The sequence below is a fragment of the Enterovibrio sp. QJM3NY_24 genome, from assembly GCF_057786035.1.
In genome coordinates, this window is the sequence record NZ_CM173520.1 from 288,358 (window position 1) to 344,648 (window position 56,291).

At 45.6% G+C, this 56,291-nt stretch carries 59 protein-coding genes (2 of these 59 only partly in view); 36 read left to right on the forward strand and 23 right to left on the reverse strand.

The window, feature by feature from the left end; genetic code table 11:
• Together AC3CIC_RS17685 and AC3CIC_RS17690 are read right to left on the reverse strand one after the other, a co-directional pair.
• Nucleotides 1-730, reverse strand: the 5' portion of a protein-coding gene (locus AC3CIC_RS17685; protein WP_488516543.1) for an ABC transporter permease. Its footprint begins 182 nt before the window's first position; the window shows 730 of its 912 coding nt (coding positions 1-730); its start codon is at nt 728-730; its stop codon lies off the left edge, out of view.
• Between the two features lie 16 nt (nt 731-746).
• Nucleotides 747-1,715, reverse strand: coding sequence for an ABC transporter substrate binding protein (locus tag AC3CIC_RS17690; RefSeq protein ID WP_488516544.1), 969 nt, complete (start codon nt 1,713-1,715; stop codon nt 747-749).
• Between the two features lie 752 nt (nt 1,716-2,467).
• On the opposite strand from AC3CIC_RS17690, the gene nhaD reads away from it, so the two are divergent.
• The 3 genes from nhaD to AC3CIC_RS17705 all read left to right on the forward strand — a co-directional run bounded on the left by nhaD (nt 2,468) and on the right by AC3CIC_RS17705 (nt 4,808).
• Nucleotides 2,468-3,892, forward strand: a complete 1,425-nt coding sequence (nhaD, locus tag AC3CIC_RS17695; RefSeq protein ID WP_016958678.1) for a sodium:proton antiporter NhaD — start codon at nt 2,468-2,470, stop codon at nt 3,890-3,892.
• A gap of 114 nt (nt 3,893-4,006) precedes the next feature.
• Nucleotides 4,007-4,465, forward strand: coding sequence for a dCMP deaminase family protein (locus tag AC3CIC_RS17700; protein WP_016958679.1), 459 nt, complete (start codon nt 4,007-4,009; stop codon nt 4,463-4,465).
• 64 nt (nt 4,466-4,529) lie between these two features.
• A complete protein-coding gene (locus AC3CIC_RS17705) occupies nt 4,530-4,808 on the forward strand; it encodes a peptidylprolyl isomerase (RefSeq protein WP_016958680.1) in 279 nt (92 codons plus the stop codon).
• Nucleotides 4,809-4,919: 111 nt separating this feature from the next.
• Here the strand turns inward: AC3CIC_RS17705 and AC3CIC_RS17710 are convergent, their stop codons facing one another.
• Together AC3CIC_RS17710 and AC3CIC_RS17715 are read right to left on the reverse strand one after the other, a co-directional pair.
• Nucleotides 4,920-5,354, reverse strand: a complete 435-nt coding sequence (locus AC3CIC_RS17710; protein ID WP_016958681.1) for a DUF3069 domain-containing protein — start codon at nt 5,352-5,354, stop codon at nt 4,920-4,922.
• 115 nt (nt 5,355-5,469) lie between these two features.
• Entirely contained in the window at nt 5,470-5,898 is a 429-nt protein-coding gene (locus AC3CIC_RS17715; RefSeq protein ID WP_016958682.1) for a bactofilin family protein, read from the reverse strand.
• A gap of 338 nt (nt 5,899-6,236) precedes the next feature.
• On the opposite strand from AC3CIC_RS17715, the gene AC3CIC_RS17720 reads away from it, so the two are divergent.
• The 3 genes from AC3CIC_RS17720 to AC3CIC_RS17730 are packed head-to-tail and all read left to right on the forward strand — an operon-like array spanning nt 6,237 to nt 7,778.
• Nucleotides 6,237-6,863, forward strand: coding sequence for a YceH family protein (locus tag AC3CIC_RS17720; RefSeq protein ID WP_371732555.1), 627 nt, complete (start codon nt 6,237-6,239; stop codon nt 6,861-6,863).
• Nucleotides 6,864-6,892: 29 nt separating this feature from the next.
• Nucleotides 6,893-7,216 (forward strand): GIY-YIG nuclease family protein, encoded by a 324-nt coding sequence (locus AC3CIC_RS17725; RefSeq protein WP_016958684.1) that lies wholly within the window; start codon nt 6,893-6,895, stop codon nt 7,214-7,216.
• 13 nt (nt 7,217-7,229) lie between these two features.
• Nucleotides 7,230-7,778 (forward strand): YaeQ family protein, encoded by a 549-nt coding sequence (locus AC3CIC_RS17730; protein ID WP_017007292.1) that lies wholly within the window; start codon nt 7,230-7,232, stop codon nt 7,776-7,778.
• A gap of 78 nt (nt 7,779-7,856) precedes the next feature.
• On the opposite strand, the gene AC3CIC_RS17735 is transcribed toward AC3CIC_RS17730, so the two are convergent.
• Together AC3CIC_RS17735 and thiD are read right to left on the reverse strand one after the other, a co-directional pair.
• Nucleotides 7,857-10,103: a putative bifunctional diguanylate cyclase/phosphodiesterase gene (locus AC3CIC_RS17735; protein WP_488516545.1), complete on the reverse strand. Its 2,247-nt coding sequence runs from the start codon at nt 10,101-10,103 to the stop codon at nt 7,857-7,859.
• Nucleotides 10,104-10,271: 168 nt separating this feature from the next.
• A complete protein-coding gene (thiD, locus tag AC3CIC_RS17740; protein ID WP_488516546.1) occupies nt 10,272-11,111 on the reverse strand; it encodes a bifunctional hydroxymethylpyrimidine kinase/phosphomethylpyrimidine kinase in 840 nt (279 codons plus the stop codon).
• Between the two features lie 209 nt (nt 11,112-11,320).
• On the opposite strand from thiD, the gene AC3CIC_RS17745 reads away from it, so the two are divergent.
• The 13 genes from AC3CIC_RS17745 (at nt 11,321) to AC3CIC_RS17805 (ending at nt 23,657) form a co-directional block, all read left to right on the forward strand.
• Nucleotides 11,321-12,856 (forward strand): EAL domain-containing protein, encoded by a 1,536-nt coding sequence (locus AC3CIC_RS17745; protein WP_488516547.1) that lies wholly within the window; start codon nt 11,321-11,323, stop codon nt 12,854-12,856.
• A gap of 274 nt (nt 12,857-13,130) precedes the next feature.
• On the forward strand, nt 13,131-14,138 hold the full coding sequence (gene sbmA, locus AC3CIC_RS17750) for a peptide antibiotic transporter SbmA (protein ID WP_488516548.1): 1,008 nt from the start codon (nt 13,131-13,133) through the stop codon (nt 14,136-14,138).
• A gap of 155 nt (nt 14,139-14,293) precedes the next feature.
• Nucleotides 14,294-15,253 carry a YbgA family protein gene (locus AC3CIC_RS17755; RefSeq protein WP_488516549.1) on the forward strand — a complete coding sequence of 320 codons (960 nt, stop codon included), beginning with the start codon at nt 14,294-14,296 and terminating at the stop codon, nt 15,251-15,253.
• Nucleotides 15,243-16,088: a MerR family transcriptional regulator gene (locus AC3CIC_RS17760; RefSeq protein WP_488516550.1), complete on the forward strand. Its 846-nt coding sequence runs from the start codon at nt 15,243-15,245 to the stop codon at nt 16,086-16,088. Before AC3CIC_RS17755 ends, AC3CIC_RS17760 begins: the two co-directional genes overlap by 11 nt.
• Nucleotides 16,085-17,536 (forward strand): deoxyribodipyrimidine photo-lyase, encoded by a 1,452-nt coding sequence (gene phrB, locus AC3CIC_RS17765; protein ID WP_488516551.1) that lies wholly within the window; start codon nt 16,085-16,087, stop codon nt 17,534-17,536. The genes AC3CIC_RS17760 and phrB overlap by 4 nt, the downstream gene beginning before the upstream one ends.
• The gene (locus AC3CIC_RS17770) at nt 17,533-17,982 is read left to right on the forward strand and encodes a nuclear transport factor 2 family protein (protein ID WP_394209632.1); all 450 of its coding nucleotides are present in this window, start codon (nt 17,533-17,535) and stop codon (nt 17,980-17,982) included. The genes phrB and AC3CIC_RS17770 overlap by 4 nt, the downstream gene beginning before the upstream one ends.
• Nucleotides 17,979-18,710 carry an SDR family NAD(P)-dependent oxidoreductase gene (locus AC3CIC_RS17775; protein ID WP_488516552.1) on the forward strand — a complete coding sequence of 244 codons (732 nt, stop codon included), beginning with the start codon at nt 17,979-17,981 and terminating at the stop codon, nt 18,708-18,710. Before AC3CIC_RS17770 ends, AC3CIC_RS17775 begins: the two co-directional genes overlap by 4 nt.
• The gene (locus AC3CIC_RS17780) at nt 18,707-19,993 is read left to right on the forward strand and encodes an NAD(P)/FAD-dependent oxidoreductase (RefSeq protein ID WP_488516553.1); all 1,287 of its coding nucleotides are present in this window, start codon (nt 18,707-18,709) and stop codon (nt 19,991-19,993) included. Before AC3CIC_RS17775 ends, AC3CIC_RS17780 begins: the two co-directional genes overlap by 4 nt.
• Nucleotides 19,990-20,727, forward strand: coding sequence for a DUF1365 domain-containing protein (locus AC3CIC_RS17785; protein ID WP_017003480.1), 738 nt, complete (start codon nt 19,990-19,992; stop codon nt 20,725-20,727). Before AC3CIC_RS17780 ends, AC3CIC_RS17785 begins: the two co-directional genes overlap by 4 nt.
• A gap of 2 nt (nt 20,728-20,729) precedes the next feature.
• On the forward strand, nt 20,730-21,968 hold the full coding sequence (locus AC3CIC_RS17790; protein WP_488516554.1) for a class I SAM-dependent methyltransferase: 1,239 nt from the start codon (nt 20,730-20,732) through the stop codon (nt 21,966-21,968).
• A 35-nt stretch (nt 21,969-22,003) separates the two neighbouring features.
• A complete protein-coding gene (locus AC3CIC_RS17795; protein ID WP_488516555.1) occupies nt 22,004-22,522 on the forward strand; it encodes a DUF2878 domain-containing protein in 519 nt (172 codons plus the stop codon).
• Nucleotides 22,486-23,130: a hypothetical protein gene (locus tag AC3CIC_RS17800; RefSeq protein ID WP_488516556.1), complete on the forward strand. Its 645-nt coding sequence runs from the start codon at nt 22,486-22,488 to the stop codon at nt 23,128-23,130. The genes AC3CIC_RS17795 and AC3CIC_RS17800 overlap by 37 nt, the downstream gene beginning before the upstream one ends.
• Nucleotides 23,131-23,132: 2 nt before the next feature.
• Nucleotides 23,133-23,657 (forward strand): DUF3833 domain-containing protein, encoded by a 525-nt coding sequence (locus tag AC3CIC_RS17805; RefSeq protein ID WP_488516557.1) that lies wholly within the window; start codon nt 23,133-23,135, stop codon nt 23,655-23,657.
• Here the strand turns inward: AC3CIC_RS17805 and AC3CIC_RS17810 are convergent.
• Complete coding sequence (locus tag AC3CIC_RS17810; protein WP_488516558.1) at nt 23,654-25,288, reverse strand: DUF2813 domain-containing protein; 1,635 nt, start codon at nt 25,286-25,288, stop codon at nt 23,654-23,656. The two genes, AC3CIC_RS17805 and AC3CIC_RS17810, sit on opposite strands and share 4 nt — an antisense overlap.
• A gap of 268 nt (nt 25,289-25,556) precedes the next feature.
• Here AC3CIC_RS17810 and AC3CIC_RS17815 point away from each other — a divergent pair, with 268 nt between their 5' ends.
• Together AC3CIC_RS17815 and AC3CIC_RS17820 are read left to right on the forward strand one after the other, a co-directional pair.
• On the forward strand, nt 25,557-26,462 hold the full coding sequence (locus AC3CIC_RS17815) for a LysR family transcriptional regulator (protein WP_488516559.1): 906 nt from the start codon (nt 25,557-25,559) through the stop codon (nt 26,460-26,462).
• A gap of 30 nt (nt 26,463-26,492) precedes the next feature.
• The gene (locus AC3CIC_RS17820; protein WP_488516560.1) at nt 26,493-26,807 is read left to right on the forward strand and encodes a Dabb family protein; all 315 of its coding nucleotides are present in this window, start codon (nt 26,493-26,495) and stop codon (nt 26,805-26,807) included.
• 100 nt (nt 26,808-26,907) lie between these two features.
• Here the strand turns inward: AC3CIC_RS17820 and AC3CIC_RS17825 are convergent, their stop codons facing one another.
• Nucleotides 26,908-29,589 (reverse strand): bifunctional acetate--CoA ligase family protein/GNAT family N-acetyltransferase, encoded by a 2,682-nt coding sequence (locus AC3CIC_RS17825; RefSeq protein ID WP_488516561.1) that lies wholly within the window; start codon nt 29,587-29,589, stop codon nt 26,908-26,910.
• Between the two features lie 258 nt (nt 29,590-29,847).
• On the opposite strand from AC3CIC_RS17825, the gene AC3CIC_RS17830 reads away from it, so the two are divergent.
• Both AC3CIC_RS17830 and AC3CIC_RS17835 read left to right on the forward strand, forming a co-directional pair.
• Nucleotides 29,848-30,417, forward strand: a complete 570-nt coding sequence (locus AC3CIC_RS17830; protein WP_488516562.1) for an SPOR domain-containing protein — start codon at nt 29,848-29,850, stop codon at nt 30,415-30,417.
• Nucleotides 30,418-30,683: 266 nt separating this feature from the next.
• On the forward strand, nt 30,684-31,685 hold the full coding sequence (locus AC3CIC_RS17835; RefSeq protein ID WP_488516563.1) for a D-alanine--D-alanine ligase: 1,002 nt from the start codon (nt 30,684-30,686) through the stop codon (nt 31,683-31,685).
• On the opposite strand, the gene AC3CIC_RS17840 is transcribed toward AC3CIC_RS17835, so the two are convergent.
• Nucleotides 31,682-32,644: a tyrosine-type recombinase/integrase gene (locus AC3CIC_RS17840; protein ID WP_394209654.1), complete on the reverse strand. Its 963-nt coding sequence runs from the start codon at nt 32,642-32,644 to the stop codon at nt 31,682-31,684. The genes AC3CIC_RS17835 and AC3CIC_RS17840 overlap by 4 nt on opposite strands.
• Before the next feature lie 224 nt (nt 32,645-32,868).
• Between AC3CIC_RS17840 and AC3CIC_RS17845 the strand changes: the two genes are divergently transcribed.
• The 3 genes from AC3CIC_RS17845 to yciH all read left to right on the forward strand — a co-directional run bounded on the left by AC3CIC_RS17845 (nt 32,869) and on the right by yciH (nt 34,104).
• The gene (locus AC3CIC_RS17845; protein WP_016958709.1) at nt 32,869-33,222 is read left to right on the forward strand and encodes a DUF3319 domain-containing protein; all 354 of its coding nucleotides are present in this window, start codon (nt 32,869-32,871) and stop codon (nt 33,220-33,222) included.
• A 139-nt stretch (nt 33,223-33,361) separates the two neighbouring features.
• Nucleotides 33,362-33,700, forward strand: a complete 339-nt coding sequence (locus tag AC3CIC_RS17850; RefSeq protein WP_394209656.1) for a DUF3319 domain-containing protein — start codon at nt 33,362-33,364, stop codon at nt 33,698-33,700.
• 77 nt (nt 33,701-33,777) lie between these two features.
• On the forward strand, nt 33,778-34,104 hold the full coding sequence (yciH, locus tag AC3CIC_RS17855; RefSeq protein ID WP_488516564.1) for a stress response translation initiation inhibitor YciH: 327 nt from the start codon (nt 33,778-33,780) through the stop codon (nt 34,102-34,104).
• A 123-nt stretch (nt 34,105-34,227) separates the two neighbouring features.
• On the opposite strand, the gene AC3CIC_RS17860 is transcribed toward yciH, so the two are convergent.
• Nucleotides 34,228-35,739, reverse strand: a complete 1,512-nt coding sequence (locus tag AC3CIC_RS17860) for an alanine/glycine:cation symporter family protein (RefSeq protein WP_488516565.1) — start codon at nt 35,737-35,739, stop codon at nt 34,228-34,230.
• Nucleotides 35,740-36,418: 679 nt separating this feature from the next.
• On the opposite strand from AC3CIC_RS17860, the gene AC3CIC_RS17865 reads away from it, so the two are divergent.
• Nucleotides 36,419-36,946 (forward strand): hypothetical protein, encoded by a 528-nt coding sequence (locus AC3CIC_RS17865; RefSeq protein WP_394209660.1) that lies wholly within the window; start codon nt 36,419-36,421, stop codon nt 36,944-36,946.
• 59 nt (nt 36,947-37,005) lie between these two features.
• Here the strand turns inward: AC3CIC_RS17865 and AC3CIC_RS17870 are convergent, their stop codons facing one another.
• Complete coding sequence (locus AC3CIC_RS17870; protein ID WP_488516566.1) at nt 37,006-38,817, reverse strand: PLP-dependent transferase; 1,812 nt, start codon at nt 38,815-38,817, stop codon at nt 37,006-37,008.
• A 176-nt stretch (nt 38,818-38,993) separates the two neighbouring features.
• Between AC3CIC_RS17870 and AC3CIC_RS17875 the strand changes: the two genes are divergently transcribed.
• From AC3CIC_RS17875 to AC3CIC_RS17885, 3 genes are all read left to right on the forward strand, one after another.
• Entirely contained in the window at nt 38,994-39,458 is a 465-nt protein-coding gene (locus tag AC3CIC_RS17875) for an Lrp/AsnC family transcriptional regulator (RefSeq protein WP_016958715.1), read from the forward strand.
• A gap of 102 nt (nt 39,459-39,560) precedes the next feature.
• Nucleotides 39,561-39,983: a type II RES/Xre toxin-antitoxin system antitoxin gene (gene parS, locus AC3CIC_RS17880; RefSeq protein ID WP_488516567.1), complete on the forward strand. Its 423-nt coding sequence runs from the start codon at nt 39,561-39,563 to the stop codon at nt 39,981-39,983.
• Complete coding sequence (locus AC3CIC_RS17885; protein WP_017003487.1) at nt 39,983-40,444, forward strand: RES family NAD+ phosphorylase; 462 nt, start codon at nt 39,983-39,985, stop codon at nt 40,442-40,444. Before parS ends, AC3CIC_RS17885 begins: the two co-directional genes overlap by 1 nt.
• Nucleotides 40,445-40,651: 207 nt before the next feature.
• Here the strand turns inward: AC3CIC_RS17885 and AC3CIC_RS17890 are convergent, their stop codons facing one another.
• Nucleotides 40,652-40,996: a YajD family HNH nuclease gene (locus tag AC3CIC_RS17890; RefSeq protein ID WP_488516568.1), complete on the reverse strand. Its 345-nt coding sequence runs from the start codon at nt 40,994-40,996 to the stop codon at nt 40,652-40,654.
• A 554-nt stretch (nt 40,997-41,550) separates the two neighbouring features.
• Complete coding sequence (locus AC3CIC_RS17895; protein WP_488516569.1) at nt 41,551-41,766, reverse strand: DUF6500 family protein; 216 nt, start codon at nt 41,764-41,766, stop codon at nt 41,551-41,553.
• Nucleotides 41,767-41,921: 155 nt separating this feature from the next.
• Here AC3CIC_RS17895 and AC3CIC_RS17900 point away from each other — a divergent pair, with 155 nt between their 5' ends.
• Entirely contained in the window at nt 41,922-42,320 is a 399-nt protein-coding gene (locus AC3CIC_RS17900) for an ACT domain-containing protein (protein WP_016958720.1), read from the forward strand.
• A gap of 43 nt (nt 42,321-42,363) precedes the next feature.
• Here AC3CIC_RS17900 and AC3CIC_RS17905 read toward each other — a convergent pair whose 3' ends face one another.
• Complete coding sequence (locus AC3CIC_RS17905) at nt 42,364-42,702, reverse strand: hypothetical protein (RefSeq protein ID WP_488516570.1); 339 nt, start codon at nt 42,700-42,702, stop codon at nt 42,364-42,366.
• Between the two features lie 268 nt (nt 42,703-42,970).
• Nucleotides 42,971-43,459 (reverse strand): hypothetical protein, encoded by a 489-nt coding sequence (locus AC3CIC_RS17910; protein WP_371732545.1) that lies wholly within the window; start codon nt 43,457-43,459, stop codon nt 42,971-42,973.
• Between the two features lie 299 nt (nt 43,460-43,758).
• On the opposite strand from AC3CIC_RS17910, the gene AC3CIC_RS17915 reads away from it, so the two are divergent.
• Nucleotides 43,759-44,040: a hypothetical protein gene (locus AC3CIC_RS17915; protein ID WP_016958723.1), complete on the forward strand. Its 282-nt coding sequence runs from the start codon at nt 43,759-43,761 to the stop codon at nt 44,038-44,040.
• A gap of 130 nt (nt 44,041-44,170) precedes the next feature.
• Here the strand turns inward: AC3CIC_RS17915 and AC3CIC_RS17920 are convergent, their stop codons facing one another.
• Nucleotides 44,171-44,377, reverse strand: a complete 207-nt coding sequence (locus tag AC3CIC_RS17920) for a hypothetical protein (protein WP_016958724.1) — start codon at nt 44,375-44,377, stop codon at nt 44,171-44,173.
• A 314-nt stretch (nt 44,378-44,691) separates the two neighbouring features.
• On the opposite strand from AC3CIC_RS17920, the gene AC3CIC_RS17925 reads away from it, so the two are divergent.
• Together AC3CIC_RS17925 and AC3CIC_RS17930 are read left to right on the forward strand one after the other, a co-directional pair.
• The gene (locus AC3CIC_RS17925) at nt 44,692-46,830 is read left to right on the forward strand and encodes an LruC domain-containing protein (protein WP_394209672.1); all 2,139 of its coding nucleotides are present in this window, start codon (nt 44,692-44,694) and stop codon (nt 46,828-46,830) included.
• 5 nt (nt 46,831-46,835) lie between these two features.
• A complete protein-coding gene (locus tag AC3CIC_RS17930) occupies nt 46,836-47,390 on the forward strand; it encodes a hypothetical protein (protein WP_488516571.1) in 555 nt (184 codons plus the stop codon).
• Between the two features lie 282 nt (nt 47,391-47,672).
• On the opposite strand, the gene AC3CIC_RS17935 is transcribed toward AC3CIC_RS17930, so the two are convergent.
• The 7 genes from AC3CIC_RS17935 to hutW all read right to left on the reverse strand — a co-directional run bounded on the left by AC3CIC_RS17935 (nt 47,673) and on the right by hutW (nt 55,212).
• Entirely contained in the window at nt 47,673-47,894 is a 222-nt protein-coding gene (locus AC3CIC_RS17935; RefSeq protein ID WP_016958727.1) for a hypothetical protein, read from the reverse strand.
• Nucleotides 47,895-48,082: 188 nt separating this feature from the next.
• Nucleotides 48,083-48,298: a GDCCVxC domain-containing (seleno)protein gene (locus AC3CIC_RS17940; protein WP_394209676.1), complete on the reverse strand. Its 216-nt coding sequence runs from the start codon at nt 48,296-48,298 to the stop codon at nt 48,083-48,085.
• A gap of 157 nt (nt 48,299-48,455) precedes the next feature.
• Nucleotides 48,456-50,255, reverse strand: coding sequence for an ABC transporter ATP-binding protein (locus tag AC3CIC_RS17945; protein ID WP_488516572.1), 1,800 nt, complete (start codon nt 50,253-50,255; stop codon nt 48,456-48,458).
• Between the two features lie 116 nt (nt 50,256-50,371).
• Entirely contained in the window at nt 50,372-52,549 is a 2,178-nt protein-coding gene (locus AC3CIC_RS17950) for a TonB-dependent hemoglobin/transferrin/lactoferrin family receptor (protein WP_488516573.1), read from the reverse strand.
• A 154-nt stretch (nt 52,550-52,703) separates the two neighbouring features.
• Nucleotides 52,704-53,234 (reverse strand): heme utilization protein HutZ, encoded by a 531-nt coding sequence (gene hutZ / locus AC3CIC_RS17955; RefSeq protein WP_016958732.1) that lies wholly within the window; start codon nt 53,232-53,234, stop codon nt 52,704-52,706.
• On the reverse strand, nt 53,231-53,755 hold the full coding sequence (gene hutX / locus AC3CIC_RS17960; protein WP_488516574.1) for a heme utilization cystosolic carrier protein HutX: 525 nt from the start codon (nt 53,753-53,755) through the stop codon (nt 53,231-53,233). The genes hutZ and hutX overlap by 4 nt, the downstream gene beginning before the upstream one ends.
• A gap of 14 nt (nt 53,756-53,769) precedes the next feature.
• Nucleotides 53,770-55,212, reverse strand: coding sequence for a heme anaerobic degradation radical SAM methyltransferase ChuW/HutW (gene hutW, locus AC3CIC_RS17965; RefSeq protein WP_488516575.1), 1,443 nt, complete (start codon nt 55,210-55,212; stop codon nt 53,770-53,772).
• Between the two features lie 165 nt (nt 55,213-55,377).
• On the opposite strand from hutW, the gene AC3CIC_RS17970 reads away from it, so the two are divergent.
• Both AC3CIC_RS17970 and AC3CIC_RS17975 read left to right on the forward strand, forming a co-directional pair.
• Nucleotides 55,378-56,154 carry an energy transducer TonB gene (locus AC3CIC_RS17970; protein ID WP_488516576.1) on the forward strand — a complete coding sequence of 259 codons (777 nt, stop codon included), beginning with the start codon at nt 55,378-55,380 and terminating at the stop codon, nt 56,152-56,154.
• Nucleotides 56,155-56,156: 2 nt separating this feature from the next.
• On the forward strand, nt 56,157-56,291 hold the beginning of the coding sequence (locus tag AC3CIC_RS17975) for a MotA/TolQ/ExbB proton channel family protein (protein WP_488516577.1). Its footprint extends 600 nt past the window's final position; the window shows 135 of its 735 coding nt (coding positions 1-135); its start codon is at nt 56,157-56,159; the stop codon falls past the right edge of the window.

Here is a 56,291-nt window from a genome sequence, read left to right on the forward strand (position 1 = left end):
AGATGACGGCAACAACGGCCACCCATACCTTGCGACCAGGGATCAGGGTTTGACCCAAGATGACAGAGGCGAGGCCAACAACAATGGTACCGACGCCCGACGTGACATCCGCGAAGCTGTTAGTTTGCGCGAATAGCGCCCCTGAAAAGCCGACAAAACCATTTGAAATGGCGAGACCAAAATACGTGTAAAAGGCAGTGCTACCGCCTTGTGCTTTCACCATTCGAGCATTTACGCCTGTGGCACGAAGACCCAAGCCAAAATCACTCGCCAGTAAGCGAATCACAAACAGGGCGCTGAGTAATACAAGAATGAAGACGACCAGCGGGCGAGCATAAACAGGGTCTATACCCATATTCTCAAACGGCGTTAGAATCGTATCGACACCGAGTAGAGCAATGTTCGGACGACCCATGATTCGAATATTGATAGAAAACGCCGCAATCATGGTAAGAATGCTGGCGAGCAGGTTCAGAAAGCCGCATTTCACGGTAAGAAATGCGGTAATAAGTCCTGTTGCTGCACCAGCGAAAATGGCCGCGAATGTCGCGATCCATGGGTCAATACCGGAAATGATGAGCGTGGCTGCAACAGCAGCTCCCATAGGGAAGCTGCCATCTACAGTCAGATCCGGAAAATCGAGAACCCGAAAGGTAAGATATACGCCTAGTGCGACTAGGCCATAAACCAGACCTACTTCCAGTGTGCCGAAGAAGGCAATTGAGGTCATGTATTGCTCCTACCTATTACTTTTCTGTAGAGGTTGCGCGATCAAGCAGCGTTTGAGGAACAGCAATTCCCAATTTCTGTGCCGCTTTTAAGTTAATCACCAGATCAGAACCTACGGCTACCTTGGCTGGCAATGCTGCCACTTCTTTACCATCGAGTAGAGCGGCAACATAGTCAGCGGTTTGAACACCGATTTGGTAGTAGTCAAATCCAAGCGCAGCAACTGCACCGTTAGGAATGTAAGAAGTCGCGCCGCCAATGACGGGCTTTTTCGCTTGGTTTGCTGCGTTAACAAGACCATCAATCGCACTCGCCACTGTATTGTCTGTTGGTGCATAAATAACGTCAGACTTAGAGGCAACAATTTGTGCCGCTGATTGCACGTCAGCACTTCTTAGCGCGGTACCTTCAACAACTTTCAGGCCTTGTTGGTCTGCCGCTTCGCGGAGTAATTCAACCAGTGCGACGGCATTAGATTCGCCCGGGTTATATACCACACCAATGGTTGTCATGTTTGGAAGCAGTTCTTTAGCCAAAGCCACGTGTTGAGCAACGGGAGAAAGATCAGATAAACCAGTGACATTGGCACTTGGTTTCGCCATATCTTTAATCAGTCTTGCGCCAACAGGGTCGGTAACGGCAGTGAATACGACAGGAATAGATTTTGTGGCTGCAACCAATGCTTGAGCTGAAGGTGTGGCAATACCGACGAGAACATCAGGGCTTTCACCTACATATTGGCGAGCGATTTGTACCGCAATAGCAGGGTTGCCTTGAGCGGTTTGGTAAGAAAACTCGAGGTTTTCACCGTCAACATAGCCTTTCGCTTTTAGACCATCTAACAGTCCTTGGCGCGTTGCATCAAGAGCAGGGTGTTCCACGATTTGTGAAACGGCGACTTTCGCTGTTTCTGCCGAGACCACAAAAGGTGCAGTAAACAGTGTAGTGGCACAGCAAGCCGATAAAAGTAGTTTGGAAATGTTCATCTCGTTCTCCCTGATAAGTGACAATTGGCAGCACACCAATCTAGCTGTCACGTGTTAATCCATTGTTATATCCAAAATCCCGCGTTAAATCAGTCACTAAAGTTGCAGTCTAAGAGTGATGGTCAATAAAACGTAGTGCTTATATGTGCATATTTACTGTTAAACCTATGAATAAAATAGAGAAATATACAAAAGCTAAACTATACCCAATAATTTAAAATGTCGAACAATTAACCTTAAATAAACTGATAATGTAGATATATAACTGGTTTTTGGTTGCAAGGTGGTGAATAGCTTGTCACATTCGATTTTATGTGGAGGAGTGGGCTTTTTATGAAAAAGTTTGATCTTTGAAGGTTAACAGCGCAATTTTTACACTGTAAACCGAGTCAACGTATTCGCCCATTTCACAAATTAATTTTAGGCTGATATCACCTTTTGACTTTGAAATGAAAGATCCTGCTCTCATTTACCAACACGCTTTGCAGCATTGGTGGAAATATAAGCATGTTTGTGGGGCAAGCCTAAAAGCAACACATTTACTCTGCAATTATCTCTTTCTGCATATACTATTTCTCGCGATAGCCAGTCTCTGCGCCTAACTCAACACTTGTTAGGTGACATTACTACAAATCAATAATATTGAGATTTGGCCAATTGGGGTAATGCGTTTACGAAAATGAGATACGAGATCGTGCGTGTGTCATTGCCCCCTGCATTGGAATAATTCTAGTTTGCTCGGAGGCACAAGGATGAAGCTTTTACTCGCGTTAGCATTGCTATTTTCTAGCAATGTGTTCGCATCTGGCAGTGATGCCAATTATCTCGATTTAACAGACTCATACGTGGGTTATATCTCCCTTCTTATATTTGCAGCTGCTTACACTTTAGTGATGTTGGAAGAACAGTTGCACTTGAGAAAATCAAAACCTGTTTTGCTAGCCGCCGGTTTGATCTGGCTCCTGATCGGCTTTACTTATAGCCATTCTGGGGATATCGAGGTTGCTAAAGCCGCGATCGAACACAACTTATTGGAATACGCAGAGCTGATGCTTTTCCTGCTGGTTGCGATGACCTACATATCGGCCATGGAAGAGAGGCGCTTATTTGATGGCTTAAAAGCTTGGATCCTTGGAAAAGGATATGACCTGCGGCAGTTATTCTGGATTACCGGCATTCTCTCATTCTTTATTTCTCCTATTGCCGATAACCTCACCACTGCGCTTCTCATGTGTACTGTGGTGATGAAAATAGGGGCAGACAACCCGCGCTTTATAAATATTGCTTGTATCAACATTGTTGTTGCTGCCAATGCAGGTGGGGCATTTAGTCCATTTGGCGACATTACAACGCTAATGGTCTGGCAGGCGGGCATTGTGAACTTTACTGAGTTCGGTAGCTTGTTTATTCCATCAGTGGTCAACTATGTGATCCCTGCATTTATCATGTCGCTGTTCATTCCTAAAGAACAACCCAATGTGGTTCAAGAGTTTGTGGACGTTAAGCGAGGTGCCAAGCGTATTGTCGTTTTGTTCTTACTCACGATTGTCACTGCTGTTGGTTTCCATGGCCTTGTGCATTTCCCACCTGTCATCGGCATGATGATGGGGTTAGCTTACTTACAATTCTTTGGATTCTACCTCCGCAAAACCTTGCCTCGTTCTTTGGCAAGAAAGCGAGCAGAAGCGCAAGCTAAACATGATGAAGCAGCACTTAAACGCTTGGGCTCCGTGGTGCCGTTTGATGTGTTTCGAAGAGTGTCTCATGCGGAGTGGGATACGTTATTGTTTTTCTACGGCGTTGTGATGTGTGTAGGCGGCTTGAGTCTGATTGGCTATTTGAGCCTTGTTTCCAATGTTATGTATTTGGAATGGGACCCCATTTGGGCCAATACCATTGTGGGCTTACTTTCCGCTGTTGTAGACAACATTCCCGTGATGTTTGCGGTGCTAACGATGCAACCTGATATGTCACTTGGCAATTGGTTGTTGGTGACGTTGACGGCGGGTGTTGGTGGTAGCTTGCTATCACTAGGTTCAGCTGCCGGTGTGGCTTTGATGGGGCAGGCGAGAGGCATGTATACCTTCTTCGGTCACCTTAAGTGGGCGCCCGTTATTCTGTTAGGTTACGTCGCTTCTATCCTGACGCACCTAGTGATAAACAGCGCTGCTTTTTAGAAAATAGTGAAATAATCAAAGAGCGACCGAATAAGGTCGCTTTTTTGTGTTGAGCTATTGGCAGCAGTTTTGCAAAATAGACCCATTACGAATGGGTAACATATTGGAAATACAATGATCTCGAAATGGGCAGTACGTTTTTACCAAATGGCGGAACTTGTCGGTTCATGGAGTAAAGACCCATCAACACAAGTCGGCGCTGTCATTACCAAAGGTAATCGCATCGTATCAGTGGGCTTTAATGGCTATCCACATGGCATATCGGACAGTGCTGATACCGATGACCGCGAAATGAAACTGCTGAAAACGCTGCATGCAGAAGAGAATGCCATCTTGTTTGCTAAACGTGATTTGTTTGAGTGCGAAATTTGGGTCACGCACTTTCCTTGTCCAAATTGTGCGGCGAAAATTATTCAAACGGGCATGACCAAGGTATTTTGCCCAGAGCAGAGTGAAGATTTTCTGTCTCGATGGGGTGAGAAAATCAAAGTTAGCGCCGAGATGTTCGAACAAGCGGGGGTTGAGGTGAATTGGTTGCCGCTTGCAGAGCTTCCACCTAAACGCGACGTGTGACAGCGAGCGTGATATGGGTATAATCAGCGCCCATATCGAAATAGCAGTAGAATAGGGGTGCGTTATGGCCAGCACTGCACATGCACTTCACATTTTGGTGAAGCATAAAGAACAAGCTGATGACATCATGGCTCAGCTCAAGAAAGGCGCAAAATTTCAAACACTTGCGAAGAAATACTCTACGTGTCCGTCGGGTAAGAAAGGTGGTGATTTGGGTGAGTTTCGACGTGGGCAGATGGTGCCACAGTTTGATAAAATCTGCTTTACCGGAGAAGTATTGACCCCACACCTCGTGAAAACCAAGTTTGGTTGGCACGTTGTGAAGGTACTTTTTCGCACATAGTTTTCAGTGTCAGAATGGTCAATGCGACCAGGACTGACATTTGGGTAAAAAAAAAGAGGTGACAATGTCACCTCTTTTTTATATCTACAGTTTTTAACGCTATATAACGAATTACTTGGTGAAAATCTCACGGAATTCACGCTTCATTACTGGCTTCAAACGTGCTTGTTTTAGCTGTTTTGCCAAATCTTTCACACAGTTATGAAGCAGTTTGTCGAGCAAGCCTGCTTTGTAATCTTGTGTTTGCTCGTCAGTCATGTCGTCAAATTTCATGTCCTGAGCTTCAGTCATGAAATCGATACCTGCATAGCTTTGGCTTAGGCTAACCAGCGCATGGAATTGCTCGAAGTTATCAAGAATGTTCTGCGCACTTGCTGGCATTGTATTCCAAGTTTCGCGAACAACGTCTTCTGATGCTTCATGAACAGACGCTAGCATGTTGAATAGCTCAACTGGAACTTTTTCGTATTTGATAACTTGTTGAAGCTCTGCAGATAGATCTTCCAGGTTCACAGTTTCTAGAGTTGGGGTAGCTTGTTCAGACATCTCTTTAATTCCTGATAATGCACAAAACTGCGCATCCTATCTCGCTTGAAGGTGAAGTCAACAGAAGATAGCCAAATCGACTATCGAGTGTCGACGATTAAAGCAATATAACGTGTTAGGCAGAAGCTTGCGTCTTTTTAGACTCAGATGAAGACTTAGACTTCGTCGTGTTATCTTCATTCACCACTGTCAGTGATGGCTCATCTTTTAGCTTGTTTTCGCCCATCAAACAGCCACCTTTTTCGATGGTGAGCTGCTCACTTTCGATTTGGCCTTTCATTTTGCCGTTGCCGAGAATATTAACTTCACGCGCAACGCATGAGCCTTCGACGAAACCATTAATAGTGACGTGTTCGGCGTAAATGTCACCTTTAAAATGACCTGTTGAAGAGATGACAACATTGCGGGCACGGATGATAGTACCTTCACCCTGACCATCGAACTGAATGTCACCGTCCAAATCAAACTCGCCAAAAACTCGGCATTGTTTCGCAACCAGTGACATCGACGGCATAGACGCAGCGCTTTTACCAAACAGCCCCATTTTCATCTCCTTAAATCGCTTCCACACCAATGTGAGAGAAGTGACTACTACAAAATTAGAATATTGGTCGGATCTTATATGAATTTCTATTAATGACGTGACAAAAATTTTCGTGATTGAGGCGAAATCACATCGTTGCGACAAACGTGCAGGAGAGTGTTCGGTAATAATGATGATTTTTCCAACGATTGCTCGGGTATCCATGCTCAAAAAGGTAAATTGGTGAAATATCTATCAGTCGTCAGTGCCATTTGCGCGTTTATCGACAGAAGTGATTGATGACCTGTCGGTTGATTGCTATAACCTCGAGTTATAAGGATTTATTCAGAGGCATTACCATGGCGATTGAACTTACTCCCTACGAAGCGCGTGTTATCGGCTGCTTGCTTGAAAAAGAAGTGACAACACCTGAACTTTACCCACTCACACTGAACAGCTTGACCACTGCGGCAAATCAGAAAAGTAATCGTGACCCTGTCTACTCACTGACTGATGCAGAAGTGATGGATACGGTTGAGCAACTGAAAGCGAAACGCATGGTCAGTGACGTGGAAGGTTTTGGTAGCCGAGTGACCAAATATCAACACCGATTCTGCAACACAGAGTTTGGTACCTTGCAGTTTACGGTACAGCAGAAGGGCATTATTTGTGTACTTTTGCTCCGTGGACCACAAACGCCAGGTGAACTTCGTACTCGTACTAACCGCCTGTGTGAATTCTCTGAGATGAAAGACGTGGAATCAGCGCTGGTAACCTTGATTGAAAAAGGGTACGTTGCGCAGCTTCCGCGTGAACCGGGTAAACGAGAAAGCCGATATACTCACCTTTTTGGTTCTGATACACCAGAAACGACAGCGTTTGTTGCTTCCACGGAAGTGGCAGATACTTCACTGACTACACGTGTTGAAGCGTTGGAGCGAGAAGTGGCGGAATTGAAAGCACTGGTCAATGAACTGCTTCAATAAGACGCCGAATAGCGAATTCGTTTAACCCGATGGAATCAATACCTGCCGAGCAAACGCCCGACGATTTTCCTTCTTGGTCTGTTTACCTCATCCGAACACGAGACAACGCGCTCTACTGTGGTGTGACAACCGATGTAGAGCGGCGATTTGGCGAGCACCAAAAAAACGGCACGAAAACTGCTAAATATTTGAGAGGAAAACAACCTCTCACGCTTGCTTGGTCTTATGAAGTAGGGAATAAGCAAAAGGCTATGTCGCTGGAGTGGAAAATAAAGCGGCTGACCAAGAGAGACAAGGAGCGCCTTTGCACAGAAAGCGACCTTATCACGGTCTTATTTAACGACAGCATTTAATCTAGGAAATACCATGGCACTTAAAGCAACGGTGTATAAAGCGTCAATTAACGTAGCAGATATGTCGAGAGGCGTGTACCTCGACCACGCTGTTACGTTGGCGCAGCACCCATCCGAAACGAATAAGCGCATGATGCTTCGTCTTCTTGCGTGGACGTTATATGCGGATGAACGTTTGCAGTTTACAAAAGGCCTGAGTGACGAATCAGAACCTGAGCTATGGATCAAAAATTATAGCGACGAGATTGAGCTTTGGGTTGAACTCGGTTTGCCGGATGAAAAGCGCCTGAAGAAAGCCTGCTCGCTGGCGAAAGAAGTCGTGTTGTTCACCTACGATGATCACGCAGCGAGAGTGTGGAAAACGCAACTGTTAAACAAGTTGCATCCCTTCAAGAATTTGACCGTGATTAATATCATGGATGAAGTGTTGGATGCGGCGGGGGCAAGTTTGTCTCGCAGCATGTCGATTCAGGCAACGATTGAAGATGATCAGGTATGGTTTTCAATTGGCGATACGGTGGTATCAATCCAACCTGAAATTTGGAAAACTGCAACCAACTAGCCAAAATGCTTTGCATTTTGCAGCTAAGAAATTAGTCAGCAACTAGTTCTGGCTGAAATGCGATGAAGCTGAAAATGCTTAAGAAGCCGGGTAGAGACGCCCGGCTCTTTGTTTCTTGAGCACCACCATTAAATCGTCTGCACTCATTGGTTCATAGTAAAAGTGACCTTGGGCGAAATTACAGCCGATATTTCTGAGCAATTCCTGTTGATCGATCGTTTCAACACCTTCCGCGACCACTTTCAATTGTAATAAGTTCGCCATGCTAACCACGGCCTGACATATGACTAAATCATCTTTTGACTGAGGCAGGTCTTTAATGAAACCGCGGTCAATCTTGACGGTGTTGACAGGGAAGTGTTTGAGGTATGCCAATGAAGAGTACCCCGTGCCAAAATCATCAATGGCGAGACTAATGCCAGAAGCGGTCAGTCGATTAAGAATATGCTGGTTACGTTCAAGGTTTTCGATAAAAACTTGTTCAGTGAGTTCGATTTGTACTCGAGATGCGGGTATGTCATAGCGGTTCACAGAACGTATCACATAGTCAGCTAAATACCCGTCTTGAAATTCATGACCAGACACATTGATGGCAATACATTTGGGCGCACAGCGCTCATCAAGCATTCTGGAAAACTCTTTCAACGCTGTATCAACAACCCAATGGCCCAGGCGTTGCATCAAACCTGTTTCTTCAGCGGTTTGGATAATGACATCCGTACTGATGGCGACGCCATTTTGAGACTCCCAACGAACTAAAGCTTCTACGCCGACAATCTGACGTGTCCGCAAATCAACTTGAGGTTGAAAATGCAGTTTTAGTTCATCATTATTGATCGCTTGTCGGATCGCCCGCTCAAGCTCTTTTTTACGATTCAGTTGCTCTTGCATAGTCTGGTTGTAAGCCACTACCTTACGGCTTCCTAAAGCTTTCGCTTTGTTCGCGGCAGTGTCGGCGTGGCGAAGCATGTCATCGGCGAGAAGTTCATTGTTGTAACGATAAGCGATACCTATTGCACAAGTTGTCAGAATGTCGTTGTCTTCGATGTAGAATTCTTCTTCCAAGCACATTCGCAGCTGATTGGCTTGCATTTCCGCTTCCAATTGCGACATACCGGCGCAGGCAACCATAAACTGGTCGTTCCTAATTCTGGCCAAAATTGCGTGGGGCGGCAGCACGGATTTGAACCGTTTCGCCGCTTCAAACAACAACTGGTCAGCCACCAGGTGTCCATACATATCATTGATTTCTTGAAATTTATCGAGGGACACACACATCAATACCATGTCGTGATCTGAACGAAGGTTTCTATTTAAATATTGTTCCATGGCGAATCGATTAGGCAGATGCGTTTGTGGGTCGTGATTAGCGGTAAACTTGAGTTGCGCTTCAGCCTCTCGACGCTGTGTTATTTCTTCTTTAAGCATCGAGACCATGCTGGACTCAGCGCGTCTTCCGATAATATTGACTTCGAGTAGGTATAGAGACATGGCAACCAATGCTGTGACCACGATTCCCGCAATGAAAATCAACATAGGCAGCGAAAAATAGGTGTGCTCTGCCTCCTTGCTTTGCCAAACAGTCAATTGCCATTGACCATTAAGCGCATTGAGTGCAACCGTATTCACCATCGCTCCAGCAGCAGATGGAAGCTCTCCGATAAATGGTCTGTTTCCATCACTCAACACTAAGTTTTGTCCAGGGCGCAGAAATTCCGCCGCAATGGCTTCAACCATCATCTTGATGTTGTAACTGGCACCGAGATGACCGGCTATTTCACCATCAAACACAACGGGATGAAGCATTTCAATTGCCAATCTACCATTCGGGGCAGGATGAACTGAGGAGGTTAATAGTCTTGACAGCACAGGCATTGCGTTGAGTTTCACTGAACTCGACGCTTCCCAATTAGCGTTTGTCGGGTAGGGGGTAAAATTGGTCGGCGTTGTCCATTGGACGGTACTTTCTGCGTCAAGCCAGTACACGCCAGCGAAAAAAGGAAATGTTGAGCGAATCCCTGCCGTGGTTCGTTTCCACACTCGGTCATCAATTTTGCCTTTATTCTGCAAGGTATTTGCAAGCCAAACCAAAAAGTAGGCTTCTTTTTGTAGGTTGACTTCAATGGCACGTTGAACTCGATTTATCTCAACGTTAAGCATGTGATTTTGAAGCTCGTGCTGACGTGATTGCGCGCTGTGGTAAAGCGTAAAGGTGAAAATGAGTATCAATGAGCAAACAAGCGCAATAGCCGCTAAGGATGACAAGCGAGGAGAGTAGGGTGACTGCTCAGATGTTTGCTCAGTGTGGTACATGGCTGGCTGCAAAAGTCATAACCTTAATTAAGAGTCTATGGTCTCAAAAATAAGTCTATGTCATAACAGTCAAATCGCAACGTAGAGAGCTGAAAAGTCCCTGATTTTAAAGATGCTTAGCGCTACAAGTAATGAAAAAGCGATTGTAGGGCTAAGCGTGAAAAAAAATCAATTTGCATATTATTCAGAAGAGGTTGCAATCGGGAAATGTTGCAAAGCGCCATGACCTTGGCCAAGTTCGAGATGACTTGCATTGATAATGGCGAGGGTCAAATAGCGTTTACTGTGTTCTACAGCCTCAGCCATTGACATGCCCTTAGCAAGGCTAGTCGCAATAGCCGAAGACAGTGTACAGCCCGTGCCATGGGTATTGCGTGATTGAATACGTGGTGCTGAAAAGCATTGAATGTAGTGTTGTCCGACCAATTGGTCGGTCGACAATGCTGGGTCGATGCCGTGTCCTCCCTTGATAAGGAGCCACTGGCAACCTAACTGTTGTCTAGCGAATTCGTATACATTTTCATTGTGCGGTGTCTGTGTGAAATCGTTGAGTTCGATATTGCCTGTTAACGCCATAAACTCTGGGATATTAGGCGTGAGCAGTGTCGCAAGTGGGTATAAATGGGCTTTGCAGTAAGCTATTGCCTCTTCGCAAAGTAATTCTCGTCCACTGGTTGATAGCATGACTGGATCGACAACAACGTTCTTGGCGGCATAAATGGTGAGCTTGTCGACAACAACTTTTGCGATATCGATGTTTGCTAGCATTCCAATTTTAACGGCTGCAACATTAAAATCCGCAAAAATTGCGTCAATCTGAGCGGCAACGCTCGCGGGAGAAAGGGGACAAACATCATAAACACCTTGTGTGTTTTGTGCAGTCACTGCCGTAATAACTGTGCATGCATAGCCGCCATTTGCCGAAATGGTTTTTAGGTCAGCTTGAATACCCGCACCTGCGGAACTGTCTGAACCTGCGATAGAAAGAACAACAGGCGGTGTAAAGTGTTTATGAGCCATAGTCGCTATACATCTTATTTATTATGCATCTAGATAGAAAAGGCAGAAATATCTGCGTTCGATTTTATCACATGTTGCTAGGTGATATATCCGAGCAAAAATTGCAGACATGCATGAAAATCACTCATTAGTCTCGAATATTTACATATTTACACGTTCCAATTGTCCTATTCTTAGTGTCAACGTGCAGGGATTAAACGGTAGCCTCAGTGGAATGGCTTGAAAAACACAGTAAAGCGCTAACTATAATATTTGTATCGATACTTTTTGCCTATTTTTCTCAGGTTGCTGTTTCAAACTGGCTTGTGCAGAAAAAAATACAGGACGATGTTTCGGTTCTTTCGCAGCTATACACTGAGCTTTATCGACAAAGCTTCGAACAAATGCGTGCGTTATCTGAGCAATTGCTTTTTCATTGTGACGATGATGATATCGAGTTGATGAGCCAGGCAGGAACAAGTAATATTTTTATTGAATATGTTGATCTGCATCTCAGTGACGGCAGTTCATGTTCAATTTATAACAAAGAGAAAGCGGGGCGCGCGTTAATGGGGCACGCCCCAGAAAATGAAATTGTTTTTTCAGATGTGTCACTAATTTTGAGCGAAAGCCAATTTGAAGAAATGCGCTTGTACAGCGACAAGGGCGTGTTGAGATTCGTTTTCCAGCAGCCGAGAAATTTCCTTTCAAACTGTGATAAGTGCCTGTTTATGGTCACCAATGTTAATGGTCGCGACATCACACTGTATCAACGTAACGAGTTACCTTACCGTGAAATATTTGATGGAGATTTAGGCAACAATATTGGTGTTAAATTGTTCATTAATGAAGATGGCGTTGAGTATCTCGTTGGTGATTTAGTTAATTTATTTTCGATTCTAGTCATACTGTTTGGTGCTTTGATTGCAGTCGGCGTCGAACTGAATCAATCCGATAGAAAAGGGTTAACTGGATTGCTCAATGAAGCGATTGAATCCAATGCCCTGATACCGTTTTATCAGCCGATTGTGCGTCCTGTTGATGGCGGCTATCGTATCGTTGGCGCCGAAGTATTGGTTCGTTGGTTATCGAACACCGGCGAATATATCCCTCCTGATACGTTTATCCCTCTCGCCGAGCAGAATGGCTCAATTGATAAAATCACCGATCAGCTGGTGGACAATGTTTTGCATCATATTAAAACATTGGTATTACCAAAGTATTTTTTCGTCAGCGTTAATGTGTCACCCAGCTATCTCGAAAAAAATGATACGGCGACGAAGTTACTCGACAAGATGGAAGAGCATGGGCTCGATCCTCATTTGTTGTCCCTTGAAATCACGGAACGAACCAAATTTGGTGATCTAAATAAAGCTGCGATTTGCATCGAAACGCTTACAGAAAAAGGCATTTCGATAAAGTTGGATGATTGTGGTACGGGGTATGGCGCGTTCTCTTACTTACATATCTTAAACATCGACACCATTAAAATTGACCGAATGTTTGTTGATGGTATTGGTTTGGAGGATTTCAAAAATACCATTTTGGATTCGATATTAGCTTTTTCACGCGAGTCGGGATTGCATGTGGTTGCTGAAGGAATTGAGACCAAAGTGCAAGCCGACTATTTGATACATGCGGGCGTCGAAATGCTTCAAGGTTCTTATTTTGGTGATCCTGTTCCCTTTGACGTATTTAAGAAGAGTCTGGGAGAAGATTCATTAGATGATGATTTCCCTCTTACCATTGAACCTTTGCAACCCTAGTCGCTATCCCAAATAGTTGTCCAATCTGTCTATTACCTGTCACAAATCACGCTGAAACTTATTTGCTTTTGATGAATTGGTCAATAAGATCAATTTGTTATCTTTGAGTGAAAGGCTATTTATCTGACTAGACTTGAAATAACCTAGTGCAAAACGGGTCTATCTCACTAATGGACGATGCACGCGGAAAAGCGGCGGGTATACATACAAATAAACTCTTTTTGGATAAAGCACTCAAAGAGCTGTACGCACAAAATGTAGAGGATGTGTTTTCATGTTTAAATCTTTTTTTCTTGATAGACGTTGGTTTCGGTGGTCTATCTTGGGTACTGCTTTGATCCTATACGTGACTTGGTACAAAGTTCAGATAGATGTGCAAGTCAATGAATGGTTTGGCTCATTTTATAACCTTGTGCAGGAGGCGTTGACCACCCCAAACGCTGTTGAGTTTGAGGAATTTCTTGCGGGCTGTATCGAATTTTTCAATATTGTGTCGATCTATATTGTTATTGCCGTTGCGCTTGAATTCTTTGTTCGTCACTACGTGTTCCGCTGGCGTACAGCGATGAACGACTATTACATGCGTCATTGGAGCAAAATCCACCACATTGAAGGTGCTTCTCAGCGTGTTCAGGAAGACACCATGCGTTTTGCTCGTATCGTAGAAGGCTTGGGCGTGAGCTTCATGCGCTCAATCATGACATTGATAGCATTTTTGCCCATCCTTTGGACCTTAAGTGAGAGCGTCACTGAGTTACCTTGGATAGGAAAGGTGGATCATTCACTGGTCTATTTGGCTATTTTGTCTGCAATTTTTGGTACTGTTTTGTTGGCTGTGGTTGGAATCAAGCTTCCGGGTTTGGAATTCAAAAACCAAAAAGTAGAAGCAGCGTATCGAAAAGAGTTGGTGCTGGGTGAAGATCATGAATCTCGCGCAGAGCCTGAAACAGTAAAAGAACTCTTTGTTAACGTCCGTCGAAATTACTTCAATCTCTATCGTCACTACCTTTATTTCGATGTCGCCAAGTGGTCGTATATTCAGTATACCGTGATTATGCCGTATATCTTTATGGGACCAACGATTGTCTCTGGTGCGATCACCTTAGGTGTGCTGCAACAGATCCTGCGCGCATTTGGTAAGGTGGAAGAATCGTTTCAATTCTTGGTGCACTCGTGGAGTACCATTGTCGAACTGATGTCTATTTACAAGCGACTTAAAGCATTTGAAGTACAGATAGAATCGGCCATTACCGCAGAAAAAGCAGCGGTGACCGATCAGTAAATTACTGAATTATCAATAAGTACGAGGCGCACCATCATTTTTTGTGATGGTGCGCCTTTTTATTACTTATACACCAAAATAAATTCGTACAACTGTGATCCATTATTACAGTTAACTTGTACAAATAATAAAACATGTACAACAGGGAGAAAGTTATGAGCATAAAATTGGGTGTCAGTGCATGTGTCATTGGAGACAATGTCCGTTTCGATAGCGGTCACAAACGTAATCAATTCATTTGTGAACAATTATCGCCGTTCATTGAGTTTGTCCCTGTTTGTCCAGAAGTCGGTATTGGCCTACCTGTCCCTCGTCCCACTATCCGACTTTTGGATCGTGGTGACGAGATTGGTATACGTTTGGTTGAGACGAAAAATGCGGACGTTGACCATACCGAGAAAATGGAAGCGTTCAGTCGTAAGAAGGTTGACCATCTCGCGACGATGGATCTGTGTGGGTATGTGGTATGCGCAAAGTCACCAACCTGTGGCATGGAACGCGTAAAGGTTTATCGCGAGAACGGCTACGTGTCGGCAGAAAAAATTGGTGTCGGCCTGTATACCAAACAACTGATGAAGCGCATGCCATGGTTGCCCATTGAAGAAGATGGTCGACTTCATGACCCAGTATTGCGAGAAAATTTCGTCTTCCGAATTTTCGCATTGAGAGATTTATACGATTCGATGGCAGAGGGGATTACTCGCCGTGCCATTGTTGAGTTTCATTCCCGTTACAAACTGGTACTGATGGCGCATAGCCCGCTAGATTACAAATCCTTGGGTAAATTTGTCGCCACTATTGCTGATCATGATATTGATGAATTCTATATCGAATATCGCACGTTGTTTATGCAAGCCATTGCCAATCGCGCTAGCCGAAAAAATAACACCAATGTACTAATGCATTTGCAAGGTTATTTCAAACGTGATTTGGACAAAAAGGAAAAAGAAGAACTGTCACGGCTTATCCATTCTTATCGCCAAGGCATCATGCCTTTATTGGCACCATTAACGCTGATAAATCACCATCTACAGCAGCACCCAGATGACTATCTCCAACATCAGAGTTACCTAAACCCTTACCCAGAAAGTTTGAGATTGCGTTATGGGCTCTGACAAAACGCCATTAGCGATTGGTGAGGTGTCTGAGCGCACTGGCGTCAATACCGTCACGCTACGAGCATGGCAACGCCGATATGGGCTTCTCAAGCCACAACGTACGCCGAAAGGGCACCGATTATACAGTGAGCACGATGTTGAACGTATAAAAGAGATACTTTCATGGCTGCATAAAGGTGTTGCGGTTAGCCAAGTGAAACAGTTGTTAGGCAAACATGATGTGGTGAGTGCAGAGAGTGCACAAAACTTGCCGGAAGTCGCGATGCTGAAAGATGCTGTCATGCGGTTTGACGCAAGATTCGTCAATAACTGCCTGTCAGAACTGACTAAGAACTACCCCATATCGACGTTGAAAACGACAGTGCTTGATCCGTTAAGTGATTGGTTTAGCGAACAGAATACAGACGTAATGAAAATGTGCGATAGCTTCTGGTGTACTTCGCTGGCGTATGTGTTGGTTCATTGTTTGCACAACAACCAAAAAGCATCAACGAAGAAGCCCTGTTGGATGGTTGCCGTACAAGGAAATAAAGCGCATCGAGTTTATCTTCATGCACTGTTGCTTCAATCCAAAGGTTACAGTGTCACTGTTGTGGAGGGGGCGGGTACAGGTCTAGCCGCTCTCCATAAAACGTTAATAGAACAACACACAGAGAAAATGTTTATCTATTCCGATTGTTCGTTTACGGCATCGCTAAAGCGCGAAGTTGAAAGTGTATTAGCGAGCAGAGTGCTGACTACTGAATTGCTGGGAGAGTGTCGCCTTATCCACCCCGAGCTGGTGAATTCAGCAACCCTGTCAGCGAAAGAAAATCTGGAGCATCAAAAATGAAGCTAGTTTGGTTCAGAAGAGATTTGCGAGTGAAGGACAACATTGCACTGACCGAAGCGTGCAAAAGTGGTGAGCCTGTTATGGCCATTTACTACGAAACGCCGATTCAGTGGAAATCTCATGGTATGGCTCCGATGCAGGCCGATCTCATCCGACGTCGTTTGATGGTGCTGCAGCAAGATCTAGAAGCACTCAATATCCCATTGCTGTTCCGGACCGTGAATACATTTAGTGACATTAATCCGTCATTGGCACAGCTTTGCCAACAGTATCAAATTGCTGATATTTATTGTATTCGTGACCATGAACTTGATGAAGTCAATCGCGATAACTCGATAGCAGGTCTTCTCAGTTTAACCAGCACTAAGCTCAATGTGTTTGATTACAAATGCATCTTCCCTCCAGGATCTGTCATTAATGGCGCGGGGAATATCTATCGTGTTTTTACACCATTCAAAAAGGCGTGGATAGCAAGGTTACAACGCGAAAATGTGGCACCCATAGGAACACCTGAACCGGTTCAAATTAATGCTACTGTGCAGGCGCTATTGAAGCAGCCAAGCGGCATCGAGTTTCATTGCCCTCTCGATGATTCAGTGGGTTGGCCGATTGACGACAACGCCATCATTCAGCGAATGCGTGATTTCTGCAGGTATCGCGTAGAGCAGTACGAAGCATCACGAGACTTTCCTGCTATTCCTGCAACGAGCCAACTTTCACCTTACTTGGCGATTGGTGCGTTATCACCCCGCCAGTGTTTGGCAAGGTTATTTTCCGAAAACCAGAATTGCCTTGATAAAGGCGCCGGTGGTGCACACGTATGGTTATCAGAGCTGATTTGGCGTGAGTTCTATCAGCATATTACTGCGTCTTACCCAGATATTAGTAGAGGCAAGGGCTTCCAGAGCTGGACTGATTCTATTACGTGGAATGGTGATGAACTGCAATTCGAGCGATGGAAGCAAGGGCGAACGGGGTTTCCTATCGTCGATGCGGCGATGCGTCAGTTGAACGAAACCGGTTGGATGCATAACAGACTAAGAATGATTGTGGCGAGCTTCCTCGTAAAGGATTTGCACATTGATTGGCGCTGGGGAGAAAAGTACTTCATGTCCAAGCTGGTTGATGGCGATTTTGCTGCCAACAACGGTGGTTGGCAATGGTCTGCATCCGTAGGCACTGATGCCCAACCTTATTTTCGTGTCTTTAATCCCACCGCACAGAGTAAGAAGTTTGATCCAAGTGTGCGATTTATCCGTAGATGGTTGAAAGAATTAGAATCAATTCCTGATGAATCATTGCATGAGCCTTACCGCTGGGCAGAAAAACAAGGAATTGATTTAGCTTATCCGCGTCCGATTGTTGATCATAAGGCCGCACGAGAGACTGCCATCTCCATGTTTGAAATGGCGAAGTCGCAACAGAATACCCAAAGGGCTGAATCATGATGCAAGCAGCAGCGACTCCACAACAAGACACACTCAATCGATTCATCTCGATATATACGTCGCTAAGCAAAGACAATTTGAACTCTCTCGACGCGATTTATAGCCAAGACGTGGTGTTTGAAGACCCAGCGCACCGCATTGAAGGTTATGACAATTTAGCGCGCTACTTCGAATCTATGTACACCAACGTGACTGACTGCCGCTTTGATATTCATGATCACGCTGTAAACGGCGACATTGCTTTTATCAGTTGGACGATGACCCTGTCCCATCCCAAGTTGTCTGGTGGCGCGGAGAGGTCTGTTGAAGGCTGTTCAAAGCTAGTACTGAAAGAAGGACGAGTTATTCGGCATCGTGATTATTTTGATCTTGGCGAAATGCTTTATGAAGCACTCCCTGTGCTGGGCGCTGCGGTGAAAATGATCAAGAAGAGATTGGGACAATGAAGCGGGTTCTGATCACGGGTGCGTCGTCAGGTATTGGCCTACAGCTTGCAAAAGACTACGCAAATGACGGCTGGCATGTGGTGGCTTGTGGCCGAAATGTTGCTCAACTTAATCTCTGGTCAAAAGGTTGTGACGCCGTCACAATTCTAAGCTTCGATGTAACGAATGAAATTGAAACCAAAGAAGTTTTAGGTAATATCAAATCTCCCTGTGATTTGATTATCCTCAATGCAGGAACGTGTGAATACATAGACAATGGCCACATTGATGTGGTGTTGTTCAAGCGTGTCTTTGACATCAATTTTTTTGGGCTTCTCAATTGTATTCAAGCATTGCAGGACACGTTTTCTGCTCAAACACACTTAGCGTTGATGGGATCGACGGCGGCGTATTTGGGCTTACCCCGCGCTGAAGCATATGGCGCTTCGAAAGCCGCCGTTGCTTACTTGGCGAAAACACTAACTATTGACTTGGAACCTAAAGGCGTGACGGTGTCACTTGTTTCGCCAGGGTTCGTTAAAACACCACTGACGGATAAAAATGATTTTCCGATGCCAATGCTTGTCACGCCTAAAGAGGCGTCATTGGCTATTCGTCAGGGGTTAGAAAAGAAGAAAACTGAAGTCCATTTCCCCAAGAAGTTCACCTTTTTCCTCAAGCTGATCGCTTCATTACCCATGACATTACAACTTGCGGTGATAAGAAAAATAACAAGGAAAGCACAATGAAAATTGCAATTATCGGTTCTGGCATTTCAGGGCTAACTTGTGCGCATTATTTGCACAAAGAGCATGACATTACGCTGTTTGAAGCGAACAACTATATTGGCGGACATACAGCGACGGTTGATGTCGAAGTGGCTAGTGGCAAATATGCTATTGATACAGGCTTTATTGTCTTTAATGATCGCACTTATCCTAACTTCCAAAATCTAATGGCAGACATTGGAATGGGCGCTCAGGAATCAGAAATGAGCTTTAGTGTTCGCAATGATGACAATGGCCTTGAGTACAACGGTCACAGCATGGGCTCCTTGTTTGCTCAAAAGCGAAATTTGCTTAACCCTAAGTTCTACAAATTTATCTCTGAAATTCTGCGATTCAACAAAGAAGCGCGTGAGGCGTATACCATCGCAACGCATGGCGATCCGCTGATTGAACAAACGTTGGGTGATTTCCTCTCGCGTCGCGATTTTAGCGAGTATTTCTGTCAGAACTACATTTTGCCAATGGGTGCGGCGATTTGGTCATCGACCTTGTCAGATATGCGCGCATTCCCGCTCAAATTCTTTCTTCGCTTCTTCCAAAACCACGGCCTGTTAGACGTTACTAATCGGCCGCAATGGTATGTGATTCCGGGTGGCTCTCGAGAATACGTGCGTAAGATGGTTCCTGCTTTTGAAGACCGCATCAAACTCAATGCTGGCATTAAACATGTTGAGCGTTTCTCTGATCATGTTGTGGTTGTTACAGAGAACGGCGAATACGACTTTGACCAAGTGATTTTCGCCTGTCATAGCGACCAAGCTTTGGCGCTGTTACACAAACCCACGAAAGACGAGCAGAGCGTTTTGGGTAGCATTGATTATCAAGACAACGACGTTGTTCTGCATACCGATATCAGTGTGTTACCACGTCGGAAAGCAGCCTGGGCTAGCTGGAACTACTCCCTTGGTGGACGTTCAGGTCGAGAAGAGCGTCCGGCAGCCCTAAGTTACAACATGAACATCTTGCAAGGTATCGACGCACCAGAAACGTTCTGTGTGACCTTGAATCAATCTGACAACATTGATCCTTCCAAGATCTTGCGCAAATTTGTTTATGCCCATCCCGTGTTTGACCAAAAATGCATTGAAGCACAGAAGCATCGTGAACTCATCTCTGGCGAAAACTTAAGTTGGTTCTGTGGTGCGTACTGGTATAACGGCTTTCATGAAGACGGTGTACGCAGTGCATTGGATGTTGTTAAAGGTGTCCACGCATTGCCAATTCCGCTGCGGAGCGCGTCATGAGCGCCGAATCATTAAGTGGTTTGTATGTGGGGAGTGTCCGCCATCGTCGGTTCACGCCAGTAAAACATGGTTTTACTTATCCTATGTTCATGCCCTTGATTGATTTGGATGAAATAGAAGAGCTATCACAGAAAGTGAGAGGGTTCTCTCTTAAGAAATGGGGTGTCGCAAGTTTTTACCGTCCTGATTATATGGAAGGACGCACAGACACCCAACAAGCAGTACAAGACAAAGTGTTTGCTTTGACAGGCAAGCGTTACACCGGAAAAGTGCTCGCGTTGTGTCACTTGCGTTATTTCGGGCTGTACTTTAGCCCAGTCAATTTCTACTACTTGTACGACAGAGATGGCAACTGGTGTTACATGTTGGCTGAGGTCAGTAATACGCCATGGAATCAACGCCATTATTATGCGATTCCGGCGGGTAAGCACTGGGAGAATGACAAGGCGTTCCACGTATCTCCCTTTAATCCGATTGAACAGAAGTACGTTTGGAAATTGCGTCCGATTAACAAAGTCGCGTTCATTCATCTCGAAACGCATCGAGAGGGTCGCGAATTCGACGCCACGCTTGCGATGTCGAAGAAGCCTTTTTCTTCATCTGAACTTTCCAAACTTATCGTAAGAACGCCCGTGATGACGGTTAAAGTTGTCGCCTCAATCTATTGGCAAGCGTTAAAGCTTTGGATAAAAGGCGCACCACTTTATACCCATACCGCACAGGCAAAGGAGTGAATATGTATTCTAGCGAAATTGAATCGACAACGTGGCCTGTAACGAAGAAAGACACGTTTGCCCGCAGCATGCTCCTATCTACCTTTGGGCATATAGAAGGCGTCGCTTTGACATTGGTTGACTATGACGGTCAAACCCAACAGCTAGGCGACATGAATGCAGAATTGCATGCCGAGATCATTGTGCGCCATCCGGGTTTTTATCGCCGTGTATTGAGCGGTGGAAGTATCGGCGCCTCAGAGGCTTACGTCGACGGCTGGTGGGATTCGCCAGATTTGACCAATGTGATTCGCGCGGTGTGCCGCAACTTGCCCGCGTTAGATCGCCTTGAAAGCAAAGTGGGTTGGATTGCAAATATTGCTCAAAAGTTTGCGCATTGGAAAAACAGAAACACCAAAGAAAACTCTCGTACCAACATTTCGGCACATTACGACCTTGGAAACGATCTTTATGAACGTTTCCTCGACAAAGAAATGCTCTATTCAAGCGCTATCTATGAAAACGACACGGATACGTTGGAAAGCGCCCAGTTTGAGAAAATGGACCGATTGTGCCGCGAATTGAGATTGCAACCCAGTGATCATCTTGTCGAAATAGGCACAGGTTGGGGTGGCATGGCCATTCACGCTGCCAAGCATTACGGATGCAAAGTGACCACGACAACCATCTCCAATGAGCAATACGAATGGGCGAAGCGTCGCGTTGAGCAAGAAGGGCTGTCTGGTCAAATAACCTTGCTGAAAGAAGATTATCGCGATCTCGAAGGGCAATATGACAAGCTTGTGTCGATTGAAATGATCGAAGCGGTGGGCAAAACGTATCTGACGACCTACATCAAGAAATGTCAGTCTTTGCTGAAACCGAATGGTTTGATGGCGATTCAATCAATCACCATCGCCGATCAACGCTATGACTACTACAGCAGTAACGTCGACTTCATTCAAAAACACATTTTCCCAGGTGGCTTCCTTCCGTCAGTGAATGTATTGCTTGAACACTTTACACGTGAGAGCGATCTGGTTGCGCGAGATTTGAAAGATATTGGTTTGGATTACGCACGCACGCTAAAAGATTGGCACGAAAGGTTCAACGATAAGCATGCGGAGCTTAGTGAACTTGGGTATGACGATCGTTTTGCTCGCCTATGGCGTTACTATTTCTGCTACTGCGAAGGGGGTTTCCGCGAACGCACCATCAGCACAGTACAGCTTGTACTGAGTCGTCCCGACTGGCGCGAGTAACTGCACCAGAAAACTCAATTAATCAGGGGCAGAACATGCGTATTATCCTAGTTTCATTGGCATTTAACCTATATTGGTTCGCTGCAGTGGTTGGGCAAAACAGCTTTCTTCCTCTTCTTGTATTGGTTTTGATTGCGTCGATGTTTATGGACCGCGGCGTGATCATCGCGATTCCTCTGTTCGCATTGATCGGCATTGCTGGTGATAGCGTACTGATGTCTAGCCAATTCTTGGTATTCGATACACCGTTTCTTCCTTTATGGCTTTGCTTACTTTGGGCGGGTTTTGGTGCTTATCTGTGGCTAATCAAAGATTGGATTTTAGATAAGAATATTGGCTTGTTGATTGGGGCCGGCTCTATTGGTGGCGCAGTGAGTTATCTCGGCGGTGAGCGGTTGGGCGCAGTATCGTTTGGACAGCCGTATTGGACAACAGTTGCCGTGCTGGCCATTGGATGGGCGGTATACAGCGTGTTGTTTCTATTGTTGTTGAAATACTTCCAGTCGAAGGGGGGAGTATGGTTTCTTTCACGTTCGGTTTCAGTAAAAAAATGACATTTCTTGGCTTGGCAGGTCCATTGGCGCTGCTGACGTCTTTGTCGTCCTATGCCTTTATTGGCTCTAGCACAGGGCAGCCTGCGAGCGTTGCCGCGCCGTTGACCAGTGCAGTCACGAAGGGGCTATCGGAAAACACCTCAGATAAAAAAGAGCAGTGGATGTGGTGGAAGCCTGTTGGTTCCGCTTCATTGTCATGGGGTTTCTGGAAAATATACGACAGTGAGCTTCGCACTCCAGCGGGAGTATATAATCCCGAATCCCCTCTGCCCTTGGCGCTGGTGATCACCTATGACCGGGATATCGATGCCGACGATTTGCTCGATGCGACCGTCGAACAATGGGAGCACCTTGGATTCTCTGCCGACACCATTGCGAGTTGGGATCCGCAAATGAAAAATGCGTGGCCAAACGTCAAAGAAGGCGATCGCCTTATCTACGTTCTGGAAAGCAGTGGCGGTGCATTTTTTTACCAGCCCAAACAAGGCCAGCCCAAACCGTATGCAACATTGAAAGACATACCTTTAGCCCAAGCGTTTGCTGATATCTGGCTGTCTCCGAAAACCGCTTACCCATCACTTCGTTTAGCTCTCATTGGAGGAAAATAAACGTGAGAAAACTCGCCATCATAGGGGTATTTTTCCTTACGCTCATCGGCTGCTCAAGCTCGATTGAAGATTACAAAAACACCACGCCAGCGTTTAACCTCTTTGAATATTTTGACGGAGAGGTCAAAGCCTGGGGGATGGTGCAAGACTATACAGGCAAACACACTCGTCGCTTTGATGTTGATATCAAAGGTACGGTTGTAGGTAGCGTGATAACACTGGATGAAGACTTTTTGTTTGATGATGGTGAAACACAAAAGCGTATTTGGACGATCACTCGTCTAGAGGATGGCAGTTATCAAGGTACAGCGGGTGATGTGGTTGGTATCGCGTCTGGGCGTGAAGAAGGCAATGCACTCAATTGGGTGTATGACCTCAGCGTTGAAGTGGGTGACAGTACCTATGTGCTTACGCTTGATGATTGGCTATTCCGCCAAGATGAAAAGCGTGCATTTAACCTGACTTCGATGAGAAAATTCGGTGTAGAAGTAGGTCGAATTTCGATCTTCTTTGAAAAGCAGGACTAACCTGCACCTCTCGCCATGCCGATCACTCTTTGTAAAATCCGCCGTAATAATAGCGGGATACCGTCTTCATGATGCTGCTCCGTATACGCAATAATCGCGAGAGCAGCATCAGGCTTAGCATACTTTTTTAGCGCTTTGCTGATGATTTTCCTCGGCGCGATATGATGCATGTTGTCATCAATGTTTGCCATTTCTCTAAACAACGGCTCGTAACCATGACGGAAAAGGTAGTGCTCGATATCTCGGTCGGGCAAGAGAGTCAGTCGATGGCTTTCTTGATCGCCATTCAGCATTTTCCGCGCGGCGTACGCGTATTTTTGTCCTGCCATATCGCCATCTGCAATCAAGTGCCATTCAATTCCCAATATAATCGCGAGCTTGATAAGGGGCTTAAGCCCACTTTGGGCAAATTCAATCAGTTGAACCCCTTCTGCTGACAGGTCATAACCTTGGAGCCTTGCTAATTCACTGAAGAGCCAAATCTCGGTTTCGCCTTCAACTAAAAGCCAACATCGAGCAAACAATGCGCTTGGACGATGAAAGCGAACATGAAAAGACACGCGACGTTCCTCGTCTTTACTCAAACATCCTTTAGGCACTTGAAATGATTCTGTTTGCGTTGAACCTCTTTCTAAGCGCCGAATACTCGTGAGAGGAACGGCTGATAGTAAATCGCCGCTGTTTGTAGTGATAATTTTCTGCATTGGCATTAACGCAATTAAGCGCCAAGCCTGATTGAGTAACGTGGGGTGCAACCGGCTTTCAGGGTCTTCAAAAATCACAATTGGGCGAGCGTTTGGCCTAAGTTGTTTTGGGCCGCGCGCGCGAACAAAAGTGCTAAGTAGTCCCATGAGTAACAAACGGCTTTGGTTGGATGTGTTACGCGCCACAAGTTCTAGCGGGTGAATATTGTTGGCGCGCATGTTGAGGTGTCGCGATGGCTCAATATCAGCGGGAGACCGGTTGTGGCTATTAAACGCAAAATAGTGGTCGAGTAGCGTCCGCATGGCTTTAATGCCACTGCGAACTTCGCCTTTGTTCACATGCCCAGGCATGTGCTGTAATCGCTTAACCGTATTTTCTAACCGCTTTTCTAGCCGAGTTTTGTTACCATTTAGATCGAGTTCTATATCTCGTAAACGACGCGCATCCTGCATACGAATAATGGGATGAAGCAGCGCAAGCTGTTTGGCGAGGTGTTGTTGGTTTTCCAACGCAATGATGTTTCCGGTTTCATCAAGAAAATCGCGAGTGACGTTGATCTTCCCGTCGTCGTGCAATGCATTGATGTGAAAATCGAGTTGGCGAAGGCCTTCTTCATTGGTCTTGTTCCATACCTGATTGAACTGTCGGTAGCGACGGGCGCGGTGTTCCCCCGAATAGCTTTCAACCCAGCGAAGAATGATTTGGATTTGATTCGTTTGCGCATTTCCCAATATATGGTCGATATGGAAATCTTTGCGCTCGAATGTATAAGGTTCACCCGTAGAGGGTAACGAGAGAGACAGTGCATCTAGCAAGGAGCTTTTGCCCCACGCATTTTCGCCGATAAGAACCGTCACCTCGTCAAGACTGAGCGAAAGCCGTCGAATGCCGCGAAAACCTGATATTTCAATACGATCTAACTTCATAGCCACCTCATTCCTAAGGGTAAGACAGATGAAGACACAGTGGCGATGTATTCATCACGAATTTGCGGATCAGGGAAAAATTTCTGTTCTCATTCAGTGTATTGTGCCAGATTGAGGCGCAACAAATATTCACTCGCTATATTCTAACGAATACTTATAGAGCTAAGTCAGGTCATTTACTTTGATGGCACTTTCGTTGCTGTCGTGACGGCAATACAAATCACCTTTATCCAATGACCCTGACTCTATACAAGGAACGAGTATCACCATGTTATCTTTCGAAGCACTGCAGGTTCTAGACGCCATTGACCGTAAAGGGAGCTTTGCTGCGGCTGCTGATTCATTGAATCGTGCGCCTTCGTCTTTGAGTTATCAGGTCCAAAAACTAGAACAAGAGTTGGACTTAGTGATTTTTGATCGTTCTGGGCACAAGGCTGCGTTTACGGATGCAGGCAGATTATTGTTAGAGCGAGGTCGGATACTGATCAATGCCGCTGACGAAATGGTTGCCGACGCCAAATCCCTTGCGCATGGCTGGGAGTTAGATATCACGATTGCATTCGATGGCTTGTTAACCGCAAGACAGTTTTTCCCGCTGGTGGAGCAACTTGGTCGTGAATCGAATACTCGTGTCCGGCTGCAAGAGGAAATATTGGCAGGGTCGTGGGAGGCGTTACATGATGATCGCGCCGACATTCTTATTAGCCCCAAGCCCCCAACGATTCCTTTAGGTGTAAAGATTCAAGAGCTGGGCTATTCCGATGGTTATTGGATAGCAGCACCCGATCATCCTATTCACAAGCACAGCAACCCGTTTGATCCTGAAACGCGGCGTTTGTATCGCAGTATTTCTGTGGCTGACACCGCCCGCAGTGCGAAAACATACACCTTCAATATATTGGACGAACAGCCGAGGCTCACGGTCAGCTCCATGACAGAGAAGTATCACGCTATTCTTGATGGATATGGCATCGGCACGATGCCTTTATGGTGGATAGAAAAAGACATTGAGGAAGGCCGTTTAAAAGTCATTGAAGGGAGTGAGACCTACCAGCTTCATTGGGTGATGGCATGGAAGAGAAATCGAATGGGTAACGCGAAAGGCTGGTTGGTAAGACAAATACCGAAAGTACTAAAAATGATTCAACCTGTTCGTGAAGAAAACGTAGATTAGATTCTTGTTAATAATTGACGGAGCAACACCATGATCAGACACATCTTGCTGGTGAAATTCAAACCCGAATCCAACGAAGCCGATTTTGGTGAGATCCGTGAAGAGTTTACTTCAATGACGGAACGCGTTGAAGGCGTGGAATCTGTGGAATGGGGCGAGAACGATAGCCCTGAGGGGAAGAATAAAGGATTCACGCATGTCATTTTGATGACTCTGAAAGACGAAGCCGCCCGCCAGCGCTATTTGGTCGACCCTGAGCATGACGCATTAAAAGAAGTGTTTGGCCCGCATATCGAAGATATTATCGTGGTGGACTACAGTCTAGTTGCTGAATTGCACGACTAGCCAAGCGTCATTTTACACTCAAACGTACCAAAGAATAAAAGGCTGCATTAGTATGCAGCCTTTTTCGTTTAACTTGATTCTTGATAAGAACATGAATCGGTTACAGCATCATATCCATATCAACGATGCCGTCTTGTATTTGGACATCAATGCTGAATCCCACTTTTTGTGCCAAGGCTATCATTCCAGAGTTAGACGGCATGGTCATGCCGTTGATACGTTTTAAGCCGCTTTGGCGTCCGTACTCGATGACCTTGTCCATTAATATCCTGCCCAATCCCATGCCTTTGAGATCAGAACGCACCAATACGGCGAACTCAGCATCCGTATGTGACGGGTTTGCCAGCGCACGTACTACGCCGAGAATTTCATCTTCGCCATTGGGCGCACGGAAGACCGCCACGAAGGCCATTTCACGGTCGTAATCAATCTGTGTGAGATTGGCTAAGGCTTCATGGTTCAACTCTCCGACATCAGAGAAGAAGCGCTTATACAGGTCTTCCACAGACACACGTTCCACAAAGGATTTATGGTTAGGTTCATCTTCAGGAAGAATAGGGCGCAGCAATATTTTGCGTCCGTCTTTGAGGGTCGCACTCTGCTCCAACTCTTTTGGATATGGGCGAATCGCGAGACGGGTATTGGCGTCTCCTTCAAACGGTGACAATTTGATAGAAGCATCCAGAACGGTAAAACTGTCGCCTGTGACAAGCAAGGGGTGGATATCCAATTCCGTGATTTCAGGGTAATCGATTACGACCTGTGACAGTGTCACTAAAAAGTGGCAAAGTGAGTTCACATCAATGTTATAAGGATGACCACGTTGACGTAATTTGCCCGCTTTGAGTGCGCCAATTACAAGATAACGCGCCAACGCCATATTTAGGGGGGGAATAGCAACGGCTGCGTCACGGTTTACATTCCACTCGCTGCCGCCTTCGCCCAGCAAAATAACAGGGCCAAAAACGGGGTCGTGACGAACACAAACCCTAAGTTCTTGCGAACCGGCACGGTTGGCCATCGCTTGAATCTGTAACCCTTCAATGCGTGCGGTTGGATAAGACAGCGACATACGATTGAGCATCAATTGGGCGGCATTGGCGACTTCGGTGGCATTGTTCAGATCGAGCATGACGCCGTTAACGTCAGACTTGTGAGCAATGTCTGGCGAACGTAGTTTAACGGCAACGGGATACCCCACTTGTTCGGTGATTTGAGCGGCTTCCGCAGCGTCAGCAGCCAGCCATGTTGCCATTACATTGATGCCATATTTTGAAAGAAACGGCCTTGCTTCGTGGGTAGTCAATGAGGTTAATTGGCTGTCTAGCGCTTGCTGGATAAAAGCACGACCGCCTTCTACATCGTATTCGATCTGTCCAATGGAAGTTGGCGTTTCCATTAATTGTTTTTGGTTTCGACGGTATTCGACCAAGTGCATGAATGCGGTAACGGCACTTTCTGGTGTGCGATACGCAGGAAATCCTGCATGGGCAAAGGCCAAACGCGCCACTGTCGCGTCATCACTCTCACCTTGCCAATTGGTCAATATATTAAATCGTTTGGCGCGGGGGTTGTTCTTTAGCATTTCTGCCAGCGCTTTAGCGGTTTTCAATCCGGGAGCGGTGACCGACGGAGAATGAAGGATCAGCAAGGCATCTGCTTCATCACTTTCAAGTAAAATCTCCGTTGCTTTCTTGTAGCGCTCTATGTCGGCATCGCCAACGATATCGAGTGGATTGCCTTGCGACCAACTCACCGGTAACACTTTGCCGAGTTTTTCGATGGTTTCTTCGCTCAGCACTGCCAATTTGCCGCCCATTTCCATCAATGTATCCACCGCCATGACGGCTGGGTCGCCGCCATTCGAAATGATGGCTAATCGTTCCCCGCGAAGCGGCACTGAATGGGAAAGCGTTTCTACTGCGGCAAATAACTCATGTGTCGTATTTACGCGAAGCATGCCCGAACGTCGAATCGCGGCATCGTATGCACCATCTAGACCCGGCAAGCTTTCTGATAGGTGGGGGAGAGCCGCGGCACCTTCTGGCGTACGGCCGCTTTTTAACACCAACACACGACGGTTTCGAGATGCAGCACGAGCAGCAGATATAAATGCTCTTGCGTCCTGAATGTTGTCGATATAAAGCAGAATTGCATCGGTTTTGCTTTCTCGGCTCAGGTAGTCAAGCAGTTCGGGAAAATCGATATCACTCGCTTCCCCTAACGAAATAAAAGTTGAAAACCCAATGCGTCGGTTTCTTGCCCAGTCCAAAATCGTGGTACATACCGCTGCCGACTGAGAAACAAACGCAATGTTGCCACGGTTGGCGGGGATAGGCGAAAACGACGCGTTCAGATTTAGCCAAGGAAGGATTAAACCAAGACTATTGGGGCCGATAACACGCATGTCGTATTGCGATGCGATCTCGCGCATGATGTCGAATTCAGTACGTCCATCTTGGTTGATGCATTTTTTCATGCCTGCTGCCAAAATGATGGCAACCTTCACGCCTTTTTCCCCCAACTGACGAATAAGCTCACTGTTTTTATCTGCTTGTGTACAGAGTACAGCCATGTCGGGAATCAAGGGTAAGGCATTGATCGTTGGATATGCGAGAATCCCCGCGACAGCTTGATATTTTGGTGTGACAGGCATTATGGGGCCTTGAAACCCACCTGATTGGAGATTACGGATAATCACATTGCCCGCACGGCCTGGTGTATCAGAAGCGCCAATGACAGCGATTGATTTTGGTTTAAAAAGCATATCTAGGCCGAGCATGTGCATCTCCTGAGGCATCTGAGGTTACTCGTTTATATCCTACAATGTTTCTGTTGGCGCATCCTGACCCATTAAGTCTGGCTGTGATCCGCAACGAAAAGACGCGTATTAAAAAAGAAATCCTTGTCATCTCAATCATTTTCGCAAAATGATGTGTGACATGTAGCAGATACTTATCAGAGTGCGCATCGTTTAAGTTGAATGAATGGATAGGTGCGTTCAGAATAGAAGACAGTGGCTCCTAAAAGTAGAATATTCATGAAGAAAATCCTTTCTATCGCATTTACCTTTGCGCTCGCTGGCTGTTCCGGTGGAGCCAGTACGACTCAGATTTTGACTCAATCTATAGAAGAAGAAGTGTTCCCGACTCCCCAATCTTCTTCTATTCCTGCTCCTGCAAAAAAAGCAGAAATGAATTCAGCTAAACCCATGCCAAAACCTGCTTCTAAAGCAACAATGGCAGAAAAGCCGATGAAATCTAAGCCTGCGGTAATCGCTAAACCTGCAGTTAAAAAGCAACCGGCAACGAAAAAAATGGCGGCGATGAGCGGACAAAATTACACAATACAGGTCATCGCACTTAGCCATAATAAAGGCTTCAATGAATACATGAATAAGTTGCCTTCGGACAAACCCGTTTGGTCGAACAAAAAAATGGTCGATGGTTTGCCGTGGTATACCTTGTTGTATGGTGATTTTGACTCGAAAACTGACGCGAAGCATGCGCTAAGCGCTTTACCAAAAGACATTAAGCAGTATGGGCCCTTTATTCGCTCTTTTGCCTCGATTAAATCGTCAGCAAACCCTGAGATGAAGCCGCTCAATTAACATTTCCCAAACAATCAAAAAGAGAGCAAATGCTCTCTTTTTTCATATTGATATACGTGTGGTAGCCACAAGCGTCCTGTAACCGTCGGGAATACGACGAGTTTTTGTGCGATCACACAAAAATAGACAGATATTTGCTTTTCATTGGATGAAAGGGAGAAGGCGATTGTCTACTATAGGCGTCTCACCTTCCATGCGATGCACCGGATTGTGCAATTGAATTATGTTATCCCTGATCGAAGAATCAGGGCGAAGTAGGAATGGTCATGAACCCAACTCAAGTATTGCTGCTATGTGGCGGCGGTAGCGCTGAACATGAAGTGTCTCTCGTATCGGCGAACTATCTGGAATCAGAACTGACGTCATTACCCTCAGTGTCTGTTGTTCGCGTTGAAATCACAAAAGACGAAGGCTGGAAAGATAGCGAAGGCCAAGCTTGTCGGCTGAACTTAGATAAAACACTGACCGTTGGCGATAAAATTATTGCCATTGATTATGTGGTGCCTTGTATTCACGGTTACCCGGGCGAAACTGGTGATATCCAATCATTGCTTGAACTTGCTGGCTTGCCTTATATGGGGTGCGACCCTTCAGCCAGTATCGTTTGCTTCAATAAAATCACATCAAAATTGTGGTTTGATGCCATTGGTATCCCTAATACACCGTACGTGTTCTTGACTGAAAACAGTGCCGACAGTGTATTGAAAGCCGAAGAGGCGTTTGAACGCTGGGGGGCAATATTCGTTAAAGCGGCTTGCCAGGGCTCTTCTGTTGGCTGCTTTAAGGTGTCAGAAAAAGAATCGATCAAGGATGCTATCGAACAGGCATTTACCTTTTCCAATCAAGTTTTGGTAGAGAAGGCTGTTCGCCCACGCGAGCTAGAAATTGCGGCGTATCATTTTAACGGAGAAGTCGTGGTGACTAATCCGGGTGAGATTCGTTGCCCTGAAGATACCTTCTATACTTATGCCGAAAAATACAGCACGGCAAGTCACAGCTTAACAACGTTAGAGCCGGATAACCTGACTGACGAGCAAATCGCGAAGATGCGTGAATACGCGGAGAGAGCCTTTGTTCATTTGAAGTTAAAAGACTTGTCCCGGATTGATTTCTTCCTAACCACTGATGGCGAAGTGCTATTAAACGAAATCAATACCTTCCCAGGAATGACACCGATTTCTATGTTCCCGAAATTGGTCGAGCATAATGGACACACGTTCTCAGATTATCTGGCGAGCTGCATCCAAAGTGGTATCAACGGCGGTTAATCTTTCTCTATCTTGCGCTTGAACTGCTCCATAGCCTCGTTCTTTGCCTGCTTATTCCCCACATATTGAGCTGGCATAGCGGGGCTTTTCCATCTTCCTTGCTGTTGAATTTCCTTAATGGATTTACCTGAATCTGATAAATCCACACTGGCACCTACACGTGGAGATTGCCCTGAGAACGTCAGCGTGCTTTCTAAACCCAGCTCAGTGGCAGCACGTCGGAACACGCGGTAAATAGAGGAGTGATCCATCGGCAAGTCACCCAGCTGTTCATGCTTGTTGATGCGACGCAGCAACGGGCCATCGGCAATGCCGGATACTAAAAACCAATGATCAATCAGCTCACCTGCTTCTGGGCTGAGTTCGATACGCTGATCATCAACCACCAACACATAACCCTCGGCGTCTTTTTGTATCGAATGACAAGTCAATGCCGCGAGTTCGCTTCTTTTCAGCATACCCTCAAAGCACAGCGTCCAAATAAGTAGGTCGCGAATATCTTTCAATCGGTCGCTGCTTCCCAATTTTTGCTGTAATGCGTTCAAATGGGAAAGGTGAAACGCATTGGCCTGCGCGGCATCATCAGCTTTTTCTGAATACAGTCGATTAAGGGTGAATCGGACTTCTCTGTGGCGAGTAGGGTCAGGTAAACCATGAACACGGTGTAGTAGCGAAATAGTAATGACGTAGCGTTTGATACTGGATATTTTACGTGTTTTTGATCTGTGTTCAATGAAGCGTCTAACCGCCGTGACCGCCGCGGGGAGCGCAGAGACATTGACCTCTTTGCAATAATCGACAAAGGTTTGCCAGTCATTTTGAAAGCTAAGTACGGAGTTATGACTGTACAGACTCATCGTCAGAGATTTCCAGTGCGCCAAATCAACATGGCCAGCTTTAAATTGCATGATGCTTTGTTTGTTTTCTTCTGGATTTGCGATGGGTTCAATCTTTTTCATTATATAGCGCACTATAACTTATTATTTGAATACATCTATTATTCCACCTAATTAAGGTTTAAAGAAGAGGGGTGATCACATAACCCTTTAATGAAATGTCAGTTTTTCTGGCTGGTCAAAGACGGAAACTTGGCACTTGCTGTTAATCTGGTCTAATTTACATAGTGAAACGCAATTTTGTTGCAGTTGTTTCTTTTATATGTAAACAGACAGAGGTATCGCTGGTGAAAAAGCGCCTATACCATCGTGGTTATAACGTCGAATTGAACGACGAAAACAAAGAAGAATACAGTGCTCGAGTCGGGGGGAAGCGCATACTTGGTTCACTGCTGGGTGTTAAGCAGTCCATCGATTGGTGGAGCGATACTAACATTTTGCGCTTGCCTGAAGAGTTTGATAAGCAAGACTTCGTTGATGCCAAAGAAAAAAAAATCGAAGAGTATAAAGGCATTCAAATCATGAACGACTCTGAAGATGATGATAAGGCCTGGTATATGATCATCAAAGGGAACCTGCTTAAAGGTTCACTTCCAGCACTTAAGCAATTCGTAGATAAAAAAGTCGTTACTAAGACTTAACCACATCGCTATCATGGCGTTATCACCTTGTAATGAAACCATTTTTTTTGGGTCAAAATCACATTTATTGTCGTCAAATCCTGCTGTATTCATTAATATCCTCGCTATAAGAAAAAGCAATAATAGATACGGGAAACCAATGAAAAAGCGGTATTCACATCGTGGACATTCCATTGAGTGCAGAGATGATATCTATACATCACTCGTCGGTGGTAGAACAGTATCAGGAAGTATGCTGGGCGTTAGACAGTGTATAGATTGGTGGTGTGACACGCGTATATTCCGCCGTCCGGCTGAATTTGAGCGTCAAACGTTCGGCACGCCACAAGCTCACTCAGCAGAAACGTATCGAGGTATTCAGATCATGAGTGATGAGAAGCAACCAGGCCTTTGGTACATTCTTGTACGTGGTCAGCTTCTCAAAGGTCCATTGCCTAAAATTAAGCAGTATATCGACACTCACTCACTATCTCGTTGATTGCGAAATCACTATACGTGTTCAATCCCAAGACTTTTGATACCATACGCGCATTGTGACGCGTCAAAGAGTGGATTATGAAAAACGATAACAGCCGTTTGGTGTATTCGACAGAAACCGGGCGAGTAAAGGAAGAAGTGCAAACGCCTCAGCGTGATAAAGGCGATGGCATTGTCCGTATTCAACGCCAGACTAAAGGCCGCAAAGGAAAAGGTGTGTGTCTGGTGACTGGGCTAGATATGGATGACACTCAACTAAAGCTCGTTGCTGCGGATTTAAAGAAAGTGTGTGGCTGTGGTGGTGCAGTAAAAGATGGGATCATCGAGATTCAAGGCGATAAACGCGATCAAATCAAAGCGTACCTTGAGAAGAAAGGTCACACGGTAAAATTGGCTGGCGGTTGAATCAATAGCCAGCAGGTTTTAAGAGCCAAGTTATACATGACGAACATAAAAAAGAGATGCCATTTGGCATCTCTTTTTTCGTTGTACCGCTTTAGTTAGAAATACTAAGTTTAGATAAACGAATTATGCTTTGTGACGCACGATAGCACCGCTTTGCAGGCGTGCTAGGTAGTCATTCATATCTGTTTTGATTTCAGGAACCAAACGGTACAGACCAATGATGTTAATCAGTGCCATGGCAAAGATCATCGCATCAGAGAAGTCGATAACCGGACCGAGGTTCATGGAAGCACCAATCACAACGAACACGCAGAATATAACCTTGAAGATCATTTCAGCGCGCTGGCTTTCACCAAACAGGTAAGTCCAAGCTTTCAGGCCGTAGTAAGACCAAGAAATCATGGTAGAGAAAGCGAACAAGATAACTGCAATCGCAAGAACATATGGGAACCAAGAGATAGCGCTACCAAATGCAGCAGAAGTCAGCGCAACACCTGTCAGTTCTTGTCCTGCATGAAGCTGACCCGTGATGATGATCACAAGGGCAGTCATGGTACAGATAACAACGGTATCGATGAACGGTTCAAGTAGAGATACAAAACCTTCTGACATGTGTTCATTGGTTTTTACCGCTGAGTGAGCAATTGCTGCAGAGCCTACACCGGCTTCGTTCGAGAACGCCGCACGTTTGAAGCCCTGAATCATTGCGCCGATAACACCGCCAGCAACACCCTCACCAGTAAACGCACCGTTGAAGATTGCAGCAAACGCGTCACCTACGTGGTTCAGGTTAAACAGAATAATAACCAGTGCAGCACCAACATAAACAACGGCCATCAATGGAACGACTTTCTCAGTCACTTTCGCAATTGACTTGATACCACCGATGATAACCACACCAACAATGATCGCCATGATCAGACCAAACAACCAGCCTTTATCCGCGAAGAAAGACATGTCGCCGCCAGTTACACCAACCACTTGTTTAAATGCTTGGTTTGCTTGGAACATGTTACCGCCACCCAAAGCACCGCCGACCGCACAAACTGAGAATAAAACGGCGAGGGTTCGACCAAGTGCTGGGTTACCACGTTTAGCAAGACCCTTGCTCAGGTAGTACATTGGACCACCAGAAACAGAGCCATCCGGGTTTGTCTTACGGTATTTAACACCGAGAGCACACTCTACAAACTTGGTTGACATGCCGAGCAGACCAGCAAGAATCATCCAGAATGTTGCGCCTGCACCACCGATGGAAATAGCCACTGCGACACCTGCAATGTTACCTAGACCAACGGTTCCCGAGAGGGCGGTGGTAAGCGCCTGAAAGTGTGAGACTTCACCAGGTTCATTTGGATTGGTGTAGTCACCTTTTACGAGGCGAATAGCGTGGGCGAAACCGCGAAAGTTGATGAAGCCGAGATAGAGTGTGAATACGATTGCAGCAACTACAAGCCAGAGAACAATCCATGGCGCTTGTGCATCTACAAATGGTAGGGGGATGGTGGAGAAAATCATACCCACGAATGGGTTTACAATTGGCGCAACTATTTCATTGATTGCTTCGTCGATCCCTGCCGCAGAGGCTGAGCTCGCAAACAACGAAAGTCCAGCAGTCGTCATTATACGTTTCATTACCGAGTCCTTTTTCTTATTTTATATTGCTTTCAGTGTTACCCGACAGCAAGTGTGTTGCATACTTGTTAACAAGCATTGCGCTGCGGATTATTTCACGTATAAACATATTTGCAATATATTTCGACCCCAGCTTTTTTGCTTTTCTAATAGCTTATATAAGGCTCACACTTTTCTGATTTTATAATTATCAAATATTTCTTTACGCGAATTTTGTTGCTGTGCACGTTATTGGGCAATATATGCACCACAATGTATGCACGAATATATTCTCCGCTTGGCTGATGCCTCTAAGGTCTTGTTGTCATTGGCCTAGGTGTATTTTGGGTGAAATGTGTAAAATTTGAAGAGAGCATCGTAATTTTATTCTGAAAATACAAAGGCTAATTTCTCGCACTATTATTGTGCGGTGTGTATTTATTTTAAGACTAGATATAAATAATAGAAAATTAGCACTGTAATTAGAAAAGTACTATCCAGCAATTAATTAGTAAATTCTCAAAAATGAGTCAAACGAAGCATAGGGTTTTAGTTCATCGCAAGTAAACTAATATTCAGTACAGCACGTTTGATATGGACACATTTCACTGCTTTATAGATATACATCACAATAAGAATATAAACCCAATATCAAGCCTATTCTAAGCATAATTAGTCAGTTGGTGGCATTCCTTTAATCATGATATTAATTGGAAAATTGAACTCGACATCAGGGCTATCGATAGCGGCATTTGCATTGGCGTGTGTTGTTGCTGCACTTGCGATTCGAGGTTACGCTGTATCTAACGAAAGCGCGCTGCACAGATACCTCCAAGTGCTGCCTTCAATTGCGTTAGAGATGATAAAAGCACAGAGCTCCCTAGAAGCGTCTGATGGGAAAGTGCTTGTCGAAAGTCAAATCATCATGCTTGAAGCATCATTCTCCAAGTTGTTGGCACGTCAGTCGTCAAGCTTTGACCAGCGTCGATTGGCCATGAAGATTGAGATCCAAAGAAGCGAGCCTTCTACAACGGAAAAGATTGATAGAGAATTGCATCGTTTTGGTTTTATTGAATGTGAACCCGAAGCCCACTTGGGATCGCAGATGACGACACTGATGGAGCCAACGCTGTTAACCTCAAAGCAACAACCGCAATATCAAGTCACACTTTGCTATCTCAATCGTGATGGTTCAATACTCAAATCCAGTGCGTCATCGACAAAGTAGTGATAACGCACGGGTTTGAATTGATGTTAGATACCCGTGCTGATTTCGATAACGTTACGTCATTGCATCAAAGTAAGATACGAAGGTAAATCCTCAACAAACCGCCGCTGCACATCCAAATACGTTTTACGATAGATATCGTCAATCATTTCGGGTGCTGGGAATTTTGTTGAAAAATCCGTGTGCTTGATGTCTATGGTTATCTCCGCCGCACGTTGCATGTGTGCAATGAACATGCGCGGATCTTCTAAACCCACAGCAATGCGTAACGTGGTCAGTTTTATTCCTGCATCCTCTCGCGCTTTACCAGACAATTCTGAATGGGTTGTCATCGCAGGGCAAAGTGCAACCGTATTGGTTTGACCCAAGCTAACCTGCATGCCGATCGCGGGTTCTAGCATATCGAAGAATTGCTTAAATGCATGCGGATCAACAGCGGGACGACCTGCTGAGCCTTCCATATCAATGGTAAACAGTGCTGCAGGCAAACCTAAGCGCATGTTGGACTGCATGAGCGGGTAATTCGGGCTCTCTGGCAGTGCAGGGCATGACACATTGATATCCGGGTGAAGGTCGAAAACTCTGGCCAGTGTCAGCGTATTGATGGTTTTTTGAAGTACACGCAGCTCGTAGGTTTTCATACCATTCAATACTTCAAATGCTTTATCCGCATCCAAAAATGCACCTTTGATGTAGTAAACATTCCAGAACAAGGTGTTATCCCATTTAACCGTGCGAGGCGTACCATTTGGTGAACTGGTAGTGACGCTGTCACCTTTAGGGATGAACATATCTTCGTTACGACCAATAACCACGCCTGCAGTTGTTGTTCCTGATCCAGCCAGTTCTTTGGTGTAAGAATGAATCACAAAATCAGGGCGTTCCATTGGGTCTTTACGTTTCAATACTGGATGCAGAAATGGCGTCCCGACCGTCGTATCTGCCACAATTACCCAGTCCCGCTCATGGGCGGCGCGACTAATGCCGGCAACATCCAACACAAAGCCATGAGGGTTGCATGGGCTTTCGAGGTAAACGTATATTTTACGACCTTCGCTGATGCGGTCTGCATATTTTTCAGCGGCAGCATCTAAGGCGTGTGCAAACGCTGCTGCGTCATAACCATCAACCCATTCAACCGTAACATCAAGGTTGGAGGACTTTCGATACCAGTCTTGAAGCAGTTGGTATGAACCACCGTAGATATTGCGGGATGCCAATACGATGTCTTCACGTCCGAGAAGATGGCTGAGTAGGCCGTCAATGGCGGCCATGCCTGAGTTAAAATTCCAAGCCAGATATTGATCCGCCATATCGCCAGCCTCAATGTCGACAATATGATTGGCAAGGCTAATGGACGTTGGGTTCAGCAGGCGTGAGTAGATCTCGTGTAATGGCTCTCTACCGTTAAACGCATCTTCTACCCATTCAGTACAAGCAAATAGATAGGTCGCTGTTCTTGTTATTACAGGGCTGGCGGAGAATATCGCTGCCACGTTATCAAAGATAGGGTAAGCGCCTTTCGCAGCAAAGTGCCCGTTCTTAGTGGCGATAGATTGGTAAGTCGCTCGCATGGGGTTTTGCAGATTATCGAGGATCTTCGCTAACTGAAATGACAAGAATCGTTTGGCATTAAACCAAGCAATGCGATCGTTGCGGTCGAGATCCGCCAAGCCATCCATCGTGATAGCCCAAAGGTCATGAGTATGGTGATTCGCGCGATACAATGTCGTAGCCAGCTCAACAAGCGCCTCACCAAACTCGGAGCGAGTATCAATACCGAAGTGCTGTGCCTGTTCGATTGCCAGCGCTTCCGCCTGTTCGTGTTTGGTCGTGTTGCGCAGTGGACTGAGTTGCGTCGCCTTCGTCATGCTCTCTCCGTTTAACAATCTATGCCCAATGTCATGCTCTTAACTTAGCAAAGGTGGAGAGCTGAAAAATTGCCATTTCTGCTTGTTAAATGTTAAATATTGGCAATATCTGCCAACTATAGATATTTGTGCGCTATACCTTGATTGAATCATGGATAAATAAAAACAGGACTGCTATGGACATCAATCTCGATAACATCGATAAGAAGATTCTTAATGAACTGCAAATGGAAGGGCGCTTAACCAATCAAGAACTGTCAGACAGAGTGTCACTCTCTCCATCGCCTTGCTTACGTCGTGTTCGTGCTTTGGAAAAAAAAGGCATTATTACTGGTTATCATGCGGTGGTTGACCAGGAAAAATGTGGCTTACCGATTAACGTGTTTGTTTTAGTTAAACTCGAAAAACCGACCGAAGAAAACATGCTCAAATTTGAAGCATTGATTGATCATATGGATGAAGTGTTGGAGTGCTTCCTCATGACTGGCACCCATGACTATTTGCTGCATGTAGTGAGTGAATCACTGAAAACCTATGAGCGTTTCATCCGACGAGAACTCACACGCTTGCCCAACATTGCTGCCATTGAGTCCAGTTTTGCTTTTGGTCAGGTGAAGAAGCGTAGACGCTTACCTCTGTGACAACGTGTTAGCGTTTTAGCAGAGGAATACCAATGCGACATATGGCGCTTTACAATACGACAAATGGCGCTCATAATTTAACCATTGTCGAGAGAGGTGTTTATGTACGCACAGCAGTTGATGTCACTTGGTCTTGTTAAAAAAGGGCAGGTGGTTAACCAAGACACGGAGCTAGAGATAATCCGTCACGGTTTAACGGTGAAGCAAGCTCGTAAAGTCATGGCAGAAATGGCCATGACCAGCGGGGAGTGGGTGTCATTGATTGGCCTGAGTCCACGAAGCCTTCAACGTAAAAGTGATACGGATTTACTCACGCCATCACAATCTGAAAAGACTCTCGCTATTCGTCGGGTTGTCGATCTGGCTATCGAATATTACGGCGACAAGCAAACCGCACTCGACTGGCTTAAAATGCCTCAAGTCGCGTTTGGCGGTAATGCCGCGGTTGATTATTTGGATACCAATACAGGCATTCAATACGTGGAGACCATTCTCAATCGACTCATGCATGGTATGACGGCGTAATGGAAGTTTTTCGATTATCGGTCAAGAAATTTGCCGATTTGAGTGGAATGGGGGGCATGTTTGGTTCTGGTCGGTGGCATCATAAAGGCCAGCCAATTCTTTATACTGCGGGATCTCGTTCATTGTCAGCACTTGAGCGTTTTGTGCATGAAAGCCCAGTGCAAATGCCAAACCTCGTGATGATGACTATCTATATTCCCGATGACCTGGCGATTCAACGCGCTAGCGAGCAAGAATTACCAACGGGCTGGGACGCAGTTCCTGATGCGGATGTTTCTCGAAATTATGGGACAGATTGGCTGCGAGACGGTAATACTGGCGTCATGCAACTTCCGTCAGCCATCATTGCCAGTGAATACAACTTCCTCATCAATCCCGTTCACCCAGACAGCACTAAAATAAAAGTCATCGATCAGCGTGATTTCTATTACGACAGTAGACTTAAGCGAATGATGCGATAGCAAATCCATGCTCATAAGGCTTATACAGTCAAAGACGCTTAGGGTGATGAAAGGCGTTAGTCTGTCAGCGTCGATAGAGCTTACGGTGGTGAATCATTTATATAGCAGCTAATTAAAAAGGCAGAATAGCGAGCCGTAAACTCAACCAATTCTGCCTGTAAATGGTGCCATTTATGAGTTGGAAAAATCAGTAAGCATGATGAATGCTTATTTTTTCAACAAATCCTTCAAATTGGCAAAAGGATTGTGAGTTGCAGACTGATGATCATCTTGTCCTGCTTTGATTTCTGTGCCGAATTGATGGTGATCGATGTATTTTGAATGCTCATGATCATGACAAAACAGACACAACAACTCCCAGTTGCTGCCATCTGGCGGGTTATTAGTATGGTCATGGTCGACGTGGTGAACGGTGAGTTCACGCAAATTTGAGTAAACAAACTCTCGCGCACAGTGTCCGCATACCCATGGATACAGTTTCAGTGCTTTTTCTCGATAACCACTTTCTTGACGAGCATAGCTGGCACTGGTTCCGCAATAATCTGATGACATGTTGATTTCTTCTTATCTGTCTTTTAGCCTGCGAACAATATACCAAACAGCCACCCAGTTACCAATTTCCAAATCAAGGTTTTGCAAGAACCACATCACATGTCTAGCGCCTTGACGAAGTCGAGTACTCCGCGCATCGCGCTAATAATTCCCAGAGTAAGAAGAAGCACCAGGAAATCCATTTCGTGGGAGGCTTCTTAATACACTAGTAATTATATACTTTATGGTAAATAGATAATTACGTTCAATAGACTAAAGCCAATGAGAAAAGAGAGGACTTGATAGCATGAGGGAACCACATTTCAATCTATCGCATATCTTATTTAACATAAGGCACATAATGCGCACTGGGAGTGTAAGAGCAAAGTAGTAATGTCCGGTTTGAGCAATTTAAAAATGTCCTCTAGTTCTTGATGAACAACTTCGCTTCTAGTGACCGAGACATTAATCGATTCAAAGTACTTCAAGATGTTCGAGAACGACGACTTCGACAAATCGATGCTGCAGCGATCCGAAGCATTACGCCTCATCAGGTTCGCCGTTTACTCGTTTCACTAAAGCGTTTTTAACATCCCAATAATCTTCGTCGCCTTTTCGAAGTGGTCGAGTTTGTGTTTCTGTATCCACCAGGTGGCGGCTTCCATGAGTAACTCTGGGTTGTCATTCTTGTTGGCAAAGAAGGCGTAGAAAGAGACGCTCACGCTCTCTCCTTTGGTTTGGATTTTCTTATTGCAGACGTTGATAACTTTTTCACGCAGTGATTCTCTCATTAAATTTCTCCAAAGTTTGTGGTTAACGCGAAACACTGTACATAAACACAGTTTCAACTAAAAGTGGCACTTCTTGTTTATTTGATCGCGCGATCCTTCTTTGTTTTTGGGTGGCACGCTATAGTGAGCAAATCAAACCGCATAGGAGAATGTGAATGGCTGGAATTATGGCTTTAGACGTTTTGTTGTCTTCCATGAAGCCTGCGCTGATGGATGGCGAATATGTTTTTTGTGTTGTACCTGGCAAGCTCGAAGATTATATCGGCCTTACTCCTCTAGCGACCTTTCAGGAAAGCGAAGGGTTAACGTTATTACTTGATAAGTCGGTCGCTGAGTCAAAGGGGCTCACTTTTGACTGCGCGTTTAAACAGATCACGTTGACAGTACATTCCAGCTTGGAAGCGGTGGGTTTAACGGCTGCGGTGTCGACAAAGCTGGCAGAGAAAGGTATCAGTGCCAATGTGATTGCCGCTTACTATCACGACCATATCTTTGTTCAAGCGGAGGTCGCGCAACGTGCCCTCGCCGCTCTGCAAGAATTCAACGAACACTGATCGCGTTAGCTTCTCGCCTTTGCCTAACTGTGTACTTCCATGTTCATCGTTTGTGTCTTGATGCAGTGATGGGCTTACCGTTGTTCAGAACAACAAAGTATTTACCTTTAATGAACGCACCTAGCAAGGTTTGACTGCTGACATCACGCCATGACTCTGAGAATGCACTCCCTTCGTCGGCCGCAGCTGAGAAGTCGTGAATATCGGTTAATTGGACGGTTTGCTCATATTTAAGGGCATCACGGCTAACAAAGCCGCCAAATGGATAGTAAACAAGGCTACCGTCTTTGAGGTAAGCGGGGATCAGCGATGACCCGCCATGAGGTTTTGCGTCATGAAGTACGACAGATTTGTCGTTATGTTGGTATCGAATCGCTGGCATAATTAATAATACTGTATATACATACAGCAAATTCTAGTCGAAATGAAAACTACGGCAAGTGCCGTGACGAAGCCTCCTTACTCTATTGATATATCAACGGCACAAAGGCAGAGAAAGTAAATCGGCTTCAATAGGACTTCACTCTTTGACTCAGGGTCACTCAATAGATTGATTATGTGAGGTTCGTAGGGATTAGGTGCTATGTCTGATGCCTGCGCCCTTTGCTTTATTGCTATGGACACTGGCTTTGACCGTTAGGCAGAAAGGATCAGTGTTGATCGAGAAGCATGATGATGTCATCCAGCATGTCTTTTTCCCCTTGCTTGTTTCTTGGGTAATCAAGGTCGACACCAATATCTTTGGAGAACTTACGGTAGTACTTAGGGAGGTGCGAGAGGATGTAGTCAGAGCACTCGGGCTGCTTGTTATGTATGAAGTTACTGATGATACGCTCGTAGCCGGCAACAACATCGTGAACCCCGTTATTTTGAACGAAGAACTCGTTTTTGTTGTCTTCTAAAAACCGAATATATCGGTTTTCAGTGAGATATTTATCGAGCAGTGCTTGTCGAATACACGACAACACGATCTTCGATGCCCGCTTGGGCTTGATGTCACCGCTGTCACGCAATGAGTCGAGAATTCTTTGCTCGAGGTAGTCGTGATACTTCTCATTATTAAAGAAATCACTCCCTACACGCTCGAAGAACGTTTCGTATTTTTTTTTCTGAATCCAGCTCGTCAGAATCCATTTCATAGTCATATCAACGCAGTTATCACCCGTCGCTAACCTATCATTATTCAGATCAACAACATCGCTTCGATGGAAAAATTTGCGTTTTGTGCAGCATTTTTAGATGCAGCCAGGTAAGAGTGTACACATCATCGCCAAAATATGTGTGACTCTTCTCTCTTTTGATTTCCTATTAGTCAACCTAGAGTGCGTCTGGTTGAGTATATTTGCGATCGTCATCATGTGAATAGGTTGCGTTTTGCTATCTAATAGTTGTGACATATTTCTGAAACATAAATGAAATTTGGATGCTAGGAGTCATCATGACGACATTCACCCTCGGCCGAAAAACGATCATCAATGAGTGCTCGTTGGAATATGATTGGGTTCGGCAGCAAGTGGCAGAAGGGACAGAAAGTGGGCTCATCATATCCGCGATACAGCGCTGCTTTGGTGGTGATGAAGAAACCGCGGGATTATTTTTTGATATTGCGATTGGAGAAAGTTCGCCAGGTATATTACTTGCTCATCTCAGCATGATAGGTTGGACAGCACATAGGGAATATGATGCCTACTCTGAGCCGCGTGATGCTTATTCGGCGTAATATAATATGAGTGATTCTGCTTTGTCAGCGTTAGCTTTTGATGGTTGACAGAAAGATAAATAATAACGTGGACAGCGCATTGTGCCCTGTCCACAGGTGTTCAATGTCAATGATGACCGTATGGTCTCAATTACTGTTTGAACAGTGCCATCACCATCGGCACAACTTCAATCCACACAAACACACCAATACCCACCCAAACAGCCAGCCAGAACAAACGGCCTAACCACGTATTGCGTGAGTGATAGCGGGCAGGATCTGGCTCTCCACATCCTGTACAAGCAAGTGCGCGCTTGGAGACTTGTTTTTCACAAACAGGGCAAGCAATTAATGGCATGGTAACTCTCTTCCTTCAGTAGTTATTTTATTTTCTGCAATGGTATTACGTCGCGACCATTCGCTCTAGCGCTTTTCGGCAAAATTATTTGGAAATCCCCTGCTGATGACCAGTAAACAACGAAAAAGCATGAGATAAGCAGATTTCTCATTTTGAGAAACTAATCTCATCTGTTCCTCATTACGGCTTTCATTTTAGGAAGCCTGATATCTTCCAGACTCAACTGAAACAGAAAAATATATAACTATCAATGCATTGAAATATGGCATGGTTGTTGTAATAAGAGAGAACCTCTGCATTGTTGGATAGCACTTATGCGCAAATATCTATCGCTATTGTCTCTTGCTGTGTTCTTCTCGCTAGAAGCGCATGCTGATGTGCCTTTTGATACTTGCCCTAGTCAGGCATTTTTGTTCCAGAGTTCCCCGAGTAAATTGTACGGCGTGAATCTCGCGACTGGCGGGTACTCAGAACTCGCTGCAACGACTGGCTTAAATACACATATTAATGCGGTAGGCTTTAACGATACTGACAGATACATATATGGTTTTGACTACGATAACGTGAATGTCATCCGTATCGGTAAGAATTATGCGGGTGAACAACTCTCAGTGTCAGGGCTCCCGGAAGGCCAGCGCTTTATCAGTGGTGACGTGCATGACAATGTGTACTACTTGCATCAAAGAGCACTGGGCCTTTTCAAAATTGACCTTTCACCTCTGCTAACAGACTCCTCCTCCATACTGATAGCAGAAGCGATCGAATCTAATTTGGGGACGTTAAGGGCATCAGACGTTGCAATCAACCCCATTGATGGGAAGCTCTATGCGGTTGATAACCCCAGCTATGACCTTTATCAAGTCGATTTATCTACCGGAAACGCAGAGGTCGTCACTAATATGTCCACTGATATTGGTGTGCCATCGGGCGGATTTGGCGCCATATATTTTGATGTGAATGGCAACCTTTACCTGTCACGAAATACGGATGGGAAAATTTTCCGGGTCGATTTGTCTGATGAAGATGAAATCGCCTCTGGAGATGTTGCTGTCGAGCACTTTGCTGACGGCCCTGCTTCCGCCCAAAACGATGGCGCACGTTGTGCCAACGCCCCTATTGTCGACGAAGATTCCACGATAGATTTCGGCGACGCGCCTGATAGCTATCTAACTTTGCTTGCCTCGAATGGCCCTCGTCATGAAATCAATACAGGCTATTACCTAGGTGCTATCGCACCAGACAGCGAAGGTGACGGCTTTATCTCACCACTTGATGACAATAAAGCAGGTTTTGCCGACGAAGACGGTGTTGGTTTTGTGACGACTCTAGAAGCTGGCAATACCGCTATTGTGAGTGTTCAAGCGTCTACAACAGGTTATTTGTCAGCATGGATTGATTGGAACCAAGACGGTGACTTTGAAGACCTTAACGAAAAAATTATTTCAGATAATTTGTTAAGCGCGGGCACCAATGCTCTAAGCATTGCTGTGCCTGTAGATGCAGTTATCGGTTCAACCTGGTCGCGTTTTCGTTTCGCTGAAACCAGCGGGTTAAATTTCTATGGCGGCGCAACAACAGGTGAAGTGGAAGACCACCCAATTACGGTTATGGAAGACGGTTCATCACTACGTTATTACCCAAGTTCAAGTGGTTACGCCACAGTAGCGTATGAAGATAATTGGCCCAAAGAAGGCGACTATGACATGAACGATGTGGTTATTCGTTTTCGCGTAACTGAAACCCTTGACGAAAATGACAAAATAACCCGAGTGCTCATTCAAGGCTATCTTGCTGCTTACGGTGCGGGCTATCACAATGGGTTTGCCTTTCGGCTCGGCGGTTTGAGTCGCACAGACATTAATGCCGCAACCACGTTAACGCACAATGCGGTAGTACAAGAACATAATGGCCTTGAACTAGATGCCAATGAAGCCATTTTTATTGTGTCTGATGATTTGAAGCAAAAACTCCCTTCAGGCTGCATGTATTACCGAACAGCACAACACTGTCATGAAGCCATCTCTTTTGAATTTGAAATTGATGTGTACTTTGACGAAAGCGTTGATACCAGTTCACTCATGTCTATGCCATATGACCCCTTTGTGTTCGCAACCCCCGGTGCGTATGTTCGTGATGGGCTTTGGTATAACCCTGGGCGCGGCCTTGAGATCCATTTAGCCGATCAGGAGCCTACCGAAAAGTTTGACACATATTGGTACGGTTGGTGGTCTGATTCGAGTGACCCAGGCAGTGACCGTTACTTTAAAACATCATCTAACCACCCTTGGGCGTTGCTCATTACGGACCAATGGAGTTGGCCACGAGAGCATGTTGACTTAGTTGACGCCTACGCTGAGTTTGCTGGCTATGCGGAGTCCGCAGGTAACAACAACGTTAATTGGTATCTCTTAGAGAAAGCCACCACTGATAAAACCTTTGCGCCTGAGGATTAATCCCCATGAATAGACTTCTTTCAATAACATCATTAATTACCCTGCTGACAGCGTGTGGCGGAGGTGGTGACGGCGGTGATGCAGTATCGGTCACTAAAACAGATGACAGCGGTGCTTTTGAAAATCCTATTGCCACGGGTACGCCAGAAGACGCTAACGAACCTGAGACGCTGGGCATGCAGGTCGACAACTCGGGCGGGCTCGCAAACATTCCCACTACCGTCTCGAGTTCTGCAACGTCAATGAGTGCCACTGTCGTCCCCGATGGCTTCTCCTACAACCCAGTGCTTGAACAATTTTTTGTGGTCGATATTCGTGGTTATTCTGTATCTCCCGCTTACATCACGGTATATGGAGAGTTCACAGAAAATGATGATGGTACATTTACCGCCCATTACAACAGTCAGATTGTTGCTGCATCATTAGAAAACGGGCAAACCACATTGAACTACGTGTCTTCTGATTCGCAATTCTATGTACTTGCTGAGGTTTGGTTCTACGATGGCACCAATCCGGTTCAAAAACGCATTCCTAATACAGAATCGAGTTGGGTGTGGTAACTCAGCATCTCAATGGGATGAGTGACTGGCTGTACGTGGTTATTAAAAGTGTCTAGGTATCAGAGATCTGGCGCTTTTTCCAGCGAAATATCGCTTTATGAACCCTATCCTATTGATTGCTACAGGTACACAAACGGCTAATTTTAGGGATATTCACATCAACACAGGTATAAAGTTAATCTCGGTTCGGATGATATATTAACATCATCAATGGAAAGTTATAGTGCGTTAATTGATATAAAAAAGAGCAGTACACTGCTCTCTTGATGTAGGCATGTGATATTAATCTCCGAAATCATGGACGCCTAATTTGAGGACATCTGAAGCGTCAACCCACGCAACTTGTCCGCAAACAGTGCAGGTGCACTCCGATGCCTCAGCAAAGCGCTCATCCATCGGAGGGGCTGTTAAGGCACGAATAGCAGGATCATGGTGTGCTTGCTCTCGCACTTCATGCCCTGTTTCCGCTTCACAATTTTCGCAATACCACATATGTACACTCATCGCTTTCTCCTTGGGTGTTATCTCCTTTATCGCGGTGAGTGTAATTTCATATTGGTTCCAATTTTTGATGCATTTTTGAGACAAATGCAAATTCGTTTTTAGACGTGGCAATGACAACGCACTCTCCCCCTTAAAGTGAGCGAATACATTGATACCTGCATAGGAGAGGAACAATAAACTAACTGGCGTTAGTGGCGAAGAGTATTAGGGCCTTTCACTTGAGATGACGGGCAACTTACCGAACCAAACGCACAGAATACGCAGCAGCAAGCATCTTGAGCGACCAATGCTTCATGGCAACTCTCACACTCATAGTGCTTCTTAGGCGCGTCAATTGGCATCATTTCGGTTTTCGTGTGCCCACAAAATGGGCATGTGATATCTGACTTTAGAATGACTTTCATCTTATGTGTCTATCCTTTACCTCAATGCACACGTCATCATTTAAGCGTGGAACATGCATCCAATGATTGCCAGCCAGTATGGCAATATTCCCGCTATTAATTGGCAGATTATCGCCTGAATAAGAAAAAGCCCCGCGAGTGCGAGGCTTAAGAGGCTTCATCCAACCTGTAAATTTCCGTAGAGGGTTTGATAAACCCCCTCTTCTTTGACCAGCTCTTGGTGATTGCCACTTTGTGCGACTTTGCCATCTTCCAACACGTAAATCAGATCGGCCTGTTTCACAGCAGATAAGCGGTGAGCCACAATCAAGGTCGTGCGACCTTGCAGGAAGTTGTTCAATGCATCATGCAATGCTGCTTCTGTTGCAGTATCCAATGCTGATGTGGCTTCATCCAGAATCACGAGCTTTGGATTGGTGAGTATCATGCGGGCGATAGCCAAACGCTGACGTTGACCGCCAGACAATTTCAGCCCTTGTCGTCCGAGTTGGGACGATAGCCCATCATCTAATCGTTCAACCACATCGCTTAGTTGCGCAATTTCTAGTGACTTCCACAGCTGCTCATCGGAGAAATCTGTACGCCCTAACGTCAGGTTCTCTCGTAACGTATCATTGAATATCACCGGCTGTTGCAGTACAACGGCCGTATGTTGGCGCAAGGTTTCATAACCCACGTCTTCGACACGCTGACCATTGATCATGATGTCACCATCGGTCTTGCGGTAAAGCCCAAGCAAAAGCTGTATTAACGTGGATTTACCGCCGCCTGACGCGCCAACTAATGCAACACGTTTACCAGCAGGAATCGCCAACGACAATCCATTCAAAACAGTTTTTTCACTGTTATAACCGAACGTCAAATCACGGCATTCCACACCAAAGGTGTCGAGACCCGCTAGAGGGTCTTTCTCAGACGCGCTCTTAGGTTCTTCTTCGAGCGCTAACAGACCGTTGAGTCGTTTCATTGCGGCTGATGCACTAAACCAAGCGTACTGAATGCCTAACAGTTCTTGAATCGGACCCAGCATAAACCACAGATAACCGAATACTGCGAAGATTTGACCAATAGACAGATCACTAAACAGCACCATGAGCATGGCTGCTGCTCGGAACAACTCAAAACCGATCAAGAACATCAGGAATGACACACGGCTTGCCGCTTCTGATTGCCACGCATACTTATCGGCGTCGTGACGAATAGACTCCGCATCGCCTTTCAGTACATCCAGATACGCTCGCTCACGGTTAGCGGCGCGAAGCTGATAGATGCCATCCAAGGTTTCAACTAAACGTGTCTGAAAACGTTCAAAAGATTGGTTTTCGGCCTTTTTAAGATGCTTAACGCGCTGACCCATTTTGCGTGACAGGAAAATCACCAACGGATTCACAAGAAGAATGAAAAGCCCCAGCGCCCAATCGAGCCACAACAAAATCACGGCCGTACCGAATACGGTCAGTACGCCAACTACAAATCGGCTCAGGCTGTTTCCGATGAAGGAATCGATGGTTTCGATATCCGTGACCAGATGCGAGCTTACCCCGCCGCTGCCACGTTCTTCGAACTCCTTCATGCTGACACGACCGAGCTTATCGAGTAGCTGCTGTCGAATGAAACAAGTGATCGACTTTGACACCAAAGTAAACTGACGGCTTTGCCAGATGTTCAGTGCTTGGCTTACCACACGCATAACAATGACCAATAACAACACCATGACGATATAGCTAGCGGGCTGCTGCAAAGACTCAGGCAATAAGTTGTTAAAAAATGCAACGCCTTGAGCGGGCTTGTTAAGCAGAACCTCATCAACCATCAATGGCATAAACAGCGGAATAGGCACACTGATCAATGTGGCGCATACCGCGATCAAATTGGCTGCAATAAGTTGCTTCTTATGCTGTTTCGCTTGGTCAATTAACCATTGCGTCGACAGCGTTGTTAAAACTCCATTACTCACTGTGTCTCCAAACTTTTCATTTTTGTTATTCTTTTGTGGTTTCTGTTTGAGTGTAACCGAAAACACCCCAGCATTGCCGGGGTGTTTTTCTGGACGTTACTAAAGCTTACGCATTATTAGAAAACGTATTCGGCTTCTAACCCCCAATTACGTCCTGGTTGACTACGGCGATCAATTCCTGACTCATCTTTATCGAAGCCTGCAAGATCTTCATAGTCCCAATACTCTTTATCAAAGACGTTAAAGATACCGGCACGCACCGTTAAATAAGACATAGGACGATAAAACGCCGTGACATCCGTGACACCGTAACCTGCAGCATTGACGTTATCTACGTTGTTGGCATTGCTCCAATCTGAGCCAGATTTGCCCGCAACCGTTTTAAGTGAAACCTTACCGCCATAAGTGTCTTCAGGGTTCGAATAACCCAACGCAATGTACGCGGTTAAAGGTGCGACCGTGTCTATTGCTTCGCCATTGGTTTTGTTTTCACCTTTAGCATAAGCAATGCTCATGTCTGAATACATCCCCATTGGCGCGCCCACTAAGTAGTCCAGCGCAAGTTGCGCTTTGAACTCAGCGCCGTAGATTTCAGCACGACCAATGTTTTCGGTCGTCCACACTTCTTTTCCGTCTGGCCCGTTGGCATCAACTAATCGGTTTTCAATGAAGTTTTTGTAGTCATTGAAAAACACTGCGGCATCGAAGCGTCCATAAGGCTGCTTCAGGCGCAGACCAGTTTCGTATGAGATGCTTTCTTCTGCTTCAAGATCCTGGTTAGGAATGAAGGTCGCACCTGTGTCGTAAAAGTAGTAGAGATCTTGTAGCGTTGGCGCTTTGAATCCCTGACTGATTTGCGCAAAAGTACTGAACGACTCCGTCCAATGGTAAACCGTGCCTAGACGCCCCGTAAATGCGTGGTTATCCGCGTCAGCATAGGTGCTGTTACCTTTCGGACTCGCGCTGAAACTGTCATAACGAAGGCCAGCATTAAGAACCAGAGCCTCATTCATCAGGAACATCTGATCTTGCACAAACACCCCCCATTTACGGGATTCAGCATTCGGCACTTCTGGTGTGGCATCCGTGACCAAACTGGTATCAAGATCGATGTTGTTGTAGTTCAGGTTAAATTCATTGGCGACATAATTCGCGCCGTATACGACTTCGTGATAGCTGCTTTCAAGCTCAAACGCTTTATTGAACTGAATATCCGCCTGCCATGCCTCGTCTTCACCGATACGTTGACGATTTCGGTTTGAAACCGTGGTGCCAAATGGTGTGGTTTTAGTCAAGGTATCGGTATTATCGTGCTGAGATTCTGATTTTAGATACGCAACTCGCCATTCCAATGAATCAAAGCCTTGGTTATTCGCTTGCCACTGGTGCTCAACGCTATAACGCTGGCGTGAATCTTCATCAGAGGCGCGGGTATTCGAGTAAGCGTAAATATAGGGCCCAAACGCGATCACATCACCTTCATCTGAAAGTCGGTCAACGTCTTGCTCTCGGTTAAAATGCTCAACCGTCACACCAATACGGTGCGCGTCATTAAGTTGGTAATACGCTTTAGCTAACACGTTATCTGAGTTGAAATCCACCGGATCTGCCGCCCCACGATCAGGACCATTAATATCTGGGCCGCCGTAAGTTTGGGTTTCATGACCATCTCGATGGGTGAATATCAACAAGGTTTCCAGATCGCCAGTACGGTTCGCCAATGTCGCGGTGGCTTTGTAGCTTTCATCAGCACTGAAATAGCCGCCTTTGACGGAAGCATAAGAGTCATCGCCCTCACCTTCCAGTAAGTCGTCTGGATTTTTGGTACGAATGATCACGGCACCAGCCAATGCATCACTGCCATATAGGCTGGAAACTGGGCCTTTGTTGATTTCAACGCGCTGGAGGGTATCGGTTTCTAACGTGTTGTTGTATTTGCGCATGACGTCTGCGCCTGGGTTATAGGTGCCAGGTAATTCAACGCCATCCACAATGGTTTTGACGTAGTTTTCGTCGCGACCACGAATATTGAAGCCTGTTAAACCGAATCGACCATTGCCGGCCATTGACACACCCGGCTCAGCATCAACCGCTTGTTTCATATTTTGTGACAAGCTTTCTTCTAGATCTTCGCTGGTTACCACATCGACTGAAGCAGCGATATCACTGATTTTTTGCTCACTTCGGGTTGCAGATACAACCACTTCGTCAAAGGTATACACATCCTGTGCTGATGCACTTCCGGCGCAGAATATCCCCACCAAAAGCGCCAGCTTGTTTTTCTTGATTATCATGATATTTACTCTAAAAAAGGCAATAGGAAGCCGCTCACACTGGCCTCAGCGCAAAATTATTATTTTTATGTGAAATTTGGCTCTATGCCCGAAGAACTCAGAGCGTTAAGGTTATTCGGGTATTTACGGACACAGAGCCTTTATCGGAAAGGCGTTACACGTTCTCTTTCATTGATTTAACGTGTCCTTCATCGAGATGGACGACAGAGAGGAGATCTTCGCCTGTCACGTCGAATGCTTGGCCGAAGCCTTTTACATAACGCCCAATAACAGGGTTCAAGCGGTAAAGGCGGAAATCACCCAATTGGCTGAGGTTATCGATCATCTCACCAAGACGCGTTTGCATGACATCAACGCCTTGCTTCCAGTGATCAGATTCACGCTCGATCAGTTCTGCGTTAGTATCGAAAGACAAACGGCGACGGGCGAAAATAGAGCGCGCTTCACCTTCGTCTTCAATCATCATGATCGACACCGCTTTGCTGTTTTTCAGGTTCTGACCGTGAGTCGCCAAATCACTAACAAGGATGTAATAGCCTTTTTCTGAAAAGGCAAAAGGGGCATAGCTAGTGTGTGGTTTGCCATCTTTGTCTACCGTGCCCAGTTGCAACGTTTTACGGGCATCTCGGAACGCTTGAATTTCTGGTCCCAAACGGTTTTGTAGACGTTCTGCTTTATCAATCATTTTGCCAACTCCTGTTTCATGGCGTTAAACAGTTCAATTTGCTCAGGGAATAACTGTCGCTTCTTGTCGCGACCCAAGTAAATTTTAAATACACAGTGGCCAGTGCTATCAAAGAAACCAATGTAATGGCTTTCAGACCCACGGAATGGTTTGCTGACGAAGACGATGTCAGACACGAGATCCAATCGAAGGTGACCGTGTAACTGACCTTCCTTGCCCATCAAGTTGTAATAGCCGTGAGCAAATTTACCTTTAGGAAACGGCGCCTTGAATTCAAAAACCGAACCGGCAGAGTGAACAATGGTGGTCACTTTTCCCCATTTAGGCATGACTTCTAAAATGCCCTGACTCAACTCACCCTCTGCGCGCGCAATCATTTCTTGTGGCAGCGCCAAGGTGATTTCGCCTTCCGTCAGTTTCAGGCTTTCCACCATATTTGAAACAGGGGTATGCACATCTTCGGCAAGATAGTCTGCGACGCGTTGTTTGGCTTCTGACGTGACGATAATCGCTTGTTGCATGGTAAATACTGCTCCTATGCCGCGACGTGTGTCGCTTCGTTCTTAATAACGTTTGAATTGCCCGTAGGCGTATTGCTTTGTAATACTTCAATCAGGTTTTGAGCCAAGGTGACTGCCCAGAACTGCCCGGCTAATGTCAGGCTGACATACCCGCCACCAGCGACTGACACAACCTCAATGCCCGTATCCGACGCTGCTTCATCACCTCTTTCAAGGTAGACCAAGCCGTTTCGCTCCCATGCATTAAACAAAGGAATTAACGCCTCAAAGGTACCGATGCCGGCAACACGATCAAGTTTGCTTTGTGCGAGTACACCCGCATCAAATCCCGATTTCACTTCTGCGGCGACTGCGCGATTTGAAGGTGCTATCGTCAGCATAGTGACAGGGTAACGCCTTTCTGATATCGCCGACTTGTAAGTGTCCATATCGCGAGTTTGCATCATTTGGCAGCCATTGACGTTGCCGCCAGCGCCAGCGCCAAGCGGCATAATTTCCGCCGTGGTTTTGGCCAATGAGTTATAAATGCTTCGTTCTCGGTTATCCGACGCCCAATGGTTTACGCTAAGACGTTTTTGATGATGACGGGCCATAAATTTCACGCCCATGTCGAACATGGTCGCTTTCATTTGCGTGTCAGCGGGATGAGGTAATTTGCCTTGCTCAACCATTTTGGCCATTGGTAGACCTTGCATCTCAATCAACTGATACAAATCAACACCGTGAGCACCGGACTCCATATAGTCCTGCAAATCTTGTTGCCAAACGTCGAGCGTTTGATACGGGAGGCCGTAAAGCAGGTCCAGAACAATGGGAGCGGCGTTATAGGACACCAAGGTTTGAATGGTTTTCAGCACGTCTTCACGATCATCAAGACGTTTTGCGCTTCTGCGAACATGAGAATTAAAACTCTGAACGCCAAAAGAGAAGCGATTCACCCCAGCATCCAGCGCCGCTTCAAATTTGTCGAGACCAAACCGATTAACACGCCCTTCAAGAGTGATTTCACAATCAGGTGTCAATGGGAATTGGCTGCGAATATCAGAAACGATCGTGTGAATCTGTTTAGCGGATAAATCGGTTGGTGTTCCACCACCAATATATACCGCCTGAAACGGTGCTGCTTGTGTCCACGTTTGTGATGCTTTCCATCGAATTTCTTCACGCAGCGCCGCAACGTAACCTTCAATTAATGACGAACTGGAAGCGTATTGAAAGAAATTGCAGTAAGTGCAACGCACGCGACAAAATGGAATATGGATATACAGGCAACGCGGTGCAAGGGTATTGGCTGGCGCTAAGGCGTGCGCCTCTTCAAGGGAAATTTGAATGTCTTCCCCTTTCACTGAGTGCATCATGCCGCCAGCATGAGGACTTTTTTTGCGTGAAAATGCAAAACGAAGTGGATCTGGGGTTTGTTGCCCAACCAGTTCTACATTGTGTAAATCAAAATTCATCGCCAGAAACGACCTTCTAAAGACAACAGCACCACACAACGGCCTGTTTTCAATTCGAATACATCATATTCATATCAAATGATAATGCAACTGATAATTGATCTCATTGGCATTTCATGCATAATGCACACTGAATTAATCGTTTTCACGAAGCAGGAGAAAAGTGTGAACGCTCGACGGTACGTTGTGTGTGGTGTCGTTTCAGTTGCGCTGCATAGTTTGGCCCTTTCGGCTCAGCAGCCTCCACTCCCCCAGTTTGCAATTAGCGATGCCCATGCTGGTAGTCGTGTTGCTATCCAACTTGTTGCCGCTCACGTGCCACCGCCAGAGCCTATTGCGGAAAAAAGCACTGACGAGAAATTAGAAAAGGTAACCGTGCCTAAAGACAGGAATAGCACGCCTGTAGAAAAACGTTCGGTCGTGGAAAACCCGAAGATTGAAAAGCCGGTTGTCGATAAGCCTAAATTGGATAAGCCAATCGCTAAAAAGCCCAAGACGATAGAACCTAAACCCGTTCAAAAAAAGATATCTAAGCCTGCCGACAACGCTAAGCCTATCGAAAAAATCAAGCCCATCGAGAAGCCTAAGAAGCAAGCTACAGACAACAAGCCAATAGACACCCGCGCTAATGCGCAGATGAATCAAGCCAAAGACAGTGCGCCAGTGATGGTTGAACGGCCGCAGTTTAAAGTTCGCCCATCTCAGCCTGCCTATCCACGTATGGCTATGCGAAAAGGCATGCAAGGTAATGTATTAATTGAAGTATGGCTCGATGAAGGTGGCAAACAAATCAAACAAGCATTAGTGAAAAGCTCGGGCTTTGACCTGCTTGATAGTGCCGCCATGAGCGCGGTAAAAAAGTGGCGATTTCAAAGCCACACAGTTAACGGTGTTGCATTAGCACACCGAGTCAGAATTCCTGTTCGTTTTAATTTGGATTAACCATGTTGGATTTACACTTTTTCTCATCCATTCACGCTCAGCTGGGCATCATGACTTGGCCGTTGACTATTCTCTCCGCGCTGATGCTGATGCTGATTGTCGAGCGCCTAATTTTCGTGGCTCTCAACACAAAAACC

What these genes read in the sequence shown, in the direction of transcription:
- AC3CIC_RS17820 (WP_488516560.1), top strand. Translation starts at nt 26,493, where the DNA reads ATGATCAGACACATCTTGCTGGTGAAATTCAAACCCGAATCCAACGAA.
- hutX (WP_488516574.1), bottom strand. Translation starts at nt 53,755, where the DNA reads ATGCAACAAGCGATTATCGTCACGTCAGAAGCCAAACAACGCGTCGCA.
- AC3CIC_RS17810 (WP_488516558.1), bottom strand. Translation starts at nt 25,288, where the DNA reads ATGAAGTTAGATCGTATTGAAATATCAGGTTTTCGCGGCATTCGACGG.
- AC3CIC_RS17915 (WP_016958723.1), top strand. Translation starts at nt 43,759, where the DNA reads ATGACGACATTCACCCTCGGCCGAAAAACGATCATCAATGAGTGCTCG.
- AC3CIC_RS17875 (WP_016958715.1), top strand. Translation starts at nt 38,994, where the DNA reads ATGGACATCAATCTCGATAACATCGATAAGAAGATTCTTAATGAACTG.
- AC3CIC_RS17890 (WP_488516568.1), bottom strand. Translation starts at nt 40,996, where the DNA reads ATGTCATCAGATTATTGCGGAACCAGTGCCAGCTATGCTCGTCAAGAA.
- AC3CIC_RS17770 (WP_394209632.1), top strand. Translation starts at nt 17,533, where the DNA reads ATGATGCAAGCAGCAGCGACTCCACAACAAGACACACTCAATCGATTC.
- nhaD (WP_016958678.1), top strand. Translation starts at nt 2,468, where the DNA reads ATGAAGCTTTTACTCGCGTTAGCATTGCTATTTTCTAGCAATGTGTTC.
- AC3CIC_RS17785 (WP_017003480.1), top strand. Translation starts at nt 19,990, where the DNA reads ATGAGCGCCGAATCATTAAGTGGTTTGTATGTGGGGAGTGTCCGCCAT.
- yciH (WP_488516564.1), top strand. Translation starts at nt 33,778, where the DNA reads ATGAAAAACGATAACAGCCGTTTGGTGTATTCGACAGAAACCGGGCGA.
- AC3CIC_RS17950 (WP_488516573.1), bottom strand. Translation starts at nt 52,549, where the DNA reads ATGATAATCAAGAAAAACAAGCTGGCGCTTTTGGTGGGGATATTCTGC.
- AC3CIC_RS17835 (WP_488516563.1), top strand. Translation starts at nt 30,684, where the DNA reads ATGAACCCAACTCAAGTATTGCTGCTATGTGGCGGCGGTAGCGCTGAA.
- AC3CIC_RS17920 (WP_016958724.1), bottom strand. Translation starts at nt 44,377, where the DNA reads ATGCCATTAATTGCTTGCCCTGTTTGTGAAAAACAAGTCTCCAAGCGC.
- sbmA (WP_488516548.1), top strand. Translation starts at nt 13,131, where the DNA reads ATGTTTAAATCTTTTTTTCTTGATAGACGTTGGTTTCGGTGGTCTATC.
- AC3CIC_RS17850 (WP_394209656.1), top strand. Translation starts at nt 33,362, where the DNA reads ATGAAAAAGCGGTATTCACATCGTGGACATTCCATTGAGTGCAGAGAT.
- AC3CIC_RS17795 (WP_488516555.1), top strand. Translation starts at nt 22,004, where the DNA reads ATGCGTATTATCCTAGTTTCATTGGCATTTAACCTATATTGGTTCGCT.
- AC3CIC_RS17775 (WP_488516552.1), top strand. Translation starts at nt 17,979, where the DNA reads ATGAAGCGGGTTCTGATCACGGGTGCGTCGTCAGGTATTGGCCTACAG.
- AC3CIC_RS17710 (WP_016958681.1), bottom strand. Translation starts at nt 5,354, where the DNA reads ATGTCTGAACAAGCTACCCCAACTCTAGAAACTGTGAACCTGGAAGAT.
- AC3CIC_RS17720 (WP_371732555.1), top strand. Translation starts at nt 6,237, where the DNA reads ATGGCGATTGAACTTACTCCCTACGAAGCGCGTGTTATCGGCTGCTTG.
- AC3CIC_RS17860 (WP_488516565.1), bottom strand. Translation starts at nt 35,739, where the DNA reads ATGAAACGTATAATGACGACTGCTGGACTTTCGTTGTTTGCGAGCTCA.
- AC3CIC_RS17815 (WP_488516559.1), top strand. Translation starts at nt 25,557, where the DNA reads ATGTTATCTTTCGAAGCACTGCAGGTTCTAGACGCCATTGACCGTAAA.
- AC3CIC_RS17905 (WP_488516570.1), bottom strand. Translation starts at nt 42,702, where the DNA reads ATGCCAGCGATTCGATACCAACATAACGACAAATCTGTCGTACTTCAT.
- AC3CIC_RS17935 (WP_016958727.1), bottom strand. Translation starts at nt 47,894, where the DNA reads ATGAGTGTACATATGTGGTATTGCGAAAATTGTGAAGCGGAAACAGGG.
- hutW (WP_488516575.1), bottom strand. Translation starts at nt 55,212, where the DNA reads ATGAATTTTGATTTACACAATGTAGAACTGGTTGGGCAACAAACCCCA.
- AC3CIC_RS17790 (WP_488516554.1), top strand. Translation starts at nt 20,730, where the DNA reads ATGTATTCTAGCGAAATTGAATCGACAACGTGGCCTGTAACGAAGAAA.
- AC3CIC_RS17895 (WP_488516569.1), bottom strand. Translation starts at nt 41,766, where the DNA reads ATGAGAGAATCACTGCGTGAAAAAGTTATCAACGTCTGCAATAAGAAA.
- AC3CIC_RS17705 (WP_016958680.1), top strand. Translation starts at nt 4,530, where the DNA reads ATGGCCAGCACTGCACATGCACTTCACATTTTGGTGAAGCATAAAGAA.
- AC3CIC_RS17940 (WP_394209676.1), bottom strand. Translation starts at nt 48,298, where the DNA reads ATGAAAGTCATTCTAAAGTCAGATATCACATGCCCATTTTGTGGGCAC.
- hutZ (WP_016958732.1), bottom strand. Translation starts at nt 53,234, where the DNA reads ATGATTGATAAAGCAGAACGTCTACAAAACCGTTTGGGACCAGAAATT.
- AC3CIC_RS17715 (WP_016958682.1), bottom strand. Translation starts at nt 5,898, where the DNA reads ATGGGGCTGTTTGGTAAAAGCGCTGCGTCTATGCCGTCGATGTCACTG.
- AC3CIC_RS17840 (WP_394209654.1), bottom strand. Translation starts at nt 32,644, where the DNA reads ATGAAAAAGATTGAACCCATCGCAAATCCAGAAGAAAACAAACAAAGC.
- AC3CIC_RS17925 (WP_394209672.1), top strand. Translation starts at nt 44,692, where the DNA reads ATGCGCAAATATCTATCGCTATTGTCTCTTGCTGTGTTCTTCTCGCTA.
- AC3CIC_RS17780 (WP_488516553.1), top strand. Translation starts at nt 18,707, where the DNA reads ATGAAAATTGCAATTATCGGTTCTGGCATTTCAGGGCTAACTTGTGCG.
- thiD (WP_488516546.1), bottom strand. Translation starts at nt 11,111, where the DNA reads ATGGCTCATAAACACTTTACACCGCCTGTTGTTCTTTCTATCGCAGGT.
- AC3CIC_RS17690 (WP_488516544.1), bottom strand. Translation starts at nt 1,715, where the DNA reads ATGAACATTTCCAAACTACTTTTATCGGCTTGCTGTGCCACTACACTG.
- AC3CIC_RS17825 (WP_488516561.1), bottom strand. Translation starts at nt 29,589, where the DNA reads ATGCTCGGCCTAGATATGCTTTTTAAACCAAAATCAATCGCTGTCATT.
- AC3CIC_RS17900 (WP_016958720.1), top strand. Translation starts at nt 41,922, where the DNA reads ATGGCTGGAATTATGGCTTTAGACGTTTTGTTGTCTTCCATGAAGCCT.
- AC3CIC_RS17800 (WP_488516556.1), top strand. Translation starts at nt 22,486, where the DNA reads ATGGTTTCTTTCACGTTCGGTTTCAGTAAAAAAATGACATTTCTTGGC.
- AC3CIC_RS17910 (WP_371732545.1), bottom strand. Translation starts at nt 43,459, where the DNA reads ATGAAATGGATTCTGACGAGCTGGATTCAGAAAAAAAAATACGAAACG.
- AC3CIC_RS17870 (WP_488516566.1), bottom strand. Translation starts at nt 38,817, where the DNA reads ATGACGAAGGCGACGCAACTCAGTCCACTGCGCAACACGACCAAACAC.
- AC3CIC_RS17930 (WP_488516571.1), top strand. Translation starts at nt 46,836, where the DNA reads ATGAATAGACTTCTTTCAATAACATCATTAATTACCCTGCTGACAGCG.
- AC3CIC_RS17885 (WP_017003487.1), top strand. Translation starts at nt 39,983, where the DNA reads ATGGAAGTTTTTCGATTATCGGTCAAGAAATTTGCCGATTTGAGTGGA.
- AC3CIC_RS17830 (WP_488516562.1), top strand. Translation starts at nt 29,848, where the DNA reads ATGAAGAAAATCCTTTCTATCGCATTTACCTTTGCGCTCGCTGGCTGT.
- AC3CIC_RS17755 (WP_488516549.1), top strand. Translation starts at nt 14,294, where the DNA reads ATGAGCATAAAATTGGGTGTCAGTGCATGTGTCATTGGAGACAATGTC.
- AC3CIC_RS17865 (WP_394209660.1), top strand. Translation starts at nt 36,419, where the DNA reads ATGATATTAATTGGAAAATTGAACTCGACATCAGGGCTATCGATAGCG.
- AC3CIC_RS17700 (WP_016958679.1), top strand. Translation starts at nt 4,007, where the DNA reads ATGATCTCGAAATGGGCAGTACGTTTTTACCAAATGGCGGAACTTGTC.
- phrB (WP_488516551.1), top strand. Translation starts at nt 16,085, where the DNA reads ATGAAGCTAGTTTGGTTCAGAAGAGATTTGCGAGTGAAGGACAACATT.
- AC3CIC_RS17730 (WP_017007292.1), top strand. Translation starts at nt 7,230, where the DNA reads ATGGCACTTAAAGCAACGGTGTATAAAGCGTCAATTAACGTAGCAGAT.
- AC3CIC_RS17725 (WP_016958684.1), top strand. Translation starts at nt 6,893, where the DNA reads ATGGAATCAATACCTGCCGAGCAAACGCCCGACGATTTTCCTTCTTGG.
- parS (WP_488516567.1), top strand. Translation starts at nt 39,561, where the DNA reads ATGTACGCACAGCAGTTGATGTCACTTGGTCTTGTTAAAAAAGGGCAG.
- AC3CIC_RS17760 (WP_488516550.1), top strand. Translation starts at nt 15,243, where the DNA reads ATGGGCTCTGACAAAACGCCATTAGCGATTGGTGAGGTGTCTGAGCGC.